The organism is Anditalea andensis, from assembly GCF_000714815.1.
GTDB lineage: Bacteria > Bacteroidota > Bacteroidia > Cytophagales > Cyclobacteriaceae > Anditalea > Anditalea andensis.
The window spans coordinates 173,014-230,684 of record NZ_JMIH01000014.1 but is presented as its reverse complement, the minus strand read 5'-3'; the positions used below and the strand labels follow the sequence as shown (position 1 = coordinate 230,684).

Genomic DNA, 57,671 nt, shown 5'->3' with positions numbered 1-57,671 from the left:
GGTTTATAATCAATCTTATTCACCTTTATTTCTTGAAGTCCCATAGCATCTTTTATAATATCAGCTTTTTTCTGGGCATCTTTTAATGCTTCAGTCAATAATTCTTTCTCTAAGCTGCTTTTTAAACTGTCAGATAACATATAACTGATGGAATATTGTAAATCCTTTATCTGGCCTAAGGCATCTACAGCTTTGACCAAATCTCCATCCAGGTCCCGTATGGTGATGTTAATAGTTTGTGTAGCTATGTAACCATTTTCTTTCATAGTATTATTGGTGTAAACCCTATTGATGTTTACTTGATAATTGTTGGTTTTTAGATCATAGTCGGAAAGTTTGCTTTTTTTCATCAGCTCAACTATTTCCTGAGATTGCTTGTTCAATCCCTGGGCGGCATCTGATGCTTTTGGTGCTTTGTGCTGAACTTGTACAGCTAAGATGGCTTGATCAGGCTTGATCCTTAGTTCACTTTGACCTTCTACTTCCACTGTTTGAACCTGCTGGGCATGAAGGGTAATATAAAATGCGAATACCAATAGAAAGGTAAGGGGTAATTTTCTCATGTTTTTTTAATTTTTTAGGTGCCCTATGAAAGTCTACATCTTTGATAGTTTCCTCATGATCGATTTCATAAGTTAGGATGTTTTGAAGCCCATACGGCAAAATAACGGCCAGTGAGACAAGAAGACCAAAAAATATATTTAAAATACTAAAGGATTGTTTTGTATACATTTTAAATGGCGTAATTTTGCATGCTATTTAAAAGTTGAAATATAAATTATTTTTGATATGATCAATCCATGGCACGATGTGCATATAGGGAAAGATGCACCGGAATTTGTCACTGGTGTTATCGAAATTCCAAAGGGCAGTAAAGGGAAATATGAGTTAGATAAAAAAACAGGCATGCTGCTTTTAGACAGGGTATTGTTTTCCGCTGTTCATTATCCTGCAAATTATGGGTTTATTCCTCAGACTTTCTGTGAAGACCATGATCCCCTAGATATACTTATCATTTCTCAAATAGATATTCCTTCTATGACTTTGGTAAAAGCAAAGGTGATAGGTGTAATGAGAATGATAGATGGTGGTGAAGCAGATGATAAAATTATAGCAGTAGCAGCCGATGATCAGTCAGTTAATTATATTGAGGATATAGACGCCCTGCCTCCACATTTGATGAAAGAAATCCACAGGTTTTTTGAAGATTATAAAAAACTGGAAAACAAGGAAGTAAAAGTGGAAGACTTTTTGGGTAAAGAGGATGCCAAAAGGATTATCCTGGAAAGTATTGAGCTTTATGACAGGTCTTTCAGAACAAAAAAAATATAATACCCCTTTTTTAAGAATAAAGAAAAAGCCCGGTTTGACGGGCTTTTTTCTTTAATTTCATTCATGTTTTTTAAAACCTGACCGCATGAGATGTCTTCTTGTTTTCCTTTTTTCAATTATAGCTTTCAGCAGTAATGCTCAGATTTTTTCTTCCGGAGGCTGGGAAGTATCTGGATACATAGAGACATATTATACTTATGATCTTAACCAGCCAGAGGATCACTTAAGACCTGATTTTCTTTTTAATTTTAAAAGACATAATGAATTCAGTGTGAACCTGGCATTCCTGAGAGCTGCTTATTCAGAAGATAATATCAGAGGTAATCTGGCCCTGATGACTGGGACTTATGCACAGTATAATTTAGCTGATGAGCCTGCTTGGGCACAGATGGTATATGAAGCTTCGGTTGGAGTGAAATTATTGGATAACCTTTGGTTGGATGTGGGTATTATGCCTTCCCATATTGGTTTTGAGAGTGCAGAGGGCATGGAAACATGGCACCTTTCCAGAAGCTTACTTGCAGAAAACTCCCCCTACTTTCTCACCGGAGGAAGATTATCCTATGCATGGAACGAAAATTTGGACCTCACGCTCTGGCTGGCCAATGGCTGGCAAAACGTCCAGCGGACAGAGAGAAACCAATCACTGGGACTAGGTGCGGGGATTAATTACCGGCCCATGGACGGTATGATCATTAATTATAGTAATTATTATGGGAATGAATATCCTCAAACTTTATACCTTCCCCGTTTTTACAATAATTTTTATACCATGTATAGTTTTAATGGCTGGGGTATAACTTTCGGTGCAGATTATGGTATAGAATCTACTATCAATACCGAGTTGAACCAATGGTACGGGGCTACCTTATCATTGAGAAGAAAGTTCTTTGACCACTTATATATAGCCTCAAGAGTTGACTATTACTCAGATAAGAAAGGGGTGATTTTAAATAATGGAATGGAAGTGACTGGGCTATCGATGAACCTGGACTATGAAGTAACTGAAAGGGCCCTAGCCCGTATCGAATTCCGCCAATTTTTTAGCCCTGATCCGGTATATGACCTTCCTGCGGGAAAGTTTAGCAGGGGTAATTCAGCCATAAATACCTCATTGGCTATAAGGTTTTAATTGCGCATAAGTAATCAATCAATCAAGTAATGTATGGTAGACAGGAAGATTGATCCACGCTGCACATAACTATTCATTATCCATAGATTATCATCCTTGATTTTTGCATAGATATAAATAAAAAGAGCAGTAAATGGTGATTTCTCCCAGTTTACTGCTCCATGATTAAATGCCCAAAGTATGATTTAACCTAATTTTGCCAGGCTTTCTTCCATTGTTTTTATTTTGGCCTGTGCATCTGCTTCTTTCTTACGCTCTGCATCTACCACCTGAGCAGGGGCACTGTTTACAAACTTTTCATTGCTCAGTTTTTTGGCTACAGCTTTCAAAAAACCTTTTGTATAATCAATTTCCTTTAACAGGGTTTCTCTTTCTTTATCTACATCGAGCTTTTCCGCCATAGGTAAGAAAAACTCATCACTTTTGATTACAAAACTGATTGCATTTTCCACCTTTTGTCCAAAGGAAATACCATTCAGATTCGCCAGCTTTTTTAAAATAGTTTCGTATGAGCTATAAAGTTCTTTGCTATCTGTATGGATGGTCAGGTCAAATGCTACCTTTGGGGATATCCCTTTGGAGGCCCTGATGTTTCTTATATGGCTTACCACTTCAAAGATATGAGTAGCGTTTTTTATTGTTTTGCTGTCAAAATCATTGGCTTTTGGCCATTCGGATACAATAAGCGCTTCTTTAACTTCTCGATATTTGATCTGCTGCCAAAGTTCTTCAGTTATAAATGGCATAAATGGATGCAATAGCTGAAGGATTTTTTCGAAAAACGCGATCGTTTTTTCATATGTTTCCAGGTCTACGGGCTGCTGATAAGGCGGTTTGATCATTTCCAGGTACCATGAGCAGAAATCATCCCAGACAAGTTTATATGTAGCCATAAGGGCATCTGAGATTCTGAATTTACTGAAGTGGTCTTCTATTTCCTTGATGGCTTCATTCAGTCGGTTTTCAAACCACTCAAATGCCGCTTGGTTCTCATTTTCCAGTATATTCGAATCTATTTCCCAACCTTTTACCAGTCTGAAGGCATTCCATATTTTATTGGAGAAATTTCTGCCTTGCTCTACCAGTTTTTCATCAAAAGGGAGATCATTGCCCGCAGGTGAGCTGAAAAGCATGCCTGTTCTTACTCCATCAGCACCGTATTGTTTGATAAGCTCGAGGGGGTCAGGGGAATTACCCAGGGATTTAGACATTTTTCTTCCTAGCTTATCCCTGACTATTCCGGTGAGGTAGACATTTTTGAAAGGTTTTTCTCCTGTATATTCGTATCCGGCGATGATCATCCTGGCCACCCAAAAGAAGAGTATTTCCGGTGCTGTAACCAGATCATTAGTTGGGTAATAGTATTTTAGTTCATCATTTTGCTCTCCTGTATGGAATACATCCGTATCAAATACTGATATCGGCCAAAGCCAGGATGAGAACCAGGTATCAAGTACATCATCCTCCTGTCGGAGATCGTTTACTTCATAGTTAATTCCAAACTTCTCATGGGCGATCTGCAAAGCTTCCTCTCTAGAAGCCGCTACTACATATTCACCATTAGGGAGATAGTAAGCGGGGATCTGATGTCCCCACCACAGCTGTCTGGATATGCACCAGTCGCGCACATTTTCCATCCAGCTTCGGTACATGTTTTTAAACTTGGGAGGATACAGCTGGATGATGTCCTCCATGACAGCTTTCAGAGCCGGCTTGGTCAGGTCTTCCATTTTCAGAAACCACTGCATAGATAGCTTAGGCTCTATTACAGCATTGGTTCTTTCTGAATGTCCCACATTGGACTTATACGCTTCTTCTTTGGCCAGGTGTCCACTTTCTGTGAGCAGTTTGGCTATTTTTTTTCGGGCTATAAACCGGTCTTCACCGATCAGGATTTGGGCTTTATCATTTAGGGTGCCGTCATCATTGAGTATATCTATTACTTCCAGTTTGTGCTTAACCCCAAGCTCGTAGTCATTTAGATCATGGGCAGGGGTTATTTTTAAGCAGCCTGTACCAAATTCCATGTCCACATATTCATCTTCTATGATAGGTATTGACCTATTTATAATCGGGATGATGGCTTTTTTACCTTTTAGATGTTGGAACCTAGGATCATTTGGATTGATGCAGATGGCCACATCAGCCATTATTGTCTCAGGACGGGTAGTAGCGATGGTGAGATGATCACTATACCCTTCGATCTTATAATTTATATAATAAAGCTTTGAATTAATCTCTCTAAAGATCACCTCGTCATCGGAAAGAGCTGTTTTGCCCTGTGGGTCCCAGTTTACCATGCGTATGCCACGATAGATTTTTCCTTTTTTGTGGAGGTCTATAAATACGCTGGTAACAGCCTGACTGAGGTCCTCGTCCATGGTGAACTTCGTCCTGTCCCAATCACAGGAAGCTCCAAGTTTTTTGAGCTGCTCCAAGATGATGCCCCCATATTTTTCTTTCCACTCCCAGGCATATTTCAAAAACTCCTCTCTGGAAAGGGATTTTTTATCGATACCCTTCTCTTTCAGCATCGCCACCACCTTGGTTTCAGTAGCAATAGAGGCATGGTCGGTGCCAGGGACCCAGCAGGCATTTTTGCCTTCCATTCTGGCTTTTCTTACCAGTACATCCTGTAGGGTGTTATTAAGCATATGACCCATATGCAGCACGCCGGTAACATTGGGAGGGGGGATGACTACCGTATATGGTTCTTTGTTATAATCTATCTGGGAATTAAACAATTTATTTTCAATCCAGAACTGGTACCATTTTGATTCTGATTCTGCAGGATTATATTTAGTAGATAGCGACATGGGGCATTCACATATTTGATTAAACAAAGTGCAAAAATAGTATAAATATCCTTTTAGGCACCACTCTTTTAATGATTAAGCGACCCTTTATATTGGAATAGTGTTTTGAACTCGGCTTATTAATTATAAATTTGTCTTAAACTAATTTTTGATAATGAAGAACCAAAATGTATCCCAAAAATCTACTTGGGTCCAAATGCCAAAAAATACAGATTTTACCATTTATAATCTACCATTCGGTGTTTTTAAAAATAAAAGGTTATCTCCCAGAGCAGGCATTGCCATTGGCGAAAAAATAGTGGATCTCTCCATTCTTCAAAATGAAGGTTTTTTATCTGACTGCCACCTTCCCGAAGATATTTTTGTAAAGGACTCCCTGAATGATTTTATAGCTCTGGGGAAAAACATCACCCGCAAAGTAAGGGAAAGGGTGCAGTATCTCCTCGAGGAAGATACTGCAGATCTTAAAGATCACCAGAGTAGAGGTAAAGCAATGGTAAATTTTAAGGATGCCGAAATGCTAATGCCGGTGAAAGTAGGTGATTATACAGATTTTTATAGCAGTATGGAACATGCCACCAATGTAGGCACCATGTTTAGAGATCCTGAAAATGCGCTGTTACCCAACTGGAAACACCTTCCAGTAGGGTACCATGGAAGGGCGTCATCCATAGTTCCCTCGGGCATACCTATACATAGGCCAAAAGGTCAGTATAAGGACGCCAATATGGAGACCCCCGAATTCGGTCCTTCACGGAGATTGGATTTCGAACTGGAGCTGGCTTTTATCACCGGTAAATCTACTAAGATGGGGGACAATATTTCTACAGCAGATGCAGAAGATTATATTTTCGGTTTTGTGCTTTTCAATGATTGGTCTGCGAGAGATTTACAGGCCTGGGAATATGTTCCCTTAGGCCCATTTCTTGGAAAAAACTTTGCCTCCAGCATATCGCCTTGGATTGTGACGCTGGATGCGCTGGAACCATTCAGGGTGGCCAATCCTAAGCAGGATCCCGAAGTCCTTCCTTACCTCCAGTGTGAAAAGGACCATGGTTTTGATATTCAATTAGAGGTATATCTGTCACCTGAGAAAGGCCACGAAAATAAACTCTGCTCTTCCAATTTCAAATATATGTATTGGAACATAGCCCAGCAGCTGGCCCACCATACTGTAAATGGGTGCAATATCAATGTGGGGGATATGTATGCCTCCGGCACCATTTCCGGACCTACTGAGGATAGCTATGGTTCTATGTTGGAACTTTCCTGGAAGGGGACCAAACCCATCAAACTCAGTGACGGATCAGAAAGAAAGTTTATCAACGATGGAGATACAGTGACCATGCGGGGCTACTGTGAAAATGGAAACATCAGGGTTGGTTTTGGACAAGTGAGCGCTAAGGTACTGCCAGCAAAATAAGATTATGACCCCTATAAACCACATAGGTCAGACAAGGGCTAGCCTTAACGTATTTTATGGGGTATTTATTTATTATGGTGATTAGATTGTTTTCACTTTCTACCACTGTAATACTATCAAGCTTCCGATAAGGTACCAATGATAACGTATGGTAACGTGATAAAGTGGGGTGAAAAATTACGCAATTTTGTTCTTTTCAACAGCTTATGGATTAAATAGGTCAGATTATTTTTATTAAAAATGTCAGTGACCCAAGTAGTTGACATATAATCGATATTGTAAATGCCAAGTAGGTTAAAAGCACTTCTCCATTACCATTGGCACCGAAGCAACCGGAGCTGTGAGGCTTTCCTTTATGTACTGAAAGACCTTTATCCCCAGATATCAAAGAGCTGCTGGAAATGGGGAGCTGGATTTCTCAATGGCAGTAATCAAATTGTTACGCTCATTCATTTTTCAGGGACGCCGCAGGATTAGTAAAAGCAGCTTTTAGGGATTGGTATCCTACCGTGAGCTGTGATAAAGTCAATAATCCTACAGAGGCAAGTAAAAATACACTTCCACTGATATCTACATGAAAGGCAAAACCTGAAAGATATTCTTTAGCCAAATACCAGGCAATGGAACTGCCAATAGTAATACTGATTAATATTAGTTTAGTGAAATCACCACATAGCATCAGAACCAAATTAAGCGAACTAGCTCCCATTACTTTTCTGATACCAAGTTCTTTTATCCGTCGTGATGCGGTGAATGTTGCCAAACCAAAAAGCCCCAAGCATGATATTATGATTGAAATCTCCATAAAACTCATAGAAAGCCTACCCAGTACTATATCAGCCTTATACTGCCGTTCAAACAGCTCGTCCAAAAAAGTAAATTGAAATGGATAGTCTGGGCTATAAGTTTTAAAAACTTCTTCGATCCCGGCCAATGATTCTTCCATGGATGAAGCCTGATCTACTTTTACATAATAATGTGCTCCAAGATTTTTTGAATAAAGAAATACCAAAGGCTATATAGCCACCATAAGGTTATCGTTATGAAAATCTTCAGTCACACCGATAATCCTTCCATTATTGCCCCAAACACCGAGTTCTGATCCGATCACTTCATGCTCTGGAATTCCCATTATTTCCATCGCTCTGCGGTTGATGATGTAGTTAAGAGAATCCTGATCTGAGCATATAAAATTCCTTCCCTGTAGCAATTCTATTCCCATAGTAGGCATGAAACCCTCATCAGACCTAAATAGCTTGAATTGCATTGAGGCGTCCTTGCTTTTTCCCAGCCATTCAATTTCGGTATTAGATTTCGAAAAGCTGCCCTTAATGCATAGAATTTCATCATATTACAAGATTTGTTCTACTATGCTTTCCATAAGCTATGCCATAAAAAATCGACGATTCAGGCATGTTTAGAGTCTTTTTTTAGAAGAGCGTTCTTAATCGGACAATTATTGTTCGCAGGTGGGATAGTGATCGTAAAAAAATATCCTATCTATTCTTTTTGGGGAAATTACATTATAATGCCATGCATCACCCTAAATACATTCTTTAATTTAATTTTCTTCGGTCTTACCCTTCTAGCTTCCATTTTTTATCACGCGTTCGGTCAAATATCTTTTTAACATGCGACATCAATCATACTACACCTCACTTATCACCACCTCTGTATGCATCTCACTGCTGGCAGTGCCTCCGTAGGTTCCACTCACAGGAAGCGTGAATTGGGGGATAGCGCTACTGGCCAAAGGTATATAGTGTTCATCAGTTAAAAGTCCTAAACTGGGATCTATGCCCACCCATCCTGCACCGGGGAGATATACTTCTACCCATGCATGGAGGTCATTGCCTTCATCCAATTCAGGGTTAAAGGCATAGCCGCTTACAAATTTTGTCCCTAATCCTACCTTTCTGAGCATCTGCATGAGCATCCATGATAGGTCCCGGCAGGACCCCTCATTAGCTAAAAATGTCTTATCCGGAGACCATAAATTTTCTTCTTCCCTGATGATATGTTTCCACTGTGAATGAATACTTTCGGTGATAGCTACCAGAAAATTTATTGGATCAGGATGCTCTTTATGAAGTTTAGTTACAAAATCCCCAAAATTCAAGCCTTCCTCTAATGTTAAAGAAGGACTTAATAGTTTCATTTCTTCTGGTTTATATAAATTCTGAAAGTTAGTTCCAGCAGAATAACTCTTCATAAAATCGGGGTCTATGACAAAAGAAAACGGATTAAATGGGGTTATAGCTAGCTGAAGGGAAACTTCGATGGAAAGAGAAGCGTGCTCTCCGATAAACCATGCAAGGTAATAAGGATTGTTTTCTATACTGAAACGCTGCTGTACATCCACTGGGGTAGGAGTGACCTGAAGGTCAAAGTTCAATAATTTAGCATGTTTTCTAGGTAAAGGGTATAGGTATATGCTATGCGGATTTAAAGGTACTGATTCACTATAAGTATAATTAGTAATATGGGTTATGTTTAATAACATTATTCTTCCAATTCTAAGTGAAGCTGTGAATCATTTACAGTGAAGGCTTTATTCAATACCTGAGCCGGCAGGGTATTGATGGCGTCCTTCAGCTTTGTGTTCCAAAATTCAGCAATATGTTCTACCTCCTTTTGTTCAAAGCGAGTTTCTATGATATTATAGCTGTCATTTTCTAATACTACAGTATCTATGGGGTAATCTACATCATTTACAGAGATCCGGGTAGCCTCAAATGCTAAGAATGCACTCTTTAAAGCGAATTCTAAAGATTCCTCATATTTCAATGATCTTCGTAAAATAGGGGTGCCAAAACCAGAATTTCCAATGATGACAAAGGGAGTACCTTTCCTTATCTCTATCCAGTTCCCTTGTGGATAAAGTAAATAGAGCTTGGGTTCCTTGTCCTGCTCTAGCTGTCCTCCTATAATGGAGAAAAGATTAAAAGATAACCCTCCCGCTTCCAGGCTTGCCTGGTCTTCTTTGGCCACCCTTTTTATCTGATTGCCAAATTCGTTGGCTGCTTTATATAGCTTGTTAAAATTGTCATCCTGTTCTTCTATGACTTCGGTAAAGTAGGTTATCGCTTTGTCCCTGACAGAGCGAAGTCCTGATGTCATGATAAAAAAGGTGTGTTTCTCTTTATTTACAGTATATATTTTTTTGGAAGTGGTGGTTTCGCTGCCTGATGTAATTCGGGTATCGGCCAATCCTACTATCCCGGTTTGTGTTTTAATTCCTAAACAAAATGTCATTCCTGTACTTGTGTTTGAGCAATAAAGTTATTCTTTATTTGGAAGAAATTGGAATCTATCTCATTAGAAATTTTATTTATTTTTATTTGCAGCTCATCCAGATATTCATGAAGCCCTACATTAATGATGTCATGCACATCGGCAAATTCAAGTTTTGATCTTAGCTCGCCCATTGCTTTTTCTGCACTGTTTTTATAGCCCTGTCCGTCAGAACCTGATATTTTATAAAGACACTTTTCAGCTTCTTTGAGACAAAAGAACACCGATCTGGGAAAATATTTATTGAGTACTAAAAATTCCATGACTCCTGAAGGGTCGATGTTTCCGTAAATCCTTCTGTAAGTATTAAAGGCTGTAACGGATTTTAAAAGTGCCATCCAATGGAGAAAATCCATCGGTGAGCCGACTTCCTCGGGGGAGGGTAGCAGTATGTGGTACTTTACGTCCAAAATTCTACTGGTCTTATCGGCACGTTCCAGATACTGGCCCAGCTGTCTGAAATACCATCCCTCAGTACGGGCCACAGTGCTGTCCGCCAGTCCATAAAGTAATAGTATACCACTTTTTACATTTTCGAAAAATGCCCGTGGGTCCTCGCTTTTCCATATTTTCTTGTCCCTTCCATCCTTTACAAAGTGATAGGTCTCGTTAAGTTTTTCCCATGTTTCTTTGCTCAGGTTTTCTCGGATGACCCTGGCATTCTCTCTCGCATTTGATATTGATTTAAATACCGAATTGGGATTGTCTTCGTCAAAAGCTAAAAAGAATATAACCGTCTTCCGGTCAAATTTAAAACCATATTTGGCAATATAGATGTCATAGTCACCCGTGGCGTGTATCAGTGGTTGCCATTGTTCTTTCAGATCACTTGGAAGATCCAGCATAAGGTTAAAATTCACATCGATAAAACGTGCATAATTTTCTGCTCTTTCCGTGTATCTACCCAACCAGTATATTGAATTTGCTACTCTGCTTAACATATCTTTTTTTTGTTATTTATATAAAACCCATGTATCCTTACTGCCTCCACCCTGAGAACTATTTACCACCAGTGAGCCCTTGGTCAGCGCTACTCGGGTCAGTGCTCCCGGGATCACTTCAATGTTTTCTCCATATAATATATACGGTCTCAAATCTACATGCCGGGGCTCTATTTTGTCATCTATAAGGGTGGGTACGGTAGAGAGAGATAAAGTAGGCTGTGCGATATAATTGGTAGGGTTGGATTTTATAAGTGTCCTGAATTTTTCATGCTCAGCCTTATCAGCTTTGGGTCCGATAAGCATGCCATAGCCTCCTGCAGCATTGGTTTCCTTTACCACTAATTGGTCGATATTTTCCAGGACATATTTCCTGTCATCCTCTTCTCTGCACAAATAAGTAGGAACATTGTTTAATATAGGCTCTTCATCCAAATAGTATTTGATAATCCGTGGAACGTAGGCATAAACAGCTTTGTCATCAGCTACTCCTGTGCCAGGGGCATTTGCCATGGCGATGTTTCCAGCCTTATAGGCTTCATACAAACCGGGGACCCCCAATAATGAATGTGGATTAAATGCAAGTGGATCTATAAAAGTATCATCTAACCTACGATATAGCACATCTATCACCTCCAGACCATGGGTAGTCTGCATGTATACATGCTTTTTTTGAACGATTAGATCATATCCTACTACAAGTTCAGCACCCATTTGCTGGGCTAGATAAGAATGCTCAAAATAGGCTGAATTATGAATCCCAGGTGTCAGAACGCCTATTTTTGGTTTTGGCTTATCAGAAAGGAACTGCAGCATGTTCAATAACTTGGTTGGATAATCTGAGACTGGCCTTACTCCCAGATCATTAAATAGTTTGGGATAAGCTCTCTTGATGATTTCCCTACTTTCTAACATGTACGATACACCCGATGGGCAGCGAAGGTTGTCCTCAAGAATATAGTATTTGCCGTCTTTATCTTTTACCAAGTCTGTTCCTGTAATATGGCACCATATTCCCTTAGGAGGTGTCAGCCCTATGCAGGGTTTGAGATAGTCTTTACTGTTTAAGATAAGGTCTTTAGGTACCACTTTGTCCTTTAGGATCTTTTGGTCATTATAAATGTCCTGAAGAAAAAGGTTGAGTGCATGTATACGCTGCTTTAAACCGGCTTCAAGGATCGTCCATTCAGCGTTGGGAATAATTCTCGGAATGATATCCAAATGAAGGATTTTTTCTATTCCCTGGTTATCATGGTAGACATTGAAAGTCATACCCATAGCCATTTGGGCTTTATCAGCCGAAAACTGAAGCTGCCCCAGTTTTTTCTTGGAAGTTTTTTTAATTAAATTATCGAATTGCTTATAGTGACTTCTGCAACCTCCTTCTGCTTCCATCATTTCATCGAAAAATCCATCCACTTTATATTCTTCTATCGGCATATATCTATTATTAAAAATTAAACACTAAAAATTTGGTTTTAGTAAAATAGGTAAAATGTGGATATAAAACAAATTTTATGGTATATAAAAAATATATATGGCTACTAATGTGAAAAATCCTGAATTAATGGATATATTTTATTCAATACTTTATTTTTATTATTTTATTTTTATATTAATATTATTTGGTTCGTGTAGATTGCTTTCATAAGTGACCTTAAGCCATGGGTCTAAGGTCACTTAATAGGTTTTGGGTGGAGGGCCACTATAGGTCTCTAAGATGAATGGTATACCTATAATCCTATTTCAATCAATACAGGAAAGTGATCTGAAGGGTATTTTTTACCATAATTATCGGTAAGTATTCCATATCTATGTACTTTAAAATCATCACTTACAAAAAGGTGATCAATGCGGTTTTCAGGTAGCATTTCCCATTTGAATGCATTGAAGGTGCCATTGGGCCCTATGGGGGTGGTTTCGGATTTATCCCTACTGTCCTGAAGAGCTGAGGAAGCTATAGTTTGGTATGCCGGGTTCTCATCAGTAATATTAAAATCGCCCATTAATATAAGCGGAAGGTTTTCAGCATTGATTTCTTTTATTTTTTGCAATAATAATTTACTGCTTTCTTCCCTGGCCTTCTGTCCCATATGATCATAGTGAACATTAAATACATAGAATGTACCCATTTCTTCATGACTGAACTTACCATAGGTGCAGACCCTGTTTAATTGCGCATCCCAGCCTTTGGAGGGTACCTCAGGAGTTTCTGATAGCCAAAATGTATTTTCTTCTACTACGGTGAATTTATCAGGATTATAAAATATAGCACTGAACTCTCCTTTTTCGTCACCATTATCCCGCCCTATGCCTATATAGGGGAAGCCAAGTTTGTCATTTATTTCTTCTAACTGATGATGAAGGCCTTCTTGAGTCCCTATTATGTCCATTTGATGGAATTTTATCTGGTTTATTAAGTGCGGTGATCGGTCGGTCCACATGTTACCTTCATCATTTGGACTGTCGAACCGTATATTATAGGTAGCAATGTTCAGTGTTTGTGCCATTGCTGAAAAAAATGACACGGATAGTAGGCATAAGGTTAGACAGTATATTTTCATGGTCAAGTTTAGTTAGGTTTAAATCTTTAATTTACAATTTGAAGATAAAATATGGTAATCAAAATTAAAATAGGATCAACGGCAAAACAGGATTATGATTAATTTCTAATACCTTTTTTTGAATGTAGAAAAGTTTTTTGGGACGTCTATTACTTTAATGTTACCTACTGTGGGAAGCTTTAGAAAAAAGTGGTGGAAGAAAACCTGATCTCTTGTATGGTAATCGTTTAGACCAATCGATACCCCGGATTATTTAACAAATTGGTAAAATCCGCTCTCTTATAGGTTTTCCTTTAAATATATGGGAGCTGACTTAGTCCTACAGACTCCGATCAAGTGAGCGGTTGATTATAGTTATCAGCTTAGTAGGGAAGTTATGGAATCTCTTAAATTGATTTATTGCCCTCAATTATATATAGTACTTTTAAGTGATGAATCTCGTTTATATTATAAGATTTATGATACTTATGGATAAGTAAGTCCTATCCTGAATAAAAAATCGAAGTGCCCAGATTCTGTGAAGAAAATGGCTTCTATACGACCAGACTTCGGTCGTATAATATGTCGCGGATAAAAAGTAAACATACTGCACCTGAAAAGATCTTAAGAAAAGCCCTATGGCATGCTGGTATTGGATATAGGAGCAATAGAAAAAATCTACCTGGTAAACCGGATATAACTTTTATCAAATATGAGATGGTGATCTTTATAGATGGTTGCTTCTGGCATAGGCATGATTGGGACACTAAAATGACAGCTATCAAGTCTAACCGTGCTTTTTGGATTCCAAAGATAGAAAGAAATATGCAGCGTGACCGTGAAATCAATGCATACTACCTGTCAAAAGGATGGGCAGTATTGAGGTTTTGGGATTATGTGGTGAAAAATGTACTCGGAGTGTGTGTAAAGAGGGTGGTGGGGCATATAGTGGAGAAATCTTATTATTGAACCTCGGTGTTACCAAAATTGTCAAGGTATAGGGGAAATACGAGAAGGTAAATATCTGAGATGGGATCGAATAGACCTCTTCTCCTTCTTATTGCTTACCTTGTTTTCTTTCTGTTTAACCTGACTACTTCATCAGACTACCACCTTCTTCCATTTCCCCCTTCTGAAAAACCAAAGTGCCACCAAAGCATGAAGTGAATGCGAAAAGGCTATAGTAATGAATACGCCCATCACCCCCATACCAAATGACATAGACAGAAGATAAGCTAGTGGGATTTCCAATACGATAAAAACACCTATATTAATATACATAGGTGTTTTGGTATCTCCTGCGCCATTAAAGGCCTGTGTCATGGTCATCCCAACAGCAAAGAAAATATACCCGAGTACGATGACCTGGAGCCCTGCTGTAGCGATGTCCTGAAGTTCTTTTCCTTCTGCAAAGAAGCCTATTATAGATCGTCCAAAAAACAAATAGATACAGGTAACCAGGGCCAGAAAAATCACATTATATCGGGCGGTGATCCAGACGGATATTTCGGATCTGCGTATTTTTCCCGCGCCCAGGTTTTGCCCTACCAATGTAGCGGCGGCAGCTGAAAGTCCCCATGCGGGCATAAGACTGAACATTAAGATGCGAAAGGATAGGGTGTATCCTGCGACAGCCACCGATCCGAATTCTGCCACCATTCTGGTCAGGGCAATCCATGCTACAGAATCTATTAAAAACTGTCCCATTCCATTGAAGGAAATCAGACATATTCTATAGATGGTTTTCCATTTTAGTTTTAGATTTTCCCTGATGATTACCAGTCGGTTTTTACCATTGAGGAGGTGGTAAAGTTGGTATACAACACCTATGCTTCTGCCAATATTGGTAGCCCAGGCGGCACCTACCAAGCCTAGGCCCTCGAAATTTCCTATGCCGAATATCATGATAGGATCCAGGATAATATTGAAACCATTAGCTATCCATAAGGCGCGCATGGCCAGGTGAGCCTGTCCCGCACCTCTAAAGGCCCCATTGATCAGGAACAATAACATGATAGCGGAATTGCCCGCAAATATAATTCTGGTATAGGGCACTCCTATAGCCAAAACCTCTTCACTGGCTCCCATTAGTAGAAGGATATGCTCACCATATATCCATCCCAATATCCCTATTACTATAGAGGTAATCCCTCCGAAGAGGAGCAGCTGAAAGGCAGCACTTCCAGCTGCTTTATAATTTTGTTCTCCAAATCTTCTGGATATGATAGCGGTGGCTGCCATACTTATCCCAACTCCTATCGAATACACTATTACAATTACGGCTTCTGTTAGTCCTACTGTAGCGATGGCATCACTCCCCAACCTGCCTACAAAAAATATGTCCACTACTGCAAACAGTGATTCCATTATCATTTCCAATATCATCGGAATGGAAAGTAAGATGATGCCAGTCTTGATGTTCAGTTTAGTGAAGTCATATTCTCCGCCCCGAACAGATTCTTTGGCCAATTGCCATAAATTTAGTTTGTCTAGATTACGAATAGGAGGCATTATCGGAATGGTTAAAAAGGAGATATGGAAACATTAATCCTAAATACAGCTTTTAAGTTTCATTTGAAAATCGAATGTAACAGGTTTTAATGAGATATAATTATTAGGGAAGAAATCTATGTATTTAAAAATAAAAATAGGATGTATTTCTTTAGAGAATCCTTCCAAATCCTAGCTTTATAATCCTTTAAGTGGAGATCCTACATGATGCCCATTTTTTAGATATGAAATATTGGAATATAGCTATATATGTGGGGAGATAAGTAAATGATTACACTGTTCAATGTTAAAGGTTTCAACCTTCTAAATGATGATTGGTGATTTTATAACCTATAGGAAAAGTGAACAATACTCATTTTCAACTGTTTTGTTAATTGAACCAATACCTATTTTAATATGAAAGCTAACCATTTATTATTATCGCTGATTATATTTTCTGTCGTGGCCTGTAATGACAGAAGGGAAGAAGGTGTGGTACAGGAACAGCCACTTCTAGAAGGCCCTGATCATAGAAATAGCAACTACCCGCAGCGGGAGAGGCGCCATGGGGAAGTAGAAGCAGGAGATGACCGCTATTTATCAGAGCGGGGTGGTTCTTTAGATGCAGATAGAGTCAGGACAGCAGAACAGCGCATAAGGGAACTGAAGGCGAGCCATGCCGATATGATGCAAGAACACCGGAGGCTTATGGATGAACATCGGGCATTTTGGAATTTGGATAGGGACGAGATCGGAGAAGAAGCTTGGCAGCAAAGGTACCGGGAAATAGAAGGGCAACAGGCCAGAATGGAGCAAGAGTATGAACAAATGATGAAAGAGCATGAGCTTATGCGCGATGAACATTTGCGTATAGATGAAGACCGTAGGGTGGAATTTTAGATTTGTAACATTCAAATGGCGTCCATATCCATCATTCGATAATACTTTTGTTGATAAAACCTTAAATCCGATTTTGATTTTGTATCTTATTGGGGCAGGATAAAGGTTTTTTTAAGAAAATGAATAGAGAAAGCAAGATTAAATGTCTGGAGCAAAAAGTTTGGGATATAGCTATAATAGGTGGGGGAGCTTCAGGACTAGGGGTAGCACTGGACGCTTTGTCCCGTGGCCTGTCAGTGCTGTTGGTAGAAAAATCCGATTTTGCCAAAGGCACCTCGAGTAGAAGTACCAAACTTCTGCATGGTGGTGTGAGATATCTGGCCCATGGACAAATAAAAATAGTCATGGACGCCTTGAAGGAAAGAAGCATCATTCTAAAAAATGCACCGCACGTATCAAGAAAACAAACTTTTATCATTCCCATTTATACTTTTTATGATTTGATCAAATACAACACTGGGCTTAAAGTTTATGACATGTTAGCGGGGAAATATAGTATAGGGTCATCTAAATTTATCTCTAAAGCGAGAGTGATGAGAAGTTTGCCGACTATAAACTCTAAAGGACTTATAGGGGGCGTAGTCTATTATGATGGCCAATTTGATGATGCACGGCTTGCGCTCAATATTGCACAGACCTGTGATGATATGGGAGGGAATATTTTAAATTATATGAAAGTAATATCCTTAGGCAAAAATGAAAACGGTCATATAAACGGTTTTTTGATTCAAGATATGATATCTAAGCGCAAATACCATATACTTGCGCATACAGTAGTCAATGCCACCGGGGTTTTTGCTGATAAAGTTTTGAAGATGGACAATATCAAGTCAAAGAAAACCCTTAAACCCAGCCAAGGTTCCCATATAGTGCTTGATAGGGCATTTTTAGCCAGTGATGATGCCCTTATGATCCCAAAAACCGCTGATGGCAGGGTACTTTTTGCTATACCATGGCACGAAAAAGTAATACTGGGCACAACTGATATCCTTAGGAAAACCCCCAAAAATGAGCCAGTCCCACTTGCCCGTGAAATTGATTTTATCCTAGAAACATTTGGGACATTTATGGTAAAAAAACCGCATAAATCGGATATCCTTTCATCCTATGCAGGAATGAGGCCTTTGGCTGCTCCGGCTGAAGAAAGATCAAAAACCCAGGATATATCTCGAAGCCATAAAATTACCGTTTCTAAAAGTGGTCTGGTTTCCATAATAGGGGGGAAATGGACCACTTTCAGAAAAATGGGGGAAGATGCGGTAGATGCTATAGTGAATAAATATACCATAAAAATACCCCAAAGCAGTTCATCTATGGTGAAAATTCATGGTTATAAAGATGGAGTTGCGTCCGGTCATCTATCCATATACGGAAGTGATGCTGATCATATCATAAAGCTTTGGGTGGACCAGCCAGATCTCAATCAACCTCTACATCCCGATTATCCATATACCAGAGCTGAAGTAATATGGGCCGTCAGGAATGAAATGGCCTTAAAGGTGGATGATGTTTTAGCTCGCAGATTCCGTATGCTTTTTCTAGATGCTAAAGCTGCCACAGAAATGGTCTCTATGGTGGCTGAGTTGATGGCCAAAGAACTGGTGCGGGACGAGGTTTGGATACAGGCAGAGATACACCGGTTTAAAAAGCTGGCAAAAAAGTATATGATATGAAGGGGTGTATTAAAAAGCTTTTTCTGATCGTTTTTTTATCATATTAATCCATGCGTACAAAGCAATTATATCAATTACCGGGATATGAAACTAACAGACCGATATATTTTATCTTTAGACCAAGGCACGACTAGTTCCAGAGCTATATTGTTTAATCATCAGGGTCAGGTTCTTTCTAAAGCCCAAAAAGACATTTCTCAGATATATCCCCAACCGGGCTGGGTAGAACATGATCCTATAGAGATATGGACCAGCCAAGCATCTGTCGCTACTGAAGCCATCACAAAAGCTAATATTGCAATAGATCAAGTAGCAGCTATAGGAATAGCCAACCAAAGGGAAACTACTGTAATGTGGGACAGACAAACCGGTTTGCCTTTATATAATGCTATCGTATGGCAGGATCGGAGGACCTCAGCATATTGTGATGATTTAAAAGCAAAGGGATATTTTAACACCATCAATAGCAAGACAGGTCTGGTCATAGATGCCTATTTTTCGGCAAGCAAGATTAAATGGATCTTTGATAATATAGAAGGAGTGCGTGAAAAAGCTGATAGGGGAGGGGTTTGTTTTGGTACAGTGGATGCATGGTTGATCTGGAAAATGACAAATGGAGCTAAGCATTGCACTGACATCACAAATGCCAGCCGAACCATGCTTTATAATATTCATGATCAGACTTGGGATGATGAGTTGTTACGCCTTTTTGATATACCGCAGAGTATCCTTCCAGAAGTGAAGTCCAATAGTGAAATCTTCGGAACTACTTCCGGTAAAATCTTTTCTGCAAGTATCCCTATAGCAGCTGCGGCTGGTGATCAGCATGCAGCACTTTTTGGACAGTTATGTTTGGAAAAGGGTATGGCGAAAACTACCTATGGGACGGGGTGCTTTCTGGTGATGAATACGGGTAAAACCCCTATTAAATCAAAAAATGAGTTGCTGACGACCATTGCCTGGAAAATCAAAGAAGAAACTATATTTGCTCTGGAAGGGAGTGTATTTATAGGTGGGGCAGCCGTACAGTGGCTAAGGGATGGACTGAAAATAATTGATCATGCAGGAGAAACCGAGCGATTGGCTATGGATCTACCGGACAACGGAGGAGTGTATTTTGTCCCTGCACTTACGGGATTAGGAGCTCCATACTGGGATCAGGAAGCAAGGGGAGCATTTTTTGGAATCAGCAGAGGCACTACTGCTGCGCATTTTTCACGTGCGGCTTTAGAATCGATTACCTACCAGGTGTATGATGTCCTTAAGGCCATGGAAAAAGACAGTGGGCAAAAGACCAAAGGGCTTAAAGTAGATGGTGGCGCTACCGAAAACAATTTTCTGATGCAGTTTCAAACCGATATTTTAAATTGTATAGTGACCAGACCTAGATTTTTAGAGACCCCTGCACTTGGAGCAGCCTTTATGGCCGGGCTCGCTATAGGCTATTGGAAAGATACCTCTGAGTTGGAAGTATTAGTGGAGGAAGGGACAGTCTTTACTCCAAATATGGATTCGGATAAAGTGATTAAATATTTGAAATATTGGCATCAGGCAGTGCAGCGGAGTAGGAGCTGGCTATAAGGTGATGTGATATAATGGAATTCAGTGATTAAAAATACAAGTATTAATGGCTGGTGTTTTTCATTATATCGCTCTTACCTGCAAATATTTTTATTCGCTAACTCAGAGGGATATAGGCCCTCTGTAGATGGAAGGATCTTTTTAATTGGCAAAGAAAATAGTACGTCGCCTTTATTTTCTTGATACTTAATGATAGCAAATAATTCATTTAAACTGCTTATCGGCAAATTCTATAAACCGCTCCCAATCGTAAGTGGTAAAGGAATGTTTGCCCATACGGAGGTGATAGCCGGCATGTTTATGTATTTCAGGAGTAGTGACGGATATAAAATCTTCAGATAAGGCTATATCCTGCTTATATATTTTTGAATGTACCTCTGTACCTAGCTTTAATCCTAAAAATTCTCCTTTCGGATCGGACCATTGGTCCAGCTTGGCACTACCTACATAAACGGCGCGTGGCGCTATGGCACCTATCAGAAAATGCTGGTCTAAAGGCAGGTTTTCCTCTTTATCTGAATAGGCATTAAAGTTATCGGTAAACCAATGAGGGAAAGAGGAGTTAAGTTTTTTGACGGTTTCTCCAAATTTTCTTTTAGATAGCGCTGCCCCACCTGCCCCGGATTGATTGGATATGGTGATGGCCCAGCGGGGATCATTGGCTCCCGTCCAAAGTGCAGCTTTACCAGCTCGAGAGTGGCCTACTACAGCACTTCTATTGGCATCTATGTCTTCATCCTGTTCAAAATAATCCATAACCCTCATAGCGCCCCAGGCCCAGGAAGAAAGTGCTCTCATGCCATTGCTTTTTTCTAGCTCGTCGGGATATAGCTGTTTCAGTATTCCTTCTTGATATAACGATCTGTTATCAGGGGTGACTTCTGATACATGAAATGCTGCCATGGCATAACCTGCATCGATCACTGTCTCTACAGGCCATGAACCCAGATCATATTCGTTTTCTATTCTACCTTTGTTACGGTGGGTGATCATCAGGAAAACGGGATAAGGACCTGTATCGGTATTAGGGATGAATAAATCCAGATGAAAGGTATATTGTCTACTGTCCTGTCTTACGGTAATGGCTATCTGTTTAAAGGTAGCTTTTTCAGGTAATGGATTTTTTTCTTTATCTTCTAAATAAAAGGATATTTCATCATAATCCCGAACATGCCCATACACCTGGTCGCCTAAGAGCTTCATGATTTCAGGTCTACGGATCGATTCCCAATCTTTTACAGTTTTAATCTCATTCCCTTTAAGATCTGTAAATAAATCTGGAAGTTCAAACTCAGGTACGTTCATTTCAAGGTAATTATATTCCTGACCTTGGACTAAACATGGCAGTAAACTAAAGAGAATAATAAGTTTTGATATGTAATTCATATGAGGTAATATCGAAGTATTCAAGTAGCTATACAAACTATACTTTCATTCGTAAAAAAGGGTTTATAAAGAATAGGATGAATGCATCCAGACTTGGAATAATATAGCATTCATTCTAGTTTTGGCTATTTGCATTTTCCAATACAGCATCATAGATCCCATCCCATAGAACTTTCCTTGCTTCCAGGGCATGTATAGCGGCTGATTTTGTTTCTTCCCACCTTGTTTCATCATCACCGCAGAGGTGTACTAACATTTTCATAGCCAATGGTCCATGATGATCTTCATCTAAATGGATATGCCTGTCAAAATAATAGGCCAGGGTATCTAATTCCTCCGGCTTGGTTTTAATATGATCATTTACCAGCTGCCTAAATAGATCAGGTATAAGATCTTCCCTCCCTAAAGTAAAAGAGGCCGCTATTTCATGTGGTTTCCCCTCTTCTACTACACGGTAATTTTCCCATAAAAAATGCGTAATGTTACTGGGTAATTCTATAGAGGCTATAGCGGATGAAAAGTTACCTGTCGTAGAGACTTTTTCTATTAAGTTATCTATCAAAGTAGTATCTGATCCCGCTTCTTTCATAGCCCTAAGGTATAGCTCAAAGTGGCTACAGTATCCGCCTTTGCCATCTTCATCACTTTCTTCAGCCAGGACGATGTCATTGATAAGCCTGGCTACCATAGGTTCTTTAGCGGGTGTCCATGGTAGACTCATTCCGGTAAGCTTGATCTGTAAGGCTTTCAATAGGGTCATAAAGTCCCAAACTGCAAATACATGATGCTCCATGAAAAGCCGAAAATTATTTAAATCTTTCAATTCATTATAAAGCGGATGAGACAGAAGGCTACTTCTATAAGGCTTTATTTCAGCCAAGATCTTATCAATATGTGGATTCATAGTTTTTATTTAACGCTATACTAAACCGAATTTTTTCTTAATTGATTCTTTTTTATCAACAAAATAAGCGGCATGTGGTAAAGTGTATTTTTTTGTGCTTACAAATCAACAGCTTATGAGTAAAGATGGATTGATCCTTAACCCACATAGGGGTAAAAAAATGTAATAACCCACTCAATTCATATTAAGTGGGTTATTACCTATCCAGAGAATTAAATTATCACTGCAAAAAAAAGAATAAATGGGCAGGAGATTTATAGCCTATCTATTTTTTCCAGTCAACTTTACCTGTTTTCAGCTCCTCGGAATTTCCACCGATCATGATTTCAAACGCTCCAGGTTCCCAGACATGTTCAAGATCATAATCATAAAACATAAGATCATTGGGCGTAATCTCAAAGGTCACTGTTCTGGATTCCCCTGCTTGTAAATTTATTTTTTGAAATCCCTTAAGTTCTTTTACGGGCCTGGTAACACTTGCCACTACATCTCTGATGTAGAGCTGTACTACTTCAGCTCCATCATATGTTCCTGTATTTTTCAGTTCTATGCTGGCCTTCAGTGTTTGATCACCCTGAAGTTCTGTATGGCTGAGTTTAATATCTCCATATTCAAATGTGGTATAGCTAAGGCCATATCCAAATGGGTAGAGCGGGGTATTGGGTACGTCAAGATAATTAGATCTGAATTTCTGAAACCATTCACCTTCGGATAGGGGCCTTCCTGTATTTTTATGGTTATAATAGATGGGGATTTGGCCTACATTTCGGGGGAATGTAGCGGTAAGCTTACCTGAAGGATTGATATCACCGAAGAGGACATCCGCTATAGCATCTCCAGCTTCACTTCCGGCAAACCAGACATTTAGAATGGCAGGCATATGATCTTCTTCCCACTGAAGGGCCAAAGGGCGTCCGGTGAAGAGAACCATTATCACTGGTTTTCCTGTTTTTAGAAGGGCTTTTAACAAATCTCTTTGGTTTTCAGGTAAGGTTATATCAGTCATACTGGAGGCTTCACCGCTCATCTCGGCAGCTTCACCCATAGCGGCAATGATAACATCAGCATCTTTAGCTATTTCCAGCGCTTCATTTATCATATCAGCTGCCGGCCTATCATCTCTGTGGGTATTTTTACCGAATATGCTGATACGTGCCTCCAGAGCAGGGTCAGCTACTACATTGGCCCCACGGGCGTATACGATTTCTGCTTTGTTCCCAATGGCATTTTGAAGGCCTTCCCTTAAAGATATGGCTTCATCCACTCTTGCAGCCACACTCCATGTACCTGTCATGTTTTCTTTGTTGTCTCCCAAAGGTCCTACCAAGGCTATTTTACCTTGTTTTTTTAAGGGCAATATCTGATCATCATTTTTGAGCAGAACGAATGTTTGGGAAGCAATCTCCCTGGCTACTTTTCTGTTTTCATTAGAATAAACATCTTTTTTTGATCTTTCGGGATCTGCATATTGATATGGATTGTCAAATAGTCCCAATCTGTATTTAGCTACCAATATAAGCCTACAGGCATCATCTATTTGCTTTTGGGTAATCCTTCCTTCTTCCAGAGACTGGGGTAAGGTAGTCAAAAATCCCTCACCGACCATATCCATTTCCACACCAGCCTGGAGGGCTCGGGCAGATACTTCCTTTAAATCACCTATACCATGATCTATCATCTCATTGATGGCTGTATAGTCTGTGACCACAAAGCCATCAAATCCCCACTGATTTCTTAATACTTCTGTCATCAGCCATTTATTGGCACTGGCAGGGATCCCGTCTACCTCATTGAAAGCCGTCATCACAGTACCCACACCGGCATCTATAGCCGCTTGGTATGGGGGGAAATACTCATTATACATTCTGTGCCTGCTCATATCCACCGTATGGTAATCCCTTCCAGCTTCAGGAGCTCCATAAAGTGCAAAATGTTTCACACATGCCATAATGGTATTAGGAGCAGAAAGGTCATCTCCCTGGTACCCATTTACCATCGCTTTGGCTATTTGGGAGCCCAGATAAGGGTCTTCGCCGTTTCCTTCCGATACACGCCCCCATCTGGGGTCACGTGATATATCAGTCATAGGAGAAAAAGTCCAGTTGATCCCATCTGCACTTGCCTCTATGGCCGCTATTCTCGCAGATTTTTCAATCAATTCCATATCCCAGCTACTGGCCATACCCAGCGGAATAGGAAATACTGATTCGTATCCATGGATTACATCCATACCAAAAAGTAGGGGGATTTTTAACCTGCTTTCTTCCACTGCTACACGCTGGACATCCCTTATTTTTTCGGCAGACTTTAAGTTAAACAATCCTCCAACCTGGCCTGCTTTGATTTTTTCTGCAATATTGGCACTGGCAGCCTGTCCTGTGGTAATGTCACCTGCTGCAGGAAGATTCAGCTGGCCTATTTTTTCCTCCAGGGTCATGATAGCTATGATCGAATCCGCCTTTCGGGTATACTCATCTTGTGCACACACTGGCTTAATGATACATATGGCCAAAAGGACAATACCACAACATAATTTCTTCATCTTTATCATCTTTTAATTTATCTGATATCTAATTTTCTACTTTGCAATTCCCTCTACTGATTTTGTCTTACTTTGACCTATGCGCGAAGTAGTTAGCTGCGATTATATCCTATTACTAAACTTTAACTTCACGCTTTAATATTCCACTACTTATAGCTGTAAGACTTATATACTATTTCATTTTCCTTATACCTTGAAAATGCCGAGCCAGAGGTGTAATCAATTTCCAGTCTGAAAACCCAATTTTTTTAATCCCTGCTGTACTTCCGGTGCTGACATAAACAGATTCCATCCCAATCCGGACCGTTGGTTTTCTATCATCGCCACTATAGGCCCCTGGTCTATAGCCAGGTATCTTTCTGGATACCAATTGGCCTCCGGGCTCAGGGCATCATAGAAACCATATCGTCCAAATACTTTTTCTCCATAGTTATAGTAAAGATTTTTAATTACATCCATAGATTCTTTAGGGGTGTAAGGATAGCTGGATAGCGCTGCGGTAGGACTGATTACACCCAAATCAGAGCCAGGCTTATGTGCTGCGTATCCTTTTACCGAGTAGCTAGCAGTAAGGCCCCAAAGATCTTCGCCATATCCTTTGTATCCTCCAGTATTTTCTATGCACCATGCTCTGTTGATTAGGGTATGATTTTTATTATGCTCCCAATAATCAGCGTACCTATCTTTTAGTCCTTTGGGATTTAAGCCGATATATGAATAATGTGCCCAAAATAAAGGACCGCCCATTTCTTCAGCACCATTATGTTTAAGCATGAGATGATGACCATATGGATTTTTATCAGTATTTATACCACCCTCTCTTGCCCAACCTTTATGGTATGCATCTGCAGATACGGTATGGGTAGGAGATGAAGCTGCCAGGATATAGGTGATGAGTGTTTCATCATATCCTAATAAAGGGAAATTCATTTCCCATTCGTATTCAGGAGACCAATGCCAATAAAGTACATCCTGTCCACCCTGGGTGTACCAGTCCCATTCCATTTCCTGCCATAGCTGATCTATCTGATCAGCTATGGCTTTTTCTCGCTCATTTCCTTCTCTATAGAATTCTCTTACAGCCAATAAACCCTGCATCAAAAATGCAGATTCTACCAGATCGCCTCCGTTGTCCTTTTGGCCAAATGGTTTCACTTTACCTGTTTCTCCATCCAGCCAATGAGGCCAAACGCCATAAAACCTGTCTGCTTCGCCCAGGAAGTTTACAATCTTTTCAAATCTGGCTGTTCCCTCTTCACGGGTCACCCAGCCTCTGTCTATGCCTGCCAATAAACCATACATTCCAAATCCCGAACCTCCGGTAGTAATGATATGAGCATCATCCTGCGGATATTCACCATCTAAATGGATCCGCTCTCTAGCCAATCCCGAATTAGGTTCTGCCCCTTCCCAAAAGTAACGGAAGGTATAATACTGCACCATATCCAAAAGCTCTTCCTCACTGAAATCCTTTGTCTGTACTTCAGCTTCTCCTATTTCTATTGCTTGGTTTTGAGTGTTGAGGCCTTCGACCTTATAGCGTAAGGATAGATTATTGCCTAGGTCATTGACAAAATCCATGTATATCGTGTCGCTTACTGTAGCTCGGGCGGTATATTGGTTTCCTGCTGAGGATACAGATATACGATAGGTGTCATACCCTTCTTGTTTTGGCCACCGGAGCTCCACATGCCGGTCATATCCCTTCACAATAAGGGGACTTTCATCTCTAGTATCACCTTCACATGAGGATAGGAAAGGCAATAAAAATAACAAAATAGGTAAATAGGTTTTAAGCATGATGTTTTTAATTTTTTATTTTTGAAAATAACCATGGAAGCAGCTCAGGCATAGCAAAAGTCGGATCCCAGGCATTATGATTAGCGTTTTCAAATTCAGTATAGGTTACATCTGCGCCCAATTCATGAAGCTTCTCATAGATGCGCTTACTGAGAATTGGAGGCACCACATCGTCTTTGGCTCCGTGGGTTATCCATAAGCTGGTATTGTCAGCATAATTCTTTGCCAGTTGTAAATTTCCACCTCCACAAATGGCTACAGCCGCGGCATATTTCTCTGGCCATCGTGCCAGGGTTTCGAATGTACCAAAAGACCCCATGGAAAGCCCCATGATATAGACCTGGTCGAGATTTACAGCCTTACTTTTTATAATATCTTCTACCAGCTCATTGACTACCGAAAGTACCTCTGAGGGGGAATGGATAGACTGGCTAAAATCGGGATCACCTTCTCCGCGAAGTTCCTTTCTTATACTTAGATCTATCCAATACTTTTCTTCCGGGCACTGCGGGAATACCACTATGGCTGGATAGGTATCCATGTGGTCTAAAAAGAAATCAGCACCATTATTCAGCTGTTTTTCATTATCATTTCCCCTCTCTCCAGCTCCATGGAGAAACAGGATCAGAGGGTACTGCTTGCTCTCATCATAGGATTCCGGATACAGAATGCGGTAAAGCAGGCTGTCCCCTACCTCATTTACAAATACATTTTTATCAAACATAGACCGGTCCTGAGCATTCACTGCCAAGGAAATAAGCATAGTTATGGCCAGATTAGCGATTTTTATATTCATTTTAATTTTGGGTGTAGTGAAATATGAAGCATTTCTTTTATTTTTTTTACTAATTCATAATGAGTAATATTTCTAATAATAGATATTAGTTTCTGATACTTTCTATCTGAAAATCAGTTAAATATGTTATAATATAGTCTTAATAGTTGAATTGAAGTTTTTCCAAACCTTCTTTCACTTCGATATCCTGCATGAATAATCGCCATAGCAAAGCTGTCCTGTGATTTTCTATCATCAGGATGATTGGACCTTGATCTATAGCCAAGTACGATGAAGCATACCATTCTTCGGTTGGATTAAAGGCATCATAAAATCCATACTCCCCCCAAAGCCTATCTCCTAATTTAAAGTAGAAAAACTTTAAAGCTTTCATAGATTCCTCTGGCGTATAGGGGAACGAGGAAAGTGCTGCAGTTGGCGTAATTACCCCCTTATCATAGTTAGGAGCGTGAGCAGCATAACCCTCATGGTTATCACTGGCAGTAAATCCCCAGCTCTCTTCACTGTATCCTACATATCCTGATGGATTACTGATGGCATGAGCCTGGTGGATTAGGGTATGGTTCCGGTTTTGTTCCCAATAGTTAGCGTATTGGTCTTTAAGGTTCCGGGGATCTAGGCCGAGATAAGAATAGTGGGCGAAAAACAGTGGTCCACCATATGATTCTCCCAAAGGCAATAGGTGCTGATAGTAAGATTGCCCGTTTTTAATGGCTCCGTCTCTTGCCCAACCTTTTTCATAGACTGATTTATCTATGGGATAGGTAGGAGAGGAAGCTGCCAGCACATATACGATGAGGGATTCATTATATCCTCTGATAGGGAGGTTCATTTGCCATTCGTGGGCAGGTGACCAGTGCCAGTATAGTACATCCTGTCCGCCCCGTGTATACCAGTCCCATTCTACTTCATGCCAGAGGGTATTTATTTTATCGATAATATATTTTTCAGATGGAACAGCAGCATCAAGGTATGCCTTGACAGTAAGTAGCCCCTGTATCATAAAAGCGGTTTCCACCAGATCTCCACCATCATCCAAGGTGCTAAATGGGACAGTGCTTCCGTTTGATCCATCCAGCCAATGCGGCCATACCCCATGGAAACGATCAGCTGTTCCTAGAAAATCTACTATCCTGGCCCATCTTTCCACTCCCTGCTGCCGGGTAATAAATCCCCTTTCTATGCCTACTATTATCGCCATCACTCCAAAACCACTTCCACCTACCGTTACCAGGCTGCCGGACGTATTTCTTTCTCTGGCCATGCCGCTATGCTCATGGGCAAAATCCCAAAAATAGCGGAATGTCTGTTGCTGAACTTTTGTTAATAGTTCTTCTTCTGCAATGACGGGGAATTTTGGCGAATCATCTAATCTGGTAAAGAAAGCCCTATTTAAACCGGTAAAACTACCTCCATCTGCTCCCTTAAGGGTATTGGCTAGGTTAAATTGATATTTTCTTAAGTATTGCAAGGGGCCACTACCGGTGATTATGGCTCTTTTATGTTCATTTTCAAAGGTGAAGTGGAGCGCTGGCACCTCTGTACCGGTCATGCTGCTGGCAGTTCTAAATGATTCTGTATCGATAGGATCAGAGAAATCGATGATCATGGTAAAGTCCAAAGGCACATTTACTATTCTTCCAGCTAATGTTTCATCGGCATGGGTTATGGTCAGGGAGAGGATCTCAAGATTTCCGGGCAGTGTACTGAAACTGATTTCTTGACCTGCAAAGCTGCCTCCTTTAGCATTTTTCAGGCTACTGGAAATTATCAGTTTGTAGGATGAATTTTGGGATAATGCACCATTGGGATAGACCAGGATTGTTCGGTTTCCTGAGATGAGATTGATAGAAATGCTTATTTTTTCTTCATTTCTGTACAGGGTAAGTGCATTTTCAACTGTAGCTGGATCTAAGGCTTCAGAAAAATTAAGATTGATTGGACGGTCCATGGGCACATGATCAGTGGATGGGCCTTCTGAACTTAATACGATTTGCCCTACTGCTGCACTTAGTAGGACCAGATCGGGCCCATCATCCTCTATCTGATTACAGCTCAAAAATGAAATAAATATGAGAGCTGGAAGTAATGCTTTTCTCATCCTAGTTAGAGTATAATGTGAATTTGGGACTAGGATGTGATCCAAGTCCCAAATTCTACAAATGTTGATTGATTTTAAGGTCTTTCGGTCTGCATGATGCCCAAGATCTCCTGGGCAGAAAGTGCTTTGCTAAATAGCCTTAGTTCATCTATTGCACTTGCATCTGATAAGTGCCCCCATTCTGTAAACCGAGGAGCGCCTGAACCAATGGATAGTAAGTTGGTGCCAGTCCAGTCTACACCTGGAAAGGTTCCCTGACTTACGGGAAGCCCATTTATATATACAGCTGCAGTTGTTTGGGTGAGGGTAATGGCTACATGGACCCATTCACCCGCTGCAGGATTTATGTCAGCTGCAGCTCCGCCATCAAACCAATTGTCTGCACTGCCATTACCTACATTTAATTTGATTCGCTGCATGCTGCCAGCAGCTTCTCTAAACAATCTAAAACCGCTGGTTCTATTATTCATATTTTCAGGATTGTTTGTATCAGGTGGGCTTATGGTCAAGATCCCTGCTCTATTTGGCGACGCATTTACCTTATACCAAAATACCGCACTGAATTCTTCATGAAGCAAACCTGCAGTAGGAAAGGTCAGATAGGCATTGGCGGTACCTTGATAGGCTCTGCCGGAGATTCCGTTTACAAAAGTGGGACTTCCCTGTATGGAGGCATTCTGTGTGCTGATCAGTTCCATGACATCTCCGTCAAACGGTAAATAGAAAACTTCATTTTCATATACAGGCGTATATGGCTCCACTTTTTCAAAATTTACAGTTTCTGAGCTGAGCTTACCCGCTATATCTACCGCCTCTATGGTGAGGATATGGGGGCCGTTTCCCAAATTTTCGTGACGATGTACCAAGATAACACGTCTATAATCTAAGAAATCAGTGAATGAAGCTATCTCAGTTTGATTTAAAAGTATTCTGATGGACTGGATTTCTATATCGTCTCTTACTTCAAAGTCAATGTTGATGGGAGTCTCATCTTCAGGTACTCTGATCTGAGTTCCAGAGGTAGGAAAATTGATGTTGATTTCAGGATCTTCCATGTCAGGACCTGCATCAATGGGTATGATTTCATCTATATAGCTGGCTGAACAGCTAAAGATCATCAGGGACATCACTAGATTAAATATATTTGATTTTCTCATGATTTGATTTTGTCTAAAATTTATCACTTTGTTACCTTATAGCTGTGGCAGGATATTTACTTGCTCCAGAGGGTATGGTAAGAACCTGTGATTTTCTGTTGAAAAGTTTCTTCCTTCGAAATTCAGCTCCTGGCCCCTGTCATAGCGCATCAGATCATAGAACCTGACGCCCAGCTCCATACCAAATTCAGCGTACTTTTCATCGAGCACATTGTCCAACGTCACTCCTGAAAGTGAAGCGAGGCCCACCCTGTTTCTCACCAGGTTAACCGCATCATCTGCAGAAAGTACACCACTGCTTGCTCCGTTTACGATGGCTTCAGCATGCATAAGCAATATTTCAGAATACCTGATGACGGTAAAGTTTTTGTTGGACCCATAACCAAATCTTCCAGGAGTCAATTGCGTAGAAGGCAAATAGTGCTTACCACTTAAGAAATTGTATCTGGGATGGTTATTAAATCTGTCACCATCTGGTGTGGTATTGGTTAGCCAGGCGGGCAGGGTAGCATAGGCTGGGTCTGACTGAATTTCAGCTATACCGTCGGGGGTAAACAAAACCGTAGTCTGTAATCTTTCCTGCTCTCCTCTATCGAGCATAAACTTGATATATTTGGTAGAAGGGGCGAAAAATCCCCATCCATTAGATGCTCCCGGTACAGCAGGGGTCCACGAAGCAGGGCCATATGTAGCAAATGGATAATTGGTAATGGTGCCCGTACCGGTACCAAAATCAGAATATTGGAATTCAAATATGTTTTCCCTATTTAACTTTCCCGGTATTTTAAATAATTGATAATAATTAGGCTCTAAGGTATACTGGTTGCTGCTGATGACCAAACCTGTAGCTTCTGCCACTGCTGGGTAATTGCGAAGTTCTAGGTTTGCCATTGCTTTCACGGCAAGCGCAGCACCACGGGTGATGCCGCCCCTCACATCCGAACGGTCACGGGGATGCACGTTAGGCAATGCGGGAATGGCTTCATCCATCAGGGCAGATACATATTGCATAACCTGATCATAGGAGGATAATTCCAGGTTAAACAATTCACTTGGCTGAGAACTGTTGGGAATTAAGATAGCCCCCCACATACGGGCCAGTTGAATGAGTTCGAGTCCGGTCATCACTTTGATTTCAGCGATAAATTGCTCCGCATTCGCTGGATTGGCCCCCGCTTCCTGGTATTTTCTGATTTCTTCCATTGCTCCCTGCCAGTAGAGTAAATCTGTATATAGGTTTAGCCATACAGAATTATACATCCAAAAATTCCTGTCATATCTGAATTGATCTGATTCTATCAGTGGAAGCTGGTCACCGGCAGCGGTGACATCATCACCGCGAACAGCATAGAGGGCATGTGATTCCCATTGAGACCGGTAGAGTTCACCATATGCGCCATAGAGCATCAGGATCATATTACTGGATTGGCTATAATCAGTTTCTTCTGCGATGACCTGATTTTGAAGTGGCTCATCCAGCATATCACATGATATGGTAACTGAAAAAGCCAATATCATAGCCAGCGTATATTTTAAATAATTTATAATTTTCATGACTTTAGTAGCTTATTGGTTAAAAGGTAACATTTAAACCCACGGTATAGATAGCTGGGATCGGATAAGTCTGTCTATCGATACCATCGGAAACCTCTGGGTTGAAACCGTTATAATTGAACAGCGTAAGCGGTCGCTCAGCGGTAAAGGTGACCCTGGTAGCCGGCATTGGATAGCCTAGTAAATTCCGGTCAATGAATGAATAGGCAAGCTGCACATTTTGGATTCTGAAAAAAGAGCCATCTTCTATAAAATAACTGCTCATATTCTGATTCCAGCCTCTTCTTAGACCTGATGCTGACGGATAAATGTTGGATGTACCTTCTCCTCTCCAAAGATTATTTATCAAATCCGCATCCAGGTTGGTATCATTGGTAAATTTCAGCTCACCTCTTTTTCTGTTTAGTATACTGTGTCCTCTTTGGCTTTGGATCAGAAATGAAAAGTCAAAACCTTTATATCTAAATCCACCATTTACCCCATAAGTCATGGTCGGCAAGAAAGAACCCAATACCACGCGGTCTTCATCATTGATGATGCCGTCTCCATTTTGGTCTTTGAAAATAAAATCTCCAGGCTGTAGCCTATTGTCCTCTATAAAGGATGGGGTATAGCCACTATTTTCGATTTGTGCTTCATTTTGAAAAACACCTGCTACTTCGTAGCCATAGAATGCCATAAATGGTTGGCCTACGATAGACCGCTGCCTGAAGTCAGCCGATCCTGCATCTAAATGGGACGGCCCACCTAAATTAAGCACTGTGTTTTTCAGGGTTGTAATATTGGCCCCGATGCGATAGGAAAAATCATTGTTTACCCTAGTTTCCCAACTTACCGCTACTTCCAGGCCTTCATTCCTTATCTCTCCTACACTTCTGCGTTCTGTAGCTCTGAATACTGGAGGGATGATGCTTACTGCCAGATTACGGGTATCGCGGATAAAATAATCAGCTTCCAAGGAAAGCCGTTCATCAAAAAACAGGGCATTTATACCAAAATTGGATTCTACTGTAGTTTCCCATCTATCAATCAGGTCAAAGGTAGGGTTTAGCCGTCTGCCGATCACAAAGACATCGTTGATAGCAAGGTTATTTTCCTGCAAAGTAGGTACCCCTACGGATGGATTAATGGCATCATTGCCCAATTGTCCCCATGAAGCCCTTAATTTTAAAAAATCTATGCCTGGCACATTGAAGAAATCCTCTGATGAGAGTACCCAGCCCGCACCTATAGTAGCAAAATTTCCCCATTTCTGCTGAAATTTATTATTACCATCTCTTCTGACGGTACCATATAGCAGGTAGCGGTCATCGAAATTATAGGCTATTCTAGCAAAATAGGACTGGAAAAATAACCTGGCTCCACCATCATTTACACCGTTTAAATCAATATTGGTGGCGTTATTAAGATACCAAAATTGCTCATTGCCCATATGAGGTTCAGGATTTATACCTTCTCCTCTGGCTATTAAAGATTCGAAAGTTTCACTTCTATAGGATTGTCCTAATACAGCGGTAAAATTATGCCTGCCTATAATTTCATTGTAAGTAAGAAAATTATCCCAAATCTGATTAAACCGGGTAACATTTTCTCTTCTTAAAGATGATTGGTTTTGGGTAACGCCATCATTATATCCAAACGACACAGATCTAGCATTAATTTGTTCAATATTGTAATTATAGGCTGTTCTGAAAGTAAGTTTGTTAGGTATGAGCTCTAGTTCAGTATAAAAGTTACCCAATATTTTGCCGATGTTATTTCTGTTATCGCCAAAAAGAATACTATAAAAAGGATTTTGATTTCCTCTGTAGCCTACCTGTTGGGCATTGGATAGCGGGAAGGGTACCGGAGTGGCTGCAGTATTTCTTTCATCATATTTAGGGATAATGGGAACCGTATGATATGCCCTAAACCACGCTCCGTCATCTGCATTGTGTCGCTGAGCTGTACTGATGTTTAAATTTCCTCCTACTGTGATCCAGTCTTTAAGGTCAGCATCTAACCTTACACGGAAATTAAGCCGCTTATAATCATTTCTTCTCTCATTCATAAGGCCGTTTTGCTCAAAATAGCTACCACCTATCGAGTATCTGGTTCTATCCCCGCCACCGTTAAATGTGAGCGAATGGTTCTGGATAGAGGCCGGACTCATAATTTCACCATACCAGTCAGTATTCACATCGGGTATATTGGGATCTATCCTGCTTCTACCATACCGCTGTATGGCATTGTTGAGAAACTGGGTGTCTGCCGCACTGCCCAGTTCATTCACATAATTGGCATATTGCTGGGAATTCGCCATTTTCAATACATTCTGAGGATTTTGAACGCCGTAGTAGCCATCATATACTATTTCCGGAGCTTGGTTATAATTTCCTGATTTAGTTTCTATCAGGACTACACCATTGGCAGCTCTCACGCCATATATAGCTGCTGCTGATGCATCCTTCAGTACAGAAAGTGTTTCTATATCGTTTGGATTCAAAAAGTCTATGTTTTCAAAAAACATCCCGTCTACTACATACAGAGGAGCTGCTCCTCCTTCAAAAGAACCTACACCTCTTACCCTTACGGTCGGAGAGGCACCCGGTGCACCACTGCTGACTATCTGCACACCAGCCACACGTCCCTGTAGCGATTGCATGGCATTGGTAGCAGGGGTACGGACGATGTCTTCAGACCTCACGGTAGTGATAGCGGATATTCTGTCCTGCTCACGCTGGGTACCATATCCGATTACCACTACTTCATCAAGGGTTCTGGTATCCTCTCCGAGGATAATCTCCAGCCGGCTACGGTCCCCGATCACTGTTTCCTGAGTGGTAAAGCCAATGAATGATATCACTAACACCGATTGTGGAGAGGCCACAGACAGGGTAAATTCGCCATCCATATTGGAGACAGTTCCATTTTGGGTGCCTTTTTCTAGGATATTTACCCCTGGGATAGTTTCTCCTCCCTGGTCTAGTACCCTTCCGGATACCGTCACCTGCTGAGCATGTAGCTTGGAGGAAGAAAGGATAAACAAGCTTAAAATTATAAGCCATTTTAGATGCGGACCACATGCATGGGTAGCGCATGGTGTGCTGCTTCTGAAAGATAAATGATTTTTCATCCTAATAAGATTAATGTTTAAATTGGGTTAAATTTTCTCAGGTTACAATCGTTTGCGAGTGATTTGTATTAGAGTTGAAAATTTAGTGGAAAGAATCATGATAGTGTTACAAAATATTAAAATTATGGTTAAAAATACCTGCTTTTTAACGTAAAATTCATTCTAAAAATCACGCATCTATATCATATAAAAACCCATTTTAAACATCATACCAGACATTTTATGTATTAAAATTGCACTTCAATACTATAAGGGTGGTAAACCGGTATTGACATTATTGCTTGGCTTATGAATAGATTTTTAGTTGTCATGTTTTACAGGTGTTATGTCCGTAAGGATATCTTTCCACTGAAGCGAAGAAGCAGGCTTGTCAGCGAAGATGGCGGTAACTCTTTTTCTAAAACTCCATACTGTATTTTTTCTTAGATCTAAAATAGAAGCCATTTGGTCCAACGTATATACCTGATGGTTTGAAATGACCAGGTATACGATATAGAATGCTTTTTCTAATGGGAATTTTACGCCGTGAAAAATAGTGCCTGCGGTTACTGATTCTATATAACCGCATTTACTGCACCTTTTAGAAAAGAGTTTTGGGCCTTTGGATGCTTTGTGATGTCCGCAGTTCCTGCATATAAAGGTTTTGTTCCACTTTAGGTCTTCCAAGTATCTGTAACAGGCAGATGTATCTGGGAATATTTTAACAAACTCTTCATAGGAAAGCGAATGGTTATCAAGTCTATCCTGTAATGATTGTTTGATATTACTCTTCAATTTCCAGTTGTCCTTATCCAGCAGCGCATTGATTCTTTTTATTTCCTCATCTTTTTCAATGAGTTTGGCATTGTAGGATTCCAACAGGTTGTTTTTTTGTTCGAGTTCTACAGTCCTTTCCTTTACCTTGTGCTCTAATTCTTTATTTACCTTCTCTTTTAAGGCATAGTTAATTTTGATCTGTTCAAAGGACCTTTTTTGGGCTTTATCTCTATTGGCCTTCAATATTCTGATCCTGTCACCCAGGGCGAATGTCAGCAGGAGCATTTCTATAAGAAAACTGATATGGAGACTGTAATAGATTAAGGTATAATGCTGTATAATGGCTGCATTACTGAGTACCTTTATTCCCATACCTACAAATAAGCACCCATAAGCTATTACAAAAAAACGAACAGCTTTATAACCGCTTATCCAGGTGTAGATGCTGGTAAAGAAAATGAAAAAGAAGGGGATTACATCATAGTACCTGATTTCTAAAAAGTAAGGGTCCCATACTATGCCTATAACAAATAAAATAGTCTTAGCGGCCAAAATTAATTTGAGCATACTATGCATCCACGGTGCCCTGGTTTTGGTAGCTAAGAATTTCATGGAAAACAATACTGCCCATACTACGATGGCATAGCTGAAAATTCCATTGGCCACCTGGTTCCATTCCGGATAGCTGGGCCAAAGATACTGGAAGGCTATACCATCTATGCACATGGCATATATCCCCACACTCAATAGATAAAATGTATAATAAAGGTATTTGATTTCTTTTACAGCAAAGAAAACAAGGATATTGTACAAAGATATGATTAGTATCATACCATAAAAAATGCCATAAATGTAGTATTCATTCAAGGCATAGTAGACAAATCTATTGAGTGAGCGAATGGCAATACGGATGTCCGCTTTCTGGGAAGAATTTATTTTAATGTAATAGTTTGAAATGCCTTCACTGTTATTGTCTATGATAATTTCAAAGTTTTTATGCCGAAGGTTCCGCTCATTGAAGGGTAAGGCATCCCCTAATAAAGTATAAGTATAATTGTTCTCTGCGTCAGGGATATAAAGGGCTATTTTATCTATGGTCTGATCGTAAAATTCCATTATCCACAATCTCTTACTGAAGGTGTTCTTTTCCAGTGAAAGTTTTACCCAGTAGGTATAGTCTGTATTAAAATTGCTTTTGGAAAAAGTGGGGTTGATTTTAAATTTATCTTGGAAATCCGGCTTGATAATGTCTTTAAAACCAAGGCTGTTAGTCTTATCTTCGTAAAATTCCAGTTGAGAAATGGGAAATATACGTTCTTCCAGTTCATCATTGATTTTTAAAGTAGCAGCACCTGAAACACGTTGTGCGATACTTTCTTGCCCTATGAACAATAAAAGGAGAAGTAATAATGTGGGGAGCTGTTTTGGCATCTTAATTTAACCGGATGACGTGCGATAAATATGGTGCAAATATGATGGTTCTGCAATAGATTACCAGTATAATGGTCATATTTATAGCGGAGAGGTATAAAAGGTATATATAGTTTCAGTGGTATCATTAGAAAAAGCATTGGAGATCGGAACCCAATTGCTGAATAAGGTAGACAGCCTGTCCACCGACCCCCATATAGGTCAATATGAAGAATATCCGGAGCATCTGATAAACGGGCAAAGAAGATTAATGGAAGGTGATTTTAAGACTATTTACCTGATAGAAGACGTATACGTGGACATACGGATTTTTTAGATAAGGGGCATGGTCCGAAAAAGATGAAAGGATACCATATCTCCCGACCCAAGAGGAAATCTGCATAAACGCCTTACGGCATAAATTACTAGCGCAGGTTAAGCGGTGTTTTGCTTCGTCATTCGGCAAAGCTGCACCAGACCGTAAACTGCCCCTCCAGGCGTAGCATGTTATGTGTTTTTCGCTCCATGCTCTTCCTCACGGCTTTTCCCATCTGCGGCCTCTTCCCTTCGTTTCGTTGGTCTCATACTCTATTGCATCAGCCGCCTCACAGCTCCCACCTTCATGGTTATTGGGGGCCTGGGGGCCACCCCAGAAGCCAGCCGACTAAAGTCTAATCCCTAAGCTTTAGGATTCAATCCAATGGTGATGTTAAAACATATTTGCCTACATTTAATCAAACTTAAAAAATCAGATGATGCATCAATCATTAAGGTTTTAATTTTAGATTTGTGCATGAAGCGGGAAAAGCAGAAAGTCTCTATTAAGGATATAGCAAAGGAATTAGGGGTGTCTATCACTACTATTTCATTTGTCATCAATGGGAAGGCAAAAAACAGGATCAGTGAAAAGGTCATCAAAAAGATTGAGGATTATATTGAGAAAGTAGGTTACCGGCCCAATTCTTCCGCCCAGAGCCTTAGAACAGGTAAGTCACAGACCATTGTTTTTATGGCCGAGGATATTTCGGATCCTTTCTTCTCCACTGTGGCCAAGGAAATGGAAGGGCTGGCTTTTAAGCATGGATATAGGATCATCTACTGCAGCACGGAGAATAAAAAAGAAAGGGCACTCGAACTCCTGGACCTTTTTAAGGATAAGGAGGTAGATGCTTTCATCATTACCCCGCCGGAAGATTTCGAAGAGGAGACCAGAACACTGATCGCTGAAGGAAAGCCGGTGGTACTTTTTGATCGGTATTACCATAGAATGGATCACCACTATGTAGTGCTGGATAATGTAGTTAGTACAAAAGCAGCAGTGGAATTTTTGAAAAGCAAAGGTTTTAAGAACATCGGCTTTGTAGGGCTGAAATCTAAACTTTCACCTATGGAAGATAGACTGAAAGGCTATCGGGAATCTGTTCCTGTACCGAAATCAGTCCTGATTAAATTCAACTCAGTTGGCAAAGGTGTGGGCAATAAGCAATTGGAAGATTTTTTGGACCAGCATCCGGAACTGGATGCACTCCTGTTTGCTACCAACAGCCTGGCAATAGCAGGGCTTAGGGTGCTGAAAGCCAAAAATATCCTGATCCCTGCCGAACTTGGAGTGGCCACTTTTGATGACAGGGAACTGTTTGAGCTTCACTCACCATCCATCAGCGTCATTTCCCAGCCGGTATCCGCTCTTGCAAAGGAGCTGATCAAAGGCACTCTCAAGCTTTTAGAAATAGGAGTAGATCCTTTCGAAGTTAAAAAGTCCCTTAAGGGAACACTCATCCCACGAGCTTCTACCGAAAAATAATTATTGTAAGAATTTAACAGCTATTTTATTTGTTGCAAAATATTTTGCATTGTTAAAATATTCAGGTAAGTTTGATGAAGTAAAACGTTTTACTAAAAAATAAATGTCCATGCCTTTCAGAGAAAGGCATTTATTTAGTAAGATTAGTAAAACGTTTTACTAAATTCACCTATAATCCTTATAACCCAAAATAATTAGTCTATGAATCCTTACAGATTTTTACGGAAATGCTTAATCCTATCGTCCCTTTTTGGGATGATGAGTCCCGGCATCCTGGCAGCTGACCCTTTTCCACAGGAGCAAAGGCAGCAGTTTACAGTGACCGGTACGATTATCAGTGAGTCGGATGGTGAGCCTCTGCCCGGGGTGTCCATCCTGGAGAAAGGAACCAATAACGGCACCGTCACAGATCTTGACGGTAACTATATCCTGGAGCTGCGCAACGCTAACGCTACGCTGGTTATATCTTTCATTGGCTTTGCCACCCGCGAGGTACAGGTAGCCAACCGTAATGTGGTTGATATCACGCTTAGCGAGAGTGTTTCCGAACTGGGAGAAGCCATAGTGGTGGGCTATAGGTCACAGAAAGGTGCTACCATTTCCGGTGCGGTGGCTTCAGTAGATGTGGAAGCGCTGGAAGCGAGGAGAGTACCTATTTTGACCCAGGCCTTACAGGGTCAGGTAGCTGGGGTGCAGGTAACCCAAAGTACCGGTGCTCCGGGTGATGAGATCGAAATCCGGATCAGGGGTGCAGGTACGATCGGTAATAACAATCCGCTGTATATCGTGGATGGCATTCCGACCAGAGAGATCGCCTTCCTAAATCCTGCGGATATCGAATCTATGACGGTGTTGAAAGATGCAGCTGCCACCTCTATCTATGGATCCAGGGCCTCGGCAGGGGTAGTGGTCCTTACTACCAAGAGCGGCAAAAAGGATGAAGGGTTAAACATCAATTACTTTGGCGGTATCCAAAAAGTAGCCAATCTTCCCAGGATGCTCAATGCCAACGAATACATGAATACCGTACAGCGTGCCTGGAACAATGCTGGTTATGCAGGAACCAATCCCTATAATGCGGATATGAACCGACAGGATTTCGCAGATACCAACTGGCTCGATGAGCTGTTTGAACTGGGACAGACGCACAACCTTCAGCTTTCCAGTCAGGGCGGCAATGATAAGACCAGGTACCTTGTTTCTGCGGGATACTATTCACAGGACGGGATCGTGGTGTCGGACAATGATAAATTTCAGCGTTTCAATCTTAGAACGAATGTTTCCTCGGATATTCACGACAGGATTACCATCGGTACCAATCTTCAAATATCCTACACCAGCCAGGACAGGATGTCTTCCAGTGGTGATGCACCGGGGATCATCCGCCATGCATTCTTGAGGCCGCCGATCATTCCTGTCTACAAGGATCCTTCAGATCCTACTTATACACCGGGAAACCCATACACAGATTTACCTTTTTACCGTGCGCCTAACGATTATGAAAGCGGTAAATATGAATTTAGCCAAAACCCTATTGCTTTGGCCCATTTTACAGATGATAAATTATCCAATTTTAAGACATTTGGTAATATATATGGAGAATATAATATCCTTCAGGATGGCAGTTTGAGGTTTAGGTCAAATTTTGGAGCAGATGTGAATTTCTTCCATAACAAAGCATTCTCACCCAACTTTGGTGATGATGATGGGGGAGGCGCAGAAGTGGACCGAGGTCAGGGCAGACAAAACAGGCCAAACAGTCTGACGGAGTCCAGGGGCCAGCAGATCACCTTCACCTGGAACAATACCGTGAATTATGAAAAAACCATAGGTGTCCATCAGTTCAATGCAGTGGTGGGAACAGAGTTTATCACCTATAATTCCTCCTTTATGAATGCCTCGCGTATGAGGTTTGATTTCACTTCACCCAATTTCAGGCATCTGGATTTTGGCGGTACGGAGAGGGATCTGTGGAATGGGGGCTTGGCTGAAGAATGGGCTTTATTTTCCTACTTCGGAGCAGCTACTTATGTGAATCGTGACCGGTATATGGTTTCTGCCACACTTAGGGCGGATGCATCTTCCAGGTTTGCGGAAAACAATAAGTGGGGATTTTTCCCAGCGGTATCTGCCGGTTGGATGATTTCTGAAGAGAGCTTTTTAAGTTCCAGCGATGTGCTGACCGAATTGAAGCTGCGCGGTAGCTGGGGTCAGCAGGGAAACCAGGAAATTCCCAATTATGCTTATATGACCCTATTCACCAGAGATGCGGACCGCTATCTTATTTCCCGATATGGAAATCCTGACCTCAGGTGGGAGACTACTACCCAGGCCAATATAGGATTTGACCTTGGTCTGTACAGAAATAAACTGTTTGTTAGTATGGATTATTTCCAGAAAGTGACATCTGACATTTTATTACCGATTTCTCTGCCGCAGGTGGTGGGTGACGTATCTCCCACATTTGTGAATGCCGGACAGGTGACCAACAGAGGTCTGGAACTGGCAGTGGTCTATAGAAACAATGATCATGCATTTAAATATTTCATCAATGGTAATATGGCTACCCTCCGCAATCAGGTAGACAACTTACATCCAAACCTGCCCTATATCACCGGACCGGTAAGTAGAATCCAAAGTGGACAACCCTTGAATGCCTACTATGGGTTTGTACAGGAAGGCATCTATCAGAATCAGGAAGAAATAAGCAATCACCTGAGCGGAACCCTCAATCCACCTCAGCGACCAGGAGACATAAAGTTTGCCGATCTGGATGGCAACGGGGTGATCAATGACAATGACCGTGATTTCATCGGCAATCCCAATCCGAGATTGTCATATGGTTTGACCTTTGGCGGAAACTACGGCAGCTTTGACTTTAACATACTCTTCCAGGGGGTGGAAGGTGTGGATAGGTACAATGAGCTGAAAAAAATCATTGACTATGATACACGGCCGTTCAATTATACAGAAAGGGTATTGGGCAGTTGGGATGGAGAAGGTTCTACCAATACCATCCCCAGAGTAAGCTTTACGGACAACGGCAGCAGCCGGGTGTCGGATATCTTCGTGGAAGATGCTTCTTATTTTCGATTAAAGAACTTAGAGGTGGGCTATTCACTTCAGCCAAACCGGCTGACTGGTAACAGTAACATCAGGTTTTATTTATCTGGGCAAAACTTATTGACTTTTACTCAATATACCGGACTGGATCCGGAATCTACCGCACTGATGGATATGGGTACTTATCCCCAAGCCAGGACTTATTTGATGGGGGTAAATGTAACCTTTTAAATGATGACTGAAAAATCACTTTCAAACTCAAAATATAAAGCCATGCGATATAGTATAAAAATGGGTATCCTTTCCGGCATGCTGGCAATAGCCAGCTGTGAAGGGTATATGGACAGAGAGCCGATAGGCTTGATTACCCAGGACCAAATCAGCACAGATCCCACGGAGCAATCTATTACCTCATCGGTAAATTCGGTATATCAACTCTATTCCCAAACCCTCAATGTGATAGGGGAGTGGGACTGGACCGGTGGCAAGGTGCTCAGAAATGACTTTATAGTCTATGACATCGCAGCAGGTGATATGATCAAAAAATGGAATCCCGATGGAGATCAGGCCTGGATGGATGAGGTGGCAGCCTTTAATTTCACTTCCATCAATGGTGCCTTTAACGGAGTGTGGAGTTATAATTACGAAGCCATCTCCAGGGCAAACATTGCCATTGACATACTCGAAAATCAAGAGGTCATGAACGAAATCAATCTTCAACCGGCATTAAGGGACAGGTTGCTGGGAGAAGTTTTGTTCTTAAGAGCTTACAGTTATTTTGATCTGGTCAATAATTTTGGTGATGTTCCTCTGCTCACCGCTCCGCTGGAAAGTTTCGAGGATGCCTATGAGGTGTCCGTCCGTGCCCCAAAGGCAGAAGTGTGGGCTTTTATAAAGCAGGATCTGGAAAGGGCTGTGGACTTATTACCCGAGACCAAATACTCAAACCCAGCTGAGCCTTGGCGGGTATCAATAGGCGCAGCCAAGGCTATGCAGGCTAAAGTGGCCTTATTCGAAGAAGATTATAATGCCGTCATCATGCGGATCAATGAACTGGACGGTTACGGTTTTTATGCTTTAAACAATCATTACTTTGATTCATTTGATGCTTTCCAGCAATTTAATGAAAATGAAGTGATCTTTGCCTATGACCATCAGGAAGCCAGAAACCCCGGCAGGGGAAATGGTTTGGCTGCCCTTATGGGCTGGGGGTTCGTAGCTCCTTCGGAGAGTTTTGTCCAGGCATTTGAGGAAAATGATCCAAGGTTATTTTATACCATTGACATAGAGGAAAGAAATCCCAATAAATTACTGGGTACTACAAATGGACAGTTTAAAGGCAATGATGACTCACCGGGTAATAAAATCTACATCAGGTATGCGGATGTATTGCTGTGGAAAGCAGAAGCCTTGATACGGTCAGGCAATATAGAAGGTGGCCTGCAGCTGATAGATGAAGTGCGGGCAAGAGCCAGAAATACGCCACATGGTGATGGAACAGTTTCTCCAGCGGATTTATTGCCTCCTTATAGTGGCAGAGGTCTAGGAGAAGCAGAAGCTTTCCAGGCCTTGGTTGATGAAAGAAGAGTGGAGCTGGGATTTGAATCCCATAGGTTCAATGACCTGAAAAGATGGAATCTGGCCGATGAAGTGCTTTCTGCGATGGGGAAAAATTTCCAGCAGCATCATTATCTTTACCCTATTCCGCAAGAGGAAGTAGACCGCTCAGGTGGTCAGATCACCCAAAATCCCGGGTATTAATAATCAAACCAAACCTATCTTTTTGGACCCACAGAGATCTGATATTTTTGTGGGTCCTATTGACCACATAAATCCAAAGTATAATGAAATTAAGATTAACGCTGATATTAGCCATTGCCCTGTCCATCACCTCGGTGTATGCACAGGAGAAACCCTGGATGATGGGCCCCTTTGAAAGAGCCGAAAACCAAAAGGCCATAATAGAACCCCGTGCAGAAACGGCATTTGAAGACCCTATGTCCCGAAGAAGTGTAAAATGGGAATCCATGGCGACCTTCAATCCGGCAGCCATAGTAAAAAACGGTAAGATCCATGTTTTTTACAGAGCTGAAGAAAAATTGGGGGAAAAGGAAATAGGAGGACATACCTCTAGGATCGGTCTGGCCACATCGGAAGATGGGATCAGCTATTCCCGGAAATCGGTACCCGTTTTTTACCCTACAGATGATAGCCAAAAAGAATTTGAGTGGACCGGCGGTACAGAAGACCCCAGATTGGTGGAAACGGAGGATGGTACCTTTGTCCTCACCTATACCCAATGGAACAGGGAATATCCAAGGCTGGCAGTAGCTACTTCTAAAGATTTGAAAACCTGGGATAAACATGGACCTATCTTTAAGGATTGGAAAGATGGGAAATACCATAATATGGAGACTAAATCCGGTGCCATAGTGACCGAGGAAAAAGACGGCAAACTGGTAGCAGCAAAGATTGACGGGAAGTATTGGATGTTTTATGGAGTGCCCCATATCTGGCTGGCAAGCTCTGACGATCTGGTCAACTGGGAACCGGTAGAAAACCATGAAGGCAATCTGGTACCGGTATTGAGTCCACGTCCGGGATATTTTGATTCTTGGCTGGTGGAGGCAGGTCCGCCCCCTGTAATCACGGAAGATGGAATCGTGGTCATCTATAATGCCGGCAATTCCAATACAATTGGAGTGGCCGAACTTGGCAACCGAATTTATACCGGTGGACAGGCGCTGTTTGATGTCAAACAACCGTGGAAACTGCTGGACCGTACCAATGAGCCTTTTATCAAGCCGGAAAAGGATTTTGAAAAATCAGGACAGTATGTGGATGGAACTACTTTTTTGGAGGGGCTTGTTCTATTCGGAAATACTTGGTATTTATACTATGGGACAGCCGACAGCATGGTAGGGGTAGTGACTTGGGATAAGGAATAGATTAGCCATTTATTTTAATTGATGTAAAACGATATATAAAAGAGGATGAGTGATTTCAGTGCAGATAATCTTTGGGGTATAGATCTTGGTGGGACTAAAATAGAGGGCGTGGTTTTAAGGTCCTATGAATCCCCGGACAAGGTGCTATTAAGAATACGGGTTCCCACTGAGGCCCATCTGGGTTATGAACATATCCTTAACCAATTCAAACGACTCGTCGGTCAAATGGAAAGCCAGACGGGCATGAAACCTACGATGGTTGGAGTAGCTTCTCCTGGCACCTATATTCCCAATAAGGGTGAAATGAAAAACTGCAATGCCACCGTGATCAACGGAAACGACCTGAAAAGAGACTTGGAAAAAGTTTTGGGCGTATCAATTGTATTGGCAAATGATGCCAACTGTTTTGCGCTGGCCGAAACCAAATTAGGAATCGTTCATACCAAGTTTCCCCTGGCGAAGGTGGTGTTCGGAGTTATATTAGGTACCGGTGTAGGAGGTGGTCTGGTGGTCAATGGCCATATCATCCAGGGCAGACATGGTATAGGAGGTGAATGGGGACATAACTACCTATATCCAGGTCAGGGCAAGATTTGTTATTGCGGCAAGCAGGGGTGTAATGAGCAGATTATTTCCGGACCTGCGCTGGAATTATTTTACAAACAAAAATCAGGTAATGCACTACCCTTACAAGAAATCCATCAGCGTTATTTGGAAGGACATGACCCATATGCATTGCTGACAATTAAGAGATTGCAGGATGGCTTTGGAAGGGCACTAAGTGTGATGATAAATATAGTAGATCCCGATGTCATCGTCCTTGGTGGGGGCGTTAGCCATATCGGGTCCATCTATACCCACACCTCGGACATCCTTAAAGAAATGATCTTCAATCATGAATTTGACACTCCGATATTAAAAGCCCAGCTGGGCGATAGTGCGGGGGTTTATGGAGCGGCGCTATTGGTGGCTGAAAATAGTGAGGTTCAAAATGAAATTTTGTAATAGAAGCGTGCCGGGATTTTAATATGGAAGGCATCATGGTCGTAAAGCATTCAATTTCCAACCTTGGTCAAATCTGTGACTGTGACAAATATTTCTAAATGATCCCCGATAGATTGTCCAATAGGCGGTACCTTCACCTATCTAACCGATTTTGGAGCGGGGGCTTTTTTTACTAGGCGTGGAGGCTGGTATATGTCAAAGTATAGTAGATTTGCTATCAGAATTCCGGTAAAATGCGACCTTTACCAAGCTTGGATATTTTTATTATGAATCTTTGATACCACTTCCGTTGACCCTTACTTAAGTATGGCCTAGCTTCAGTACCGCACTTGGATTATGACCAATATAAGGAAAACTTGAAATATAATAGGAAACCCTCTGGTATCTTACTTTGATATATTGAAGCAAGATATTTATGGCGCAATTATGGCTTCTTTAAAGTAAATTCTATTTATTTTCAACCGATAAATAGGAGGTGATCAGATCAAATGAGCAATGGCTATTTTATATGAAGCTTTCTTCCTAGAGTTCTGAGTTAGCGATAGGATGGAGATGCTGATAAAGCTAATCTTATACTATCATCAATCTTTATCATACATCTAGCGAAAAAAATACAATGAGTATCATAGATCCAAAAAAAGTATCTACCGGTGAGTTTCATGGCTATATGCTGGGAGCAATAGCGCCACGGCCCATAGCATTTGCCAGTACTGTAGATAAGGAGGGGAATGTAAACCTTAGTCCTTTTAGTTTTTTCAATGTATTTGGCTCCAATCCGCCGGTTATCGTATTTTCACCTGCCAGAAGAGTAAGGGACAATACCACCAAACACACGCTGGAAAACGTGCACGAAGTACCTGAAGTAGTCATCAATATCGTCAATTTCAGTATAGTGGAACAAATGTCCCTGGCGAGTACCGAGTATGATAAGGGTGTAAATGAATTTATAAAATCTGGACTGACTCCTGAAAGTTCACTTTTGATAAGCCCACCAAGAGTGAAGGAAGCTCCTGTGGCCTTTGAATGTAAAGTGCTTCAGATTATACCCATAGGTGAAGAAGGGGGAGCCGCCAATTTAGTGGTATGTGAAATACTTTTGGCCCATATAAAGGATGAGATTTTGGATAATGATGGAAAAATAGACCCTTTTAAATTAGATCCCGTAGCCAGGATGGGAGGAGACTGGTATTGCAGAGCTACCGGTGATGCGCTATTTGAGATACCAAAGCCTCTTAGAAACAAAGGTATAGGGGTAGATCAGATTCCAGAAAGTGTGCTTAACAGTATCGTATTGACAGGTAATAATCTGGGTAGATTGGGAAATGTAGAAAAGCTACCCAGCCAAGATGAGTTACATGAGTATATGCTGCAGCCTCAAATACAGGAAATGAAAATCAAATACCAAAATGACCCTGAAAGTTTCTCATTCCATCTACATAAAAGTGCCCAACAGCTTATAGAAGATGGAAAAGTTCATGAAGCATGGCTTGTCTTGCTTCAGGACGGGCAATAATGGTTAATTAAAAAGGAGTGCCAGCAGCACTCCTTTTTAATTCTTTATCCTGCTTTAGATAGCATAAATTATTTAATAGTTCTTTTTTTTAAGTGAAAAAACAGGCCGTTGATTATTTGACTACAATATCATAAGGCAATCTCACCATGATTCCCTCAAATTGTTTTACTTTTTCTATATGTTGATAAATATAAAAATTTTCGCCTAATCTGTACTGCATGTATTTTGTCTGGACTTCTCTGGAAAGTTCAGTCAGGATTCTTTCAAAGAATGTCTTTTGTTCTGGGTAATAAGCTACTCTATAATCATCGGCGACCCCGGCCTTGACTGCAGCGATTTGGATGGCATCATCTAACCCTCCCAAAACATCCACCAATCCTACCTGCTGAGCCTGTATTCCGCTCCAGACCCTGCCGGAAGCGATGTCCATGACCTGTTCTTTGGTCATACCCCTTCCTTCGGCTACTCGGGATATGAATATGTCATATCCTTCTTCGACCTGAGCCTGTACTATTCCTTTTTCTATTGGACTCATCTGTCTGGTAGGATTCATAAAATCGGAGTACTGCCCAGTGGAAACTACATCAGTGGTAACCCCTAGTTTGTTGTTCAGCAAGCCTTCCATATTAAACCACAGTCCGAATATGCCAATAGAACCAGTGATAGTATTGGGCTGGGCCACGATGGTATCAGCAGGAGCCGATATATAATATCCACCTGAAGCCGCTACTTCTGACATGGATGCTATCACAGGTTTTACCTGCTTGGCCTCACGCATTTCTCGCCATATGACATCTGATGCAAGTACAGATCCCCCAGGACTGTTTACCCTCAGTACAATAGCTTTTACATCCTTATCATTCTTAGCTTTTTTAATTTCTTCTGAAAACTGTTTAGACCCTATGGATCCTTCACTGTCGCCGCTTATGATTTCTCCGTCTGCTATGATGACGGCTATTTTATTGCCAGAACTTCTGTTAGGGGTTTTGGCGTTTGTATTGATTTGGGTGATGTTGACGGAAGGGATTTCTTTGTCCTCCTCAATGCCTAATTTTTCACGAAGCAGGTCTTTTACCTGATCATCATACCATAGGCCATCTACTAGGCCTAGATCTATAGCATCCTGGTTTTTCCTTACCAGCATGTTGTCATTTATTTCCTTTAATCTATCATAGGTTATATTTCTGCTCAGTGCTATTTTTTCTATGGACAGGTCATTCATTTCGTTAAGAAAAACAGCGGTTTGTAGGCGGTTTTCCTCACTCATTTTGTCCAGGAAAAACGGCTCTACGGCACTTTTAAATTCACCAACCCGAAATATAACAGGTTCTATTTCCAACTTTTTGAACAAACCTGTAAGAAAGACCACATTTGAAGACAAACCATTAAACTCCAGTGTGCCCAGAGGGTTCAGGTATACCTCATCTGCTATGGAGGATAGAAAATAGCCTCCTTCTGAAAGGACTTCTGAGTAGGAAACTATAAATTTGCCGGAGGATTTAAATGCCTCCAATTCGTTTCTTAACTCCAGAAGCAGGGCAGGCCCACCGCCTAAGATTACGCCAGATTGTAGGTAAATACCCTTAATGTTGTCATTCTCCTTTGCTGTTCGTATGGCGGTTTTTAATTGGTTCAGCCCCACCGAAGGTATCGTAGAAAAAGGCCCAAAAGATGGAATGGCTAAATCCTCATCCTGGGATCTTTCCACTAAAAGTTTATTGTCAAGATTGATGTGTAGGACCGAATTTTCCTTTATCGTCACTTTATCATCCGAGGAGGCTGCTATGCCGATAATTCCAATTAGGATAAAGAAAGTAATGATAAAAAAGATGAATAGCCCAATGATAGTAGCAAGAATATTACTTAAAAAACGCATATATTGTAGGTTATAATTACCTCAAATTTAAGCTTTTTTTTGCAAAATTATTATATATAGATAGATTAAATCGAGCTAGAAGGAAGCTTCATAAAGATCGGGATACAGTTAATTCTTGTGAAGCTTATGCAAAACCCCTTGTGAACAAAAAAGAAATTTTAAAAAGATCAAATGAATATAATGAAAAATGTCGTTTTATTAATAGGAGGTAATCTAGGAGACAGGCTGTCACTTATAGAAGAAGCTGAAAACCTTCTCGGTAAACTGTTTGTAATTGTACAAAGATCTCAGATTTATGAAACAACGGCATGGGGTGGGGAATCTGAAGGGGACTACCTGAACAGGATATTGATCATTAAAACAGAAATGAAACCTGAGACAGTGCTTAGGTATACACAGGATATAGAAGATATACTGGAAAGAACACGTAGTAGAAAATGGGGAAATAGGACCATGGATATAGATATCTTATATATAGACGGGGAAGTTATAAATACTCCCTTATTGGCGGTGCCGCATCCATTGATCCAGGAAAGAAAATTTGCTTTGGTACCACTGGCAGAGCTGCTTCCGGATTTCAAGCATCCGTTGTTTGGAAAATCTTCTCGACAGCTTTTGGATGAATGTAAAGATATGGGGGAAGTAAATGTATACAGGCCGTAAATATCAGATGCTCCAAAATCTATTATACAGTTGTCTGGGGTAAAAAAATGGGTTTGGCGGTTAGCCAAACCCAAACAATATATTAATGAAAGCGTATAACGGACGGTAGATGATTAGTTAAATACTACTTACTTCAGCCTCTTTATATATTTTCTTTACCAATCCCTGAAGTACTTTGCCCGGCCCGCTTTCAATGAAATGTGTGGCTCCGTCGGCTACCATGTTTTCAATGGATTGGGTCCACTTCACAGGAGCAGTTAATTGGGCGATCAGATTCTCTTTGATCCTATCTACATCTGTCATGCCTGTAGTGCTTACATTTTGATATATCGGGCAGATAGGCTGATTAAAGGTAGTTTCATTGATAGCTTTTTCTAATTTTTCTCTGGCTGGTTCCATGAAGGGCGAGTGGAATGCACCTCCCACTGGAAGTGGTAATGCTCTTTTGGCACCTGCTTCTTTCATTTTTTCACATGCTATTTCTATTCCTTTTACGCTGCCTGATATTACCAACTGGCCAGGGCAGTTATAATTGGCCGGTACGACTACCTCACCATTGATTGAATGACAGATGGCTTCTACTTTAGCATCTTCCAAACCAAGAATAGCAGCCATGGTGCTTGGATTGATTTCACAGGCTTCCTGCATGGCGAGTGCTCGCTGGTGTACCAGTTTTAGAGCATCATCAAATGCTAATACGCCATTCGCGACCAACGCAGAAAATTCTCCCAATGAATGTCCGGCGACCATATCAGGATTAAAGTTGGCCGAAGTTTTAGCTAAAATCACAGAATGAAGGAAAATGGCAGGTTGTGTGATATTGGTCTGCTTTAATGCTTCTTCCGTACCATTAAACATCACTTCGGTAATATTAAAACCTAAAATTTCATTGGCATGATCAAAAAGGATTTTAGCCTCCTTATTGGTATCATATAAGTCTTTTCCCATTCCTGGAAACTGTGCCCCCTGACCGGGAAATATGTAAGCTTTCATACTGTTTGTGTTTAGTTTAGTTTAATGTCAATATTGGCTTAAAGGACTGTAAATATATTACCAATACATCAATATAAGAATCCTTATTGCAAAGCAGGTGCCATCTAAATAAATCTTTTGGCTTCTTCAGGAGTGGGTAGCCTGCATGAATTCCCTTTTCCAAACCATCGGTATCTGTTATCAGCGATAAGATTGTAGATAGGATCTCTCATCAAATCTGGTAGTAGAATAAAAGGATATAAAAGTGGCCATGCACCGTTCAGCCTTCTGGCGATTTTCAGTGCGGCTTCACTTTTATAATATACTTGGTCTTTTTCTATCAGCACCAGCGAGTTCATATATGCTGGATCGATGTTATACTTTTTTAAAAGATCGCCGGATTGCTGTAAGGCACCGAATTTAAAATATTCTTTTTTATCTTTTCTGATAATAAAATCGACAGAAGTATTACATAGATTGCAAACTCCATCGAATAGAATTACCGCTTTTTCTTCGGACATATTATCGTATTATTTGAATGTTTCCTTTTAACTTTTGTACTCTTAATCCCGGATCATTAGCATCAAATAATACTGTACCTGAGTAAAAGTAAGTTCCTGCTGGGAGTTCAGCGCCATTATTACTTCTTCCATCCCATTCTATAAATATGTTGTTTTCAGAAGAGGACTGAGAATTGTACTCAAAAACCAAGGCACCCCACCTGTTATATATTTTTATCTCTACTGCCTGTACGAATCTTGGACATTTTTCAAAAGGATTGTCAAAAGCCATAAATGTATCGTTGGTGCCATCTGCATTTGGAGTGAAGACATTCGGTAACTCGTAATATGGGCAGTTATCTATGCATACTATATTACTAGGTTCGCTTTCATTCCCTGATCTGTCGACTGCAATTATATAATAACAGCCTCTCATGGTATTCAACCCTTCGATTCTGGTAGATAAAGTAGCGCCGCTGAAAGTTCCTTGAAGCTCAAATGTGTTTTCTTCCCCTGATTGAGAAAAGTACAATCTGTATAGGGAGAGTTCATCATCACAATCTCCGGATACATCTGGAAGCCAGCTTAGATCATGATAAAATGAAGAAAATCCGCATGGTTTGTCTGAAAGGTATTCCCTACAGTCAGGTCCCTCATAAGTCAGGACAGGCGGACAAGGTAACCTGTCATCATCTGGCCTTACGCATATTATCTGGGAGTTATTATCTAAAGGATAAGTGAGAAAGTCTAAGTTATAAGCACCCTTTGTGGTGACATAGTAGCAGTATTCTATATCTTTATTTAATCCTATCCCATTATGACTGCCATCGTCTAAGAACCTAAATCCTCCTGTGGTAACATTTACTTCCCCTATGAGCGTAAAGTTGTCCACATCTTCAGACATCGGATCGGTTCTGTTTCGGTACACTTCATGGGGGTATTCAGCTATTGAATTGTTCCAAGGCACATCAAATTGCCATGTAAGTTCTATAGCTTCATTGAGGATAGCTGGTTCCAGACTTACAGAAGATGCCTTACTGGAGGTATCTATCCGAACGCCCTGATCCAGTAAAATAATTTCATAATTATAGATCTGATTGGCCGTATTCATACCTGAATCTACAAATACAGTGTCTGAAGTGGTCACTATAGAGGCACGTGACTGATTTCCGGTAAAGCCTTCAGCCCGGATAAGTTCATACGTATAGGGCCCGGGATACTGACTGACGTCTATATCATAAGGAGGGGTCCACCTCACGAGGATTTCCCCATTTTCTGCATCTGTAGTTTCTATGCTTACATTGGTAATCAGAGGCACATCTACATCTAATGTGATGCAAAATTCTTCTGATACAATACTTTCTCCACCTCTTGGTGGGGGAAATACAGATACCAGTCTGTAGCAATAGGTATTTCCAGGGCTTAATCCGACACCATTATTCGTATCAATAAAACTAAAGGTATCCATATCAGTAGTGCCTACCAGTTCATATCCCGCTCTAATACCCGTTTCACAGGAGTCCGGCTCATACGGGTCGCTGTTGAGCCTTCTCCATATCTGCATGGTTTCGGCCGTAGTACCACAGGTATAGGGTTCCCAGTTTAGTTCTGCCTGCCTCCCCGGGATCTGTTCCACCCCTTCTATGACAGGGGGAGGTCCTACTACAGTAATGTTCCATGTCCGAATGTCCACCAAAGCTGGCCCAGAGCTGGGACGGTCTGTAATCCGTACCCTTACCTGATATGGACGGTCTCTTACATGGGTACAATTGGTTTGCCAGTCGAAATTGATGATGCCAGGAGAAGGCTGAAAAACTGATAAAGGGTTATAGGTAGCAGGAGAGGATATTTCAATCGGATCACCAAAAACTTCTATACGGATATCATCACCATCAGGATCACTTCCCTGAATGATTTCTTGTATCCTGGTGCCTGCCACCACGCAGATATCCTCAGGCATGATGAGCTCCGGTCTTCTGTTATCTGTGTTCTCTATGATGATCTGCATGTCTCTGACCACATACCCGATCATCTCATAAACGCCGTTTACTTTGCGCCACTCTTCTATCCTAAAAGCAATATTGTACTGGCCTGCGAGCCCTGGTGCATCCCAGATAAGATCCCCGGTTAACGGATCCATGGAAATATAAGGATTGGCAGATCCATCTTCTCGGTTAAAGCTGAATTCTCCTGATCCCGGACTGCGGTAATTGTTTACATATCTTTGGAAAGCCTGCTTTGGCCTTACTACATTCTCATCAAAGAAATAAGCGAGGCTGTCTCCGTCAGGATCATAGGCGCCAGGATTGTGAATATACCTTACGTTTACAGCTCCATTGTCCACAGGAGGTATCGTGAGTATAGGGGAATTGTTTATTCCCAGAAATGGGTCTATCCTAATCCATGTTTCCACATAGAAAGGCGTTTCCACAGAATTGTCCATGTTTAGGGTTCTGTCATTTCTGTTAAATTCCATAAACCGTATAGTATAATTACCTGGACCCTGAAAGGTATGGGTGACAATAAATGTGTTTTTCTCAATTTGATTACCCAGTGATTCTTTGAAGGAAATATCACTGGCGGTATTAAGCTGGACTTCGGTACCATCTCCAAAATTTATGGTGCCAGGCCCAAACTGTACCTGTGAACCGGTATCAGTATATCCGACCACTGTGATACGATAAGTAAGTGCCTGGGTCGAAATTCTTTCTGCAATAATTTCCCCAGCCCTGATATGAGTAGCATATGTGGCTTGATATAAAAATGATAAAAAGATACTAAGAACAAGGAAAAATAGATTTTTGGATTTCATACAGGCCTGCTTTAATTCTTCAATTATACGTAATAAAGATAATTAAGTAGAAATTATTATAATAATGAAACAATAAATTTAAACATTGAGTTGGGCAAATATTCAAATGGGGGGATATTAAACCTATGAAAATATATTATTTAGAACGTTTTAAAATAAGCTGTGGACGTATAAGATTGATTGTTTGATAAGGTTTCCAAATGTAAATTTGGCGACTAAGTATTAATAAACATCATTTTATACAAAAATACACTAAAGAAAAAGTTTATGAGTTGGGTAACCAAGACCTTCAAAAGTACTCTGGGGCAGAAATTGATCATGGCTCTGACGGGTTTGTTTCTCATTATATTTTTAATAGGGCACGTTACGGGTAACCTGCTTTTATTCAAGGATGATGGCGGACAGGCATTTAATGAATATGCCGATTTCATGACCACCAATCAGTTTGTCCAGATACTATCCATCACTACTTATGTATCCATTTTGGTACATATTATTTATTCCATCTTGCTGACCTATTTGAATAAAAGGGCTAGGCCGGTAGCATATGCCAAAGTTGATCCTCCAAAGGAAAGCAGCTTCAGCTCCAGAAACATGGGGATTTTAGGAACGATTATTCTGATTTTCTTGGTTGTTCATCTACAGGGCTTTTGGTACCGTATGCACTGGGGAGAAATCCAACAGGTCACTTATGATACAGGTGTATATAAAAATTTATATGCTGTAGTTGTTTGGGCCTTTCAGGTAGAATGGATGGTGGCTTTATATGTGATAGCCATGATCTTTCTTGGTTTTCACCTTTCACATGGTTTTGCCAGTGCATTTCAGACATTGGGTTTAAATCATAGAAAATATACCCCTGCTATTAAATTTATAGGTAGGGCATTTGCCATCGTGGTGCCGGCTTTATTTGCCAGCATGCCACTTTATATTTACTTCTTTATATCAGCACCAGAAAAATTACCATTTTAATATGATACTCGATTCTAAAATACCCGAAGGACCATTAGCCGAAAAATGGAATAAGCATAAATTTAACGTAAAGCTGGTTAACCCTGCCAATAAAAGAAAATATGAGGTCATAGTGGTAGGGACTGGTTTAGCGGGTGCCTCAGCAGCAGCATCTTTGGCCGAACTAGGTTATAATGTAAAAGCATTTTGCTTTCAGGACAGTCCCAGAAGGGCCCACTCCATAGCGGCCCAGGGAGGGATAAATGCTGCCAAAAATTACCAAAATGATGGGGATTCTGTCTACAGGTTGTTTTACGATACCGTAAAGGGGGGCGATTACAGGGCCAGAGAAGCTAATGTATATAGATTGGCAGAGGTTTCTGTCAATATAATTGATCAGTGTGTTGCCCAAGGAGTGCCATTTGCACGAGAATATGGGGGGTTATTGGCCAACCGTTCTTTTGGTGGTGCCCAGGTATCCCGTACTTTTTACGCCAGGGGACAGACCGGACAGCAATTATTATTAGGGGCTTATTCTGCGCTCAGCAGGCAGGTGGCAAACGGTAAAGTGAAATTATATCCCAGGACGGAGATGATGGACCTGGTGACGGTAGAAGGCAAAGCCAGAGGGATCATCACCAGAAACCTGATTACCGGCACCATCGAATCTCACAGTGCACATGCAGTGCTACTTTGTACAGGAGGGTACGGAAACGTATTTTTCCTTTCTACCAATGCCATGGGTTCTAATGTGACCGCGGCATGGAGAGCACATAAAAAAGGTGCTTTGTTTGCCAACCCTTGCTTTACCCAAATACATCCTACCTGTATCCCGGTCTCAGGAGACCATCAGTCCAAACTGACCCTGATGTCTGAATCACTCAGAAATGACGGAAGGGTATGGGTTCCTAGGACTGTGGAAATTGCAGAAAAAGTAAGAAAAAAACAGATAAAAATAGCGGACATAAAAGAAGAGGACCGGGATTATTTTCTGGAAAGAAAATATCCTTCTTTTGGTAACCTTGTTCCCAGAGATGTGGCTTCCAGAAACGCCAAATATGTCTGTGATGAAGGAAGAGGGGTAAATGAAACAGGTGAAGCTGTCTTCTTGGACTTCAGAGATGCGATCAAAAGAGACAGTGAAGATGCTATCAGAAGCCGTTACGGTAACCTATTTGATATGTACCAGCAGATTACCGGAGATAATCCATACAAAGAGCCTATGATGATCTACCCAGCGGTGCATTATACCATGGGTGGGCTTTGGGTAGATTATAATTTGATGACCAACGTACCTGGACTATATGCATTGGGAGAAGCTAATTTTTCAGACCATGGTGCTAACAGGCTCGGTGCTTCTGCTTTGATGCAGGGTCTGGCAGATGGTTACTTTGTGATCCCTTATACACTGGGAGATTATCTGGCAGGTATGTCAAAGGAGACTGTTACCGCAGATCATGATGAGTTTAAAAAGGCTGCCAAAGAGATTACTGATAAGATACAGAAATTCTTATCCATTAAAGGCACAAAAACCATAGATCATTTCCATAAAAGACTAGGTAAGATCATGTGGGAATACTGTGGGATGGCGAGAAATGCAGAAGGGCTTACGAAAGCTAAAGGGCTGATCAAGGAGCTTAAAGCTGAGTTTTGGAGGGACGTCAAGGTTTTGGGAACCCCTGATGAGCTGAACATGTCTTTGGAAAAAGCACACCGGGTGGCAGATTTTATTGAACTCGGGGAGTTGATGGTGGATGATGCATTAAACAGAGATGAATCCTGTGGAGGCCATTTTAGAGAAGAATACCAGACTCCGGAAGGAGAGGCACTTCGTGATGATGATAACTTCGCATACGTAGCTGCCTGGAAATATACAGGAGAAGGGTTAGAATCTGAGCTTGTCAAAGAGGAGCTGAAA

The 57,671-nt window shown here is 41.0% G+C and carries 41 protein-coding genes (2 of these 41 only partly in view); 17 read left to right on the top strand and 24 right to left on the bottom strand.

Going from position 1 to position 57,671, the window contains the following annotated elements:
• On the bottom strand, nucleotides 1-563 hold the 5' portion of the coding sequence (locus EL17_RS04590) for an SIMPL domain-containing protein (RefSeq protein WP_035070847.1). 142 nt of this gene lie to the left of the window's left edge; 563 of the gene's 705 nt are visible here — the first part of the coding sequence; the start codon lies at nucleotides 561-563; its stop codon lies beyond the left edge, outside the window.
• A 226-nt stretch (nucleotides 564-789) separates the two neighbouring features.
• Between EL17_RS04590 and EL17_RS04585 the strand changes: the two genes are divergently transcribed.
• On the top strand, nucleotides 790-1,332 hold the full coding sequence (locus tag EL17_RS04585) for an inorganic diphosphatase (protein ID WP_035070844.1): 543 nt from the start codon (nucleotides 790-792) through the stop codon (nucleotides 1,330-1,332).
• 85 nt (nucleotides 1,333-1,417) lie between these two features.
• Nucleotides 1,418-2,464 (top strand): outer membrane beta-barrel protein, encoded by a 1,047-nt coding sequence (locus EL17_RS04580; protein WP_035070840.1) that lies wholly within the window; start codon nucleotides 1,418-1,420, stop codon nucleotides 2,462-2,464.
• A 185-nt stretch (nucleotides 2,465-2,649) separates the two neighbouring features.
• Here EL17_RS04580 and EL17_RS04575 read toward each other — a convergent pair whose 3' ends face one another.
• Nucleotides 2,650-5,280, bottom strand: a complete 2,631-nt coding sequence (locus tag EL17_RS04575) for a valine--tRNA ligase (RefSeq protein WP_035070827.1) — start codon at nucleotides 5,278-5,280, stop codon at nucleotides 2,650-2,652.
• A 154-nt stretch (nucleotides 5,281-5,434) separates the two neighbouring features.
• On the opposite strand from EL17_RS04575, the gene fahA reads away from it, so the two are divergent.
• Nucleotides 5,435-6,703, top strand: coding sequence for a fumarylacetoacetase (gene fahA, locus EL17_RS04570; RefSeq protein WP_035070824.1), 1,269 nt, complete (start codon nucleotides 5,435-5,437; stop codon nucleotides 6,701-6,703).
• Nucleotides 6,704-7,148: 445 nt separating this feature from the next.
• Here fahA and EL17_RS04565 read toward each other — a convergent pair whose 3' ends face one another.
• The 7 genes from EL17_RS04565 to EL17_RS04540 all read right to left on the bottom strand — a co-directional run bounded on the left by EL17_RS04565 (nucleotide 7,149) and on the right by EL17_RS04540 (nucleotide 13,448).
• Entirely contained in the window at nucleotides 7,149-7,649 is a 501-nt protein-coding gene (locus EL17_RS04565) for an ABC transporter permease (RefSeq protein WP_164674959.1), read from the bottom strand.
• 69 nt (nucleotides 7,650-7,718) lie between these two features.
• A complete protein-coding gene (locus tag EL17_RS22520) occupies nucleotides 7,719-7,970 on the bottom strand; it encodes a hypothetical protein (RefSeq protein ID WP_051719808.1) in 252 nt (83 codons plus the stop codon).
• A gap of 381 nt (nucleotides 7,971-8,351) precedes the next feature.
• Nucleotides 8,352-9,206, bottom strand: coding sequence for a transglutaminase family protein (locus EL17_RS04560; RefSeq protein ID WP_035070821.1), 855 nt, complete (start codon nucleotides 9,204-9,206; stop codon nucleotides 8,352-8,354).
• Nucleotides 9,206-9,958: a peptidase gene (locus EL17_RS04555; RefSeq protein ID WP_035070818.1), complete on the bottom strand. Its 753-nt coding sequence runs from the start codon at nucleotides 9,956-9,958 to the stop codon at nucleotides 9,206-9,208. The genes EL17_RS04560 and EL17_RS04555 overlap by 1 nt, the downstream gene beginning before the upstream one ends.
• A complete protein-coding gene (locus EL17_RS04550) occupies nucleotides 9,955-10,938 on the bottom strand; it encodes an alpha-E domain-containing protein (RefSeq protein ID WP_035070815.1) in 984 nt (327 codons plus the stop codon). The genes EL17_RS04555 and EL17_RS04550 overlap by 4 nt, the downstream gene beginning before the upstream one ends.
• A gap of 12 nt (nucleotides 10,939-10,950) precedes the next feature.
• A complete protein-coding gene (locus tag EL17_RS04545; RefSeq protein ID WP_035070812.1) occupies nucleotides 10,951-12,378 on the bottom strand; it encodes a circularly permuted type 2 ATP-grasp protein in 1,428 nt (475 codons plus the stop codon).
• A 293-nt stretch (nucleotides 12,379-12,671) separates the two neighbouring features.
• Nucleotides 12,672-13,448: an endonuclease/exonuclease/phosphatase family protein gene (locus EL17_RS04540; RefSeq protein ID WP_240485934.1), complete on the bottom strand. Its 777-nt coding sequence runs from the start codon at nucleotides 13,446-13,448 to the stop codon at nucleotides 12,672-12,674.
• A gap of 558 nt (nucleotides 13,449-14,006) precedes the next feature.
• On the opposite strand from EL17_RS04540, the gene EL17_RS04535 reads away from it, so the two are divergent.
• Nucleotides 14,007-14,450, top strand: a complete 444-nt coding sequence (locus tag EL17_RS04535) for a very short patch repair endonuclease (RefSeq protein WP_035070805.1) — start codon at nucleotides 14,007-14,009, stop codon at nucleotides 14,448-14,450.
• 132 nt (nucleotides 14,451-14,582) lie between these two features.
• Here EL17_RS04535 and EL17_RS04530 read toward each other — a convergent pair whose 3' ends face one another.
• Nucleotides 14,583-15,992 carry an MATE family efflux transporter gene (locus EL17_RS04530; RefSeq protein ID WP_035070802.1) on the bottom strand — a complete coding sequence of 470 codons (1,410 nt, stop codon included), beginning with the start codon at nucleotides 15,990-15,992 and terminating at the stop codon, nucleotides 14,583-14,585.
• 396 nt (nucleotides 15,993-16,388) lie between these two features.
• On the opposite strand from EL17_RS04530, the gene EL17_RS04525 reads away from it, so the two are divergent.
• From EL17_RS04525 to glpK, 3 genes are all read left to right on the top strand, one after another.
• Complete coding sequence (locus EL17_RS04525; protein WP_035070799.1) at nucleotides 16,389-16,871, top strand: hypothetical protein; 483 nt, start codon at nucleotides 16,389-16,391, stop codon at nucleotides 16,869-16,871.
• Between the two features lie 119 nt (nucleotides 16,872-16,990).
• On the top strand, nucleotides 16,991-18,544 hold the full coding sequence (locus tag EL17_RS04520) for a glycerol-3-phosphate dehydrogenase/oxidase (protein WP_035072059.1): 1,554 nt from the start codon (nucleotides 16,991-16,993) through the stop codon (nucleotides 18,542-18,544).
• A gap of 84 nt (nucleotides 18,545-18,628) precedes the next feature.
• Nucleotides 18,629-20,125, top strand: a complete 1,497-nt coding sequence (gene glpK / locus EL17_RS04515; RefSeq protein ID WP_035070796.1) for a glycerol kinase GlpK — start codon at nucleotides 18,629-18,631, stop codon at nucleotides 20,123-20,125.
• Between the two features lie 204 nt (nucleotides 20,126-20,329).
• Here the strand turns inward: glpK and EL17_RS04510 are convergent, their stop codons facing one another.
• The 10 genes from EL17_RS04510 to EL17_RS04465 form a co-directional block, all read right to left on the bottom strand.
• Nucleotides 20,330-21,511 (bottom strand): alpha/beta hydrolase family protein, encoded by a 1,182-nt coding sequence (locus tag EL17_RS04510; protein ID WP_035070793.1) that lies wholly within the window; start codon nucleotides 21,509-21,511, stop codon nucleotides 20,330-20,332.
• A 115-nt stretch (nucleotides 21,512-21,626) separates the two neighbouring features.
• Nucleotides 21,627-22,415 (bottom strand): DUF3050 domain-containing protein, encoded by a 789-nt coding sequence (locus EL17_RS04505; protein ID WP_035070790.1) that lies wholly within the window; start codon nucleotides 22,413-22,415, stop codon nucleotides 21,627-21,629.
• Between the two features lie 265 nt (nucleotides 22,416-22,680).
• Nucleotides 22,681-24,957 (bottom strand): beta-glucosidase BglX, encoded by a 2,277-nt coding sequence (gene bglX, locus EL17_RS04500; RefSeq protein WP_035072057.1) that lies wholly within the window; start codon nucleotides 24,955-24,957, stop codon nucleotides 22,681-22,683.
• A 219-nt stretch (nucleotides 24,958-25,176) separates the two neighbouring features.
• Entirely contained in the window at nucleotides 25,177-26,757 is a 1,581-nt protein-coding gene (locus EL17_RS04495) for a glucoamylase family protein (protein WP_035070787.1), read from the bottom strand.
• Nucleotides 26,758-26,764: 7 nt separating this feature from the next.
• Nucleotides 26,765-27,553 carry a carboxylesterase family protein gene (locus tag EL17_RS04490; protein ID WP_035070784.1) on the bottom strand — a complete coding sequence of 263 codons (789 nt, stop codon included), beginning with the start codon at nucleotides 27,551-27,553 and terminating at the stop codon, nucleotides 26,765-26,767.
• A gap of 139 nt (nucleotides 27,554-27,692) precedes the next feature.
• Nucleotides 27,693-29,654, bottom strand: coding sequence for a glucoamylase family protein (locus EL17_RS04485; RefSeq protein WP_035070781.1), 1,962 nt, complete (start codon nucleotides 29,652-29,654; stop codon nucleotides 27,693-27,695).
• Nucleotides 29,655-29,728: 74 nt separating this feature from the next.
• Nucleotides 29,729-30,811 carry a LamG domain-containing protein gene (locus tag EL17_RS04480; protein ID WP_035070778.1) on the bottom strand — a complete coding sequence of 361 codons (1,083 nt, stop codon included), beginning with the start codon at nucleotides 30,809-30,811 and terminating at the stop codon, nucleotides 29,729-29,731.
• Between the two features lie 36 nt (nucleotides 30,812-30,847).
• Nucleotides 30,848-32,365 (bottom strand): RagB/SusD family nutrient uptake outer membrane protein, encoded by a 1,518-nt coding sequence (locus tag EL17_RS04475; RefSeq protein ID WP_035070775.1) that lies wholly within the window; start codon nucleotides 32,363-32,365, stop codon nucleotides 30,848-30,850.
• 19 nt (nucleotides 32,366-32,384) lie between these two features.
• Nucleotides 32,385-35,480, bottom strand: a complete 3,096-nt coding sequence (locus EL17_RS04470) for a SusC/RagA family TonB-linked outer membrane protein (protein ID WP_084166114.1) — start codon at nucleotides 35,478-35,480, stop codon at nucleotides 32,385-32,387.
• A gap of 300 nt (nucleotides 35,481-35,780) precedes the next feature.
• Nucleotides 35,781-37,667 (bottom strand): 7TM diverse intracellular signaling domain-containing protein, encoded by a 1,887-nt coding sequence (locus EL17_RS04465; RefSeq protein ID WP_035070772.1) that lies wholly within the window; start codon nucleotides 37,665-37,667, stop codon nucleotides 35,781-35,783.
• 118 nt (nucleotides 37,668-37,785) lie between these two features.
• On the opposite strand from EL17_RS04465, the gene EL17_RS04460 reads away from it, so the two are divergent.
• The 7 genes from EL17_RS04460 (at nucleotide 37,786) to EL17_RS04430 (ending at nucleotide 47,979) form a co-directional block, all read left to right on the top strand.
• Nucleotides 37,786-37,983, top strand: coding sequence for a hypothetical protein (locus EL17_RS04460; RefSeq protein WP_035070769.1), 198 nt, complete (start codon nucleotides 37,786-37,788; stop codon nucleotides 37,981-37,983).
• A gap of 456 nt (nucleotides 37,984-38,439) precedes the next feature.
• Complete coding sequence (locus EL17_RS04455) at nucleotides 38,440-39,450, top strand: LacI family DNA-binding transcriptional regulator (protein ID WP_035070766.1); 1,011 nt, start codon at nucleotides 38,440-38,442, stop codon at nucleotides 39,448-39,450.
• A 201-nt stretch (nucleotides 39,451-39,651) separates the two neighbouring features.
• Nucleotides 39,652-42,744: a SusC/RagA family TonB-linked outer membrane protein gene (locus EL17_RS04450; protein ID WP_035070764.1), complete on the top strand. Its 3,093-nt coding sequence runs from the start codon at nucleotides 39,652-39,654 to the stop codon at nucleotides 42,742-42,744.
• A gap of 42 nt (nucleotides 42,745-42,786) precedes the next feature.
• The gene (locus EL17_RS04445) at nucleotides 42,787-44,274 is read left to right on the top strand and encodes a RagB/SusD family nutrient uptake outer membrane protein (RefSeq protein ID WP_035072053.1); all 1,488 of its coding nucleotides are present in this window, start codon (nucleotides 42,787-42,789) and stop codon (nucleotides 44,272-44,274) included.
• Nucleotides 44,275-44,357: 83 nt separating this feature from the next.
• On the top strand, nucleotides 44,358-45,461 hold the full coding sequence (locus EL17_RS04440; RefSeq protein ID WP_035070761.1) for a glycoside hydrolase family 130 protein: 1,104 nt from the start codon (nucleotides 44,358-44,360) through the stop codon (nucleotides 45,459-45,461).
• Nucleotides 45,462-45,506: 45 nt separating this feature from the next.
• On the top strand, nucleotides 45,507-46,466 hold the full coding sequence (locus EL17_RS04435) for an ROK family protein (protein ID WP_035070758.1): 960 nt from the start codon (nucleotides 45,507-45,509) through the stop codon (nucleotides 46,464-46,466).
• A gap of 616 nt (nucleotides 46,467-47,082) precedes the next feature.
• Complete coding sequence (locus EL17_RS04430; RefSeq protein WP_035070755.1) at nucleotides 47,083-47,979, top strand: flavin reductase family protein; 897 nt, start codon at nucleotides 47,083-47,085, stop codon at nucleotides 47,977-47,979.
• Nucleotides 47,980-48,091: 112 nt separating this feature from the next.
• Here the strand turns inward: EL17_RS04430 and sppA are convergent, their stop codons facing one another.
• Nucleotides 48,092-49,855, bottom strand: a complete 1,764-nt coding sequence (gene sppA / locus EL17_RS04425; protein ID WP_035070752.1) for a signal peptide peptidase SppA — start codon at nucleotides 49,853-49,855, stop codon at nucleotides 48,092-48,094.
• A 180-nt stretch (nucleotides 49,856-50,035) separates the two neighbouring features.
• Between sppA and folK the strand changes: the two genes are divergently transcribed.
• Nucleotides 50,036-50,518 carry a 2-amino-4-hydroxy-6-hydroxymethyldihydropteridine diphosphokinase gene (folK, locus tag EL17_RS04420; protein ID WP_035070749.1) on the top strand — a complete coding sequence of 161 codons (483 nt, stop codon included), beginning with the start codon at nucleotides 50,036-50,038 and terminating at the stop codon, nucleotides 50,516-50,518.
• A gap of 117 nt (nucleotides 50,519-50,635) precedes the next feature.
• Here the strand turns inward: folK and fabD are convergent, their stop codons facing one another.
• From fabD to EL17_RS04405, 3 genes are all read right to left on the bottom strand, one after another.
• Complete coding sequence (gene fabD, locus EL17_RS04415; RefSeq protein ID WP_035070746.1) at nucleotides 50,636-51,511, bottom strand: ACP S-malonyltransferase; 876 nt, start codon at nucleotides 51,509-51,511, stop codon at nucleotides 50,636-50,638.
• A 104-nt stretch (nucleotides 51,512-51,615) separates the two neighbouring features.
• Nucleotides 51,616-52,011 (bottom strand): thiol-disulfide oxidoreductase DCC family protein, encoded by a 396-nt coding sequence (locus tag EL17_RS04410; RefSeq protein ID WP_035070743.1) that lies wholly within the window; start codon nucleotides 52,009-52,011, stop codon nucleotides 51,616-51,618.
• A gap of 1 nt (nucleotide 52,012) precedes the next feature.
• Nucleotides 52,013-54,802, bottom strand: a complete 2,790-nt coding sequence (locus tag EL17_RS04405) for a T9SS C-terminal target domain-containing protein (protein ID WP_035070740.1) — start codon at nucleotides 54,800-54,802, stop codon at nucleotides 52,013-52,015.
• A 267-nt stretch (nucleotides 54,803-55,069) separates the two neighbouring features.
• Between EL17_RS04405 and EL17_RS04400 the strand changes: the two genes are divergently transcribed.
• The gene (locus EL17_RS04400; RefSeq protein ID WP_035070737.1) at nucleotides 55,070-55,774 is read left to right on the top strand and encodes a succinate dehydrogenase cytochrome b subunit; all 705 of its coding nucleotides are present in this window, start codon (nucleotides 55,070-55,072) and stop codon (nucleotides 55,772-55,774) included.
• Between the two features lies 1 nt (nucleotide 55,775).
• Nucleotides 55,776-57,671 carry the 5' portion of a fumarate reductase/succinate dehydrogenase flavoprotein subunit gene (locus tag EL17_RS04395; protein WP_035070733.1) on the top strand. The gene runs 39 nt beyond the window's last position, so the window shows 1,896 of its 1,935 coding nt (coding positions 1-1,896); the start codon lies at nucleotides 55,776-55,778; its stop codon lies off the right edge, out of view.

Coding starts and splice junctions, on each gene's coding strand:
- EL17_RS04585 (WP_035070844.1), top strand. CDS start 790: ATGATCAATCCATGGCACGATGTGCATATAGGGAAAGATGCACCGGAA.
- EL17_RS04485 (WP_035070781.1), bottom strand. CDS start 29,654: ATGAGAAAAGCATTACTTCCAGCTCTCATATTTATTTCATTTTTGAGC.
- EL17_RS04435 (WP_035070758.1), top strand. CDS start 45,507: ATGAGTGATTTCAGTGCAGATAATCTTTGGGGTATAGATCTTGGTGGG.
- bglX (WP_035072057.1), bottom strand. CDS start 24,957: ATGAAGAAATTATGTTGTGGTATTGTCCTTTTGGCCATATGTATCATT.
- folK (WP_035070749.1), top strand. CDS start 50,036: ATGAAAAATGTCGTTTTATTAATAGGAGGTAATCTAGGAGACAGGCTG.
- EL17_RS04580 (WP_035070840.1), top strand. CDS start 1,418: ATGAGATGTCTTCTTGTTTTCCTTTTTTCAATTATAGCTTTCAGCAGT.
- EL17_RS04490 (WP_035070784.1), bottom strand. CDS start 27,553: ATGAATATAAAAATCGCTAATCTGGCCATAACTATGCTTATTTCCTTG.
- EL17_RS04565 (WP_164674959.1), bottom strand. CDS start 7,649: ATGGAAGAATCATTGGCCGGGATCGAAGAAGTTTTTAAAACTTATAGC.
- EL17_RS04430 (WP_035070755.1), top strand. CDS start 47,083: ATGAGTATCATAGATCCAAAAAAAGTATCTACCGGTGAGTTTCATGGC.
- EL17_RS04540 (WP_240485934.1), bottom strand. CDS start 13,448: ATGGCACAAACACTGAACATTGCTACCTATAATATACGGTTCGACAGT.
- fahA (WP_035070824.1), top strand. CDS start 5,435: ATGAAGAACCAAAATGTATCCCAAAAATCTACTTGGGTCCAAATGCCA.
- EL17_RS04530 (WP_035070802.1), bottom strand. CDS start 15,992: ATGCCTCCTATTCGTAATCTAGACAAACTAAATTTATGGCAATTGGCC.
- fabD (WP_035070746.1), bottom strand. CDS start 51,511: ATGAAAGCTTACATATTTCCCGGTCAGGGGGCACAGTTTCCAGGAATG.
- EL17_RS04450 (WP_035070764.1), top strand. CDS start 39,652: ATGAATCCTTACAGATTTTTACGGAAATGCTTAATCCTATCGTCCCTT.
- EL17_RS04465 (WP_035070772.1), bottom strand. CDS start 37,667: ATGCCAAAACAGCTCCCCACATTATTACTTCTCCTTTTATTGTTCATA.
- EL17_RS04400 (WP_035070737.1), top strand. CDS start 55,070: ATGAGTTGGGTAACCAAGACCTTCAAAAGTACTCTGGGGCAGAAATTG.
- EL17_RS04440 (WP_035070761.1), top strand. CDS start 44,358: ATGAAATTAAGATTAACGCTGATATTAGCCATTGCCCTGTCCATCACC.
- EL17_RS04455 (WP_035070766.1), top strand. CDS start 38,440: ATGAAGCGGGAAAAGCAGAAAGTCTCTATTAAGGATATAGCAAAGGAA.
- EL17_RS04505 (WP_035070790.1), bottom strand. CDS start 22,415: ATGAATCCACATATTGATAAGATCTTGGCTGAAATAAAGCCTTATAGA.
- EL17_RS22520 (WP_051719808.1), bottom strand. CDS start 7,970: ATGCAATTCAAGCTATTTAGGTCTGATGAGGGTTTCATGCCTACTATG.
- EL17_RS04520 (WP_035072059.1), top strand. CDS start 16,991: ATGAATAGAGAAAGCAAGATTAAATGTCTGGAGCAAAAAGTTTGGGAT.
- EL17_RS04480 (WP_035070778.1), bottom strand. CDS start 30,811: ATGAGAAAATCAAATATATTTAATCTAGTGATGTCCCTGATGATCTTT.
- EL17_RS04410 (WP_035070743.1), bottom strand. CDS start 52,011: ATGTCCGAAGAAAAAGCGGTAATTCTATTCGATGGAGTTTGCAATCTA.
- EL17_RS04560 (WP_035070821.1), bottom strand. CDS start 9,206: ATGTTATTAAACATAACCCATATTACTAATTATACTTATAGTGAATCA.
- EL17_RS04575 (WP_035070827.1), bottom strand. CDS start 5,280: ATGTCGCTATCTACTAAATATAATCCTGCAGAATCAGAATCAAAATGG.
- EL17_RS04550 (WP_035070815.1), bottom strand. CDS start 10,938: ATGTTAAGCAGAGTAGCAAATTCAATATACTGGTTGGGTAGATACACG.
- EL17_RS04510 (WP_035070793.1), bottom strand. CDS start 21,511: ATGAATTACATATCAAAACTTATTATTCTCTTTAGTTTACTGCCATGT.
- glpK (WP_035070796.1), top strand. CDS start 18,629: ATGAAACTAACAGACCGATATATTTTATCTTTAGACCAAGGCACGACT.
- EL17_RS04555 (WP_035070818.1), bottom strand. CDS start 9,958: ATGACATTTTGTTTAGGAATTAAAACACAAACCGGGATAGTAGGATTG.
- EL17_RS04405 (WP_035070740.1), bottom strand. CDS start 54,802: ATGAAATCCAAAAATCTATTTTTCCTTGTTCTTAGTATCTTTTTATCA.
- EL17_RS04470 (WP_084166114.1), bottom strand. CDS start 35,480: ATGAAAAATCATTTATCTTTCAGAAGCAGCACACCATGCGCTACCCAT.
- EL17_RS04545 (WP_035070812.1), bottom strand. CDS start 12,378: ATGCCGATAGAAGAATATAAAGTGGATGGATTTTTCGATGAAATGATG.
- EL17_RS04445 (WP_035072053.1), top strand. CDS start 42,787: ATGCGATATAGTATAAAAATGGGTATCCTTTCCGGCATGCTGGCAATA.
- sppA (WP_035070752.1), bottom strand. CDS start 49,855: ATGCGTTTTTTAAGTAATATTCTTGCTACTATCATTGGGCTATTCATC.
- EL17_RS04475 (WP_035070775.1), bottom strand. CDS start 32,365: ATGAAAATTATAAATTATTTAAAATATACGCTGGCTATGATATTGGCT.
- EL17_RS04525 (WP_035070799.1), top strand. CDS start 16,389: ATGAAAGCTAACCATTTATTATTATCGCTGATTATATTTTCTGTCGTG.
- EL17_RS04495 (WP_035070787.1), bottom strand. CDS start 26,757: ATGCTTAAAACCTATTTACCTATTTTGTTATTTTTATTGCCTTTCCTA.